The organism is Comamonas resistens (genome assembly GCF_030064165.1).
In the GTDB taxonomy this organism is placed as follows: Bacteria; Pseudomonadota; Gammaproteobacteria; order Burkholderiales; family Burkholderiaceae_C; genus Comamonas; species Comamonas resistens.
Window position 1 is genome coordinate 627,250 of sequence record NZ_CP125947.1, and the last position, 57,671, is coordinate 684,920.

Here is a 57,671-nt window from a genome sequence, read left to right on the forward strand (position 1 = left end):
AGCAGTTTTTTCATGAGGATACCCGTGGCAACGTGAATCAGCTCATTGTCCGGAAGATGGTCGCTGGAACGATTGCAGATTTCCTGCCGGCATGAAAAATGACCCCCATGCTCCCCACTTCGTGTGGTCGCTGCCCCCAAGGGGGCAGCTTTTTCATCTTGGGGCGGCCCGGCGATGAAAAAAGGCTGCCATAAGTCAGCCTTTTTGTCTGGACGCGGTGATGCTTACTGGAAGCCCAGCGTATGCGGCAGCCAGGTCGACAGTGCGGGGATGAAGGTCAGCATGCATAGCACGACGAAGTGGGCCAGCAGGAACAGCGGCATCTCGCGCGTGAGATCGGTGATGGAGACACGTGTGGCCACCGAGGTCACGAACAGCAGGCCGCCCACGGGCGGCGTGATCATGCCCAGCGTCAGGTTGACGATCACCACCATGGCAAAGTGCGTGGGGTCTATGCCCAGGGTGAAGGCGATGGGCGCCAGTATGGGCACCAGAATCATCACGCCGGGCAGCGGCTCCATGAAGATGCCGAAGACCAGCAGCAGAATGTTCACGGCAATCAGGAACATGGTGGGCGAGAGTTCCCAGCTCACGATCAGCTCGGACAGGTATTGCGGAATGCCTTCCACGGTCAGCACCCAGGCAAAGGCCGCCGAGGTGGCCATGACCAGCAGCACCGAGGCCGTGAGCATGGCCGAACGGGCCAGAATGCCGGGCACGGCCGACCATTGCAGCGTGCGGTAAATCCACTTGCCGCAGATCAGCGCATAGAACACGGCGACCACCGAAGCCTCGGTGGGCGTGAAGATACCGAAGCGGATGCCGACCACGATGAGCACGATGAGCAGCAGCGCCGGAATGGCCTTGAAGCTGTTGACCCACATTTCGCGCGCGCTGGGGCGGGGCTCGGTAGAGCGGTAGTCGCGCTTCTTGCACACCCACCAGTTCACTGCCGCCATGGCCAGCGCGATCAGGATGCCGGGGATGAAGCCGGCCATGAACAGGCCGCCGACCGAGACATGCTCGTCCTGCAGCGCATAGATGATCATGCTGACCGAGGGCGGGATGATGGGGCCGACGATGGCAGTGCTGGCCGTCAGCGCGGCCGCGTAGGGACGGCTGTAGCCGGCCTTGTCCATCATCTTGACCATCATGGAGCCGGGACCGGCCGCGTCGGCCAGGGCCGAGCCCGAGATGCCCGAGAACAGCGTCAGCGACAGCACATTGGCATAGCCCAGGCCGCCACGCAGATGGCCGACAAACTGGGCCGCAAAGCGCAGCAGCACATGCGTGAGTGCGCCGCCCGACATCAGCTCGGCTGCCAGGATGAAGAAGGGCACGGCCATCAGCGGAAAGCTGTCTATGCCCGTGAACATTTCCTTGAAGACGATCAGCTGTGGATAACGTCCGCCGACAAAGACTGCAAGGGCTGCCGAGATGGCCAGCGCAAACGCCACCGGAAAGCCCAGCGTGAGCAGGACGACGATGGCAACAAATAAAGTGATACCCATGATGTTTCAACCGATCAGTGATTCGTGGCGCAATGCATAAAACTGGCCTGACCCAAGCCAGAGACAGCGAGCAAGGGCCTGGGCCGGCCGCGCCGCCCCGCAGCTAGGCTGTCGTCCCCCTTTCAGGGGGAAGGCGCGCAGCGACTCAGGGGGTGTTTCATATCGATGCGGCTGCATCGGCGTCCATTTCGTCGGACTCGGCGAAGCTGCCTGCGGCGATATAGCTGCGCGCAATGAACAGCAGGTGAATCAGCATCAGCACAAAGCCCACGGGCATGGCGCCGTAGATATAGGAGATTGGGATGTCCGTGGCGGCCGTGGTCTGAAAGCGCGTGGCATAGACATATTGCGACGAGGTCACGGTCATCACGACAAAGAACAGGGCCAGGCTGACCACGACGATGCCGCGAATGATCTGCGCGCTGCGTGTGCCGACGGCGCGGTGCAGATTGTCGATGGCCACATGGCCGCCAAAGCGCAGCACCAGGCCCGCGCCCAGGAAGGTGACCCAGATCATCATGTGGCGGGCCACTTCCTCGGCCCAGACGATGGAGTCGCCCGTGGTGTAGCGCAGCACCACATTGGCAAAGACGATGCAGGCCATGGCCAGCAGCAGCAAGATCAGCAGCCAGCGATTGCCGGCCACAAGAATGCGTTCGATACGATCAAGCATAGGAGTGGGGGTGAGCAGCCAAAGCAGCAAGGAAAGCCACCCGAGCCGGCTGCGTCACGAAGTTGAGGGCTGCTTCATCATCGGCAGGAATTGGCGCAAGTCCATTCGTGCTGACCGCAGCCGGGCAAAGGCAGGCCTTGCCCGATGAGATGGAAAACAGCAGACCCTATTGGCCTGCTGCGGGCTTACTTGACGGCAGTGATGGAGTCCAGGGTCTTCTGGCCGAACTTCTTGGCGTATTCCTTGTAGGCGGGCTCAAGCGCGGTGCGGAAAGCGGTCTGATCCACCTTCTCCACGACCTTCATGCCATTGGCCTTGGCTTCTTCCACGCCCTTTTTCTCCACGCTGTCCACAAAGGCGCGCGAAGCCAGGGCGCCCTTCTTGGCGGCTTCGGTGAAGGCCGTCTTCTGGGCGGCATTCAGCGAGCCCCAGAACGAGGGCGAGACGATCAAGGCCATGGGGGCGTAGACATGCGAAGTCAGCGTCAGATGCTTTTGCACTTGCCAGAGCTTGGCCGAGCTCAGCACGGAGATGGGGTTCTCCTGGCCGTCGATCGTGCCCTGCTGCAGCGCACCGATCACTTCGGGCCAGGACATGGGCGTGGGCGATGCGCCCAGCGTGCGGAAGGCCGTGATGTGCACGGGGTTCTCGGTCACACGGATCTTCAGGCCCTTGAGGTCGGCCACGCTGTTGACCGCATGCTTGTTGTTGCTCAGGTGGCGAAAGCCCTGCTCGCCCCAGGCCAGGGCCACGAGGCCGCGTTTCTGGAACTTGGCCAGCAGTTCCTGGCCGAAGGCGCCATCCATCACGGCGCGGGCGTGCTGGGTGTCACGGAACAGGAAGGGAATGTCCACCACGCCCACGTCGGGTACGAAGTTGCTCAAGGCGCCGGTGGAGACGATGGCCGCTTCCACGGTGCCCAGCTGCAGGCCTTCGATCAGCTCGCGCTCACCACCCAGTGCGGAGGCGGGGAACTGCTTGAACTTGTAGGCACCGTTGGTGCCTTTTTCCACGCCTTCGGCCCAGGCGTTGGCAGCCGCGCCATAGTGCGAGTTCACGGCCAGCGCATAGCCGATCTTGACTTCCTTGCCTTGGGCAAAAGCAGTGCCTGCGGTCAGCGTGGCAGTAGCGGCCACGGCAGTGGCGACAAAAGTGCGGCGAATCATGCGCATGGTGTTGGTCTCTCTGACATGTTTTGAAATGAATCAAAAATTGTAGTGAGTGCCAACCATGGGTTAACCACGAGACAGGGGTCGTCTTGTACGCGCAATCCCATCGTCGTTCACGATGGGTGGCGCAATAAAAAAGCCCGCAGCGCAAGAGCCTGCGGGCCTTGATTTTGAGAGCTGTCAGCGCTTGCTTTGACTAGGTTTCAGATCAATTGAATGCTGAAACCATTTGTCATAAAGCGCAGGATGCTCTTATTTTTGAGATGCCAGAATATGCTCGGCCAGCTGCACAAAGCCATCGCCGCGTTCGGCTTGCGTCACATAGCGGGGCAGGTGCTTGAGCTGTGGCACAAAGCGCTCGATATTGGCCACACCTACGGACAGGGGCATGTTCTGGAACATCAGCTGGTCATTGGTCGAGTCGCCGATATAGATCCACTGGTCCAGCGTGGCGTCCAGGGCTATGTCGAACAGCTCGCGCACAATCCAGCGCGCACCTTCTAGCTTGTTGTGCTCGCCGAACCAGCCGTTGATGTGGATGGAGCTGACGGTGGCGTTCATGCCCGCCGCCTTCATGATGGCCACGCATTCATCGATCCGTGCCTGGGGCAGGTTCGTGAACTCGCTGTGGTCCACGGCGATATCGCATTCGCGGCCAGCCGAGTCGGTGGCGCGATTGGCGCCGGGCACGCTGGCCTCGATCTGTTCCAGCACCTGCTGCATGCGGGCAAAGTTGCTGACGCGTTCAGCGTCGCCCTGCTGGTAGAGCTTGTCCAGAGTGCCTTGCGCATTGCGGCGCAGCGCCACGGCGCCGTTTTCGGCGACGATGGAATCCACGGGCCAGGCGGAGGCAAACGGCACGCTCCAGCCCACGGGACGACCGGTGATGGGCACGACCTTGAGGCCGGCATTCTTCAGGCGCGCGATGGCGGCCACCACATGCTCGGGCACCACGCCCTCGGTGGTCAGCGTGTCGTCGATATCGGTCAGCACGCCCAGCAGATTCCGGGGAACCGGCAGTTCAGACAAAGGGCGCAGAAATTCTTGGCTCACAACAAACTCTCAATGCATTGCAAAAGACGTCCGAACCTGGCGCGGCCCATCGGCGGGACGCCGAGCAAGGGCCGCCCCGCAGCGAGGGCGTCGTCCCCCTCCGGCGAAGCCAGAGAGGGGGAAGGCGCGAAGCGCCTCAGGGGGTGATCGCGCTCAGTTCGCTGAGCCCAGGCTCAGCCCCGCATGCTCGCGCAGCGGGTGGAAGTGGATCTTGGGGAAGCGCTCCTGCGCCAGACGCACGTCATAGGGGCTGGTGCACAGATAGGCCAGGGTGTCGGCCGCATCATGCGCCAGACGCATGGGGTAGGCGTTCTCGAACTCGCGCAGCTCGGCCGGGGTATCAGCCGTGATCCAGCGCGCGCCCGTGTACTGGCAGCCTTCCAGGCGCACGTCGCAGTCGTACTCGGTCTTGAGGCGGTGCTGCACCACTTCGAACTGCAACTGACCCACGGCGCCCAGCAGCATGTTGCCGCCGACATCGGGCTTGAAGACCTGGATCGCGCCTTCCTCGCCCAGCTGCATCAGGCCTTGCTGCAGTTGCTTGGTGCGCAGCGGGTTCTTGAGCACCACGGTCATGAACATCTCGGGCGCGAAGAAGGGCAGGCCGGTGAACTGCAGGCTGGGGCCGTCTGTGATGGAGTCGCCCAGCTGCACGCCGCCGTGAATCGTGAAGCCGATGATGTCGCCCGCATAGGCCTCATCCACCGCTTCGCGGCGCTGGCTCATGAAGGTCACCACGGAAGTGGGGCGCAGCTCCTTGCCGGTGCGCTGCACCTTCATCTTCATTCCCGGCGTGTACTTGCCGCTGGCCACGCGCACAAAGGCGATGCGGTCGCGGTGGTTGGCGTCCATATTGGCCTGCACCTTGAACACCACGCCGGCAAAGGTCTTGTCTTCGGGCTTGATGGTGACTTCTTCGCGCTGGCGGTTCACTTCGGTGAAGGCGACGCGCGGGCCGGGCGGGGGCGACATATCGACCACGGCGTTCAGCACTTCCATCACACCGAAATTGTTCACACCGGAGCCGAAGAACACGGGGGTCAGCTTGCCCTCCAGAAACGCCTGGTGGTCCCATTCGGCCGATGCGCCCTGGGCCAGTTCCATGCTCTCGATGGCATCGTCGTAGGCCTTGCCGAAGCGCGCGCGCAGCCGGTCGACTTCCGTCAGCGGGATGACTTCGAAGTCTTCGGGGCGCTTCTCGCTGCCGGCAGCAAACACCGTCATGCTCTGTGTCTGCAGATTGATGATGCCGCCGAAGCTCTTGCCCTGGCCCACGGGCCAGGTGATGGGGCAGCAGGGCATGCCCAGCTCGCGCTCGACTTCGTCCATGATGTCCAGCGGGTCGCGCACTTCACGGTCGAACTTGTTGACGAAGGAGATGATGGGCGTGTTGCGCTGGCGGCAGACCTCGATCAGGCGACGGGTCTGGGATTCCACACCGTTGGCCGCGTCGATCACCATCAGCGCCGAGTCCACGGCTGTCAGCACGCGGTAGGTGTCTTCCGAGAAGTCCTTGTGGCCGGGGGTGTCGAGCAGGTTGATCACATGGTCGCGGTAGCTCATCTGCATCACCGAGGACGCCACCGAGATGCCGCGCTGCTTCTCGATTTCCATCCAGTCGGAGGTGGCGTGGCGCGAGGCCTTGCGGCCCTTGACGGCGCCGGCGATCTGGATCGCGCCCGAGAACAGCAGCAGCTTTTCGGTCAGCGTGGTCTTACCCGCGTCCGGGTGGGAGATGATGGCGAACGTACGACGGCGCCGGGTTTCTGGGGCGTATGACACAGTATTGAGAGCTGTAAATACAGCCGGAGAACGCCGGCTGTGACAACAAAAAGTGCAGCGGTCCGTTTGCTGCACCAGGGCTGCGCTCCTGCGGAGCAGCCCTGTGAGTAAGGCTTGAGGGCGCTTATTTTAGCGGCAGGGCCAATTCATGGAGAAGGCGCGGAATTGAGAACCTGTGACCCGCATTGCCTGCCGCAGGTGACAGATGCGGCTGTTGACGGGGCGCACAATAGCCGCATTGCTCCAGGTTTTCGTTTTCCGCCATGAACAGCGCTCCACGCGATGTGAACACATCCTCACCCACTTGCCCGCAAGATCCTGCCGCACCCGTATGGATCAAGCGTGGCACGGCGCAGTACTGGCGGGTCAGCATGGCCCTGTTTCTGGCGGGTTTTGCGACTTTTTCCCTGCTGTACTGCGTACAGCCCCTGCTGCCCGAGCTGGCTCAGACCTTTGCCGTGAGCCCGGCGCAAAGCGCGCTGGCGCTGTCGGTTTCCACGGCCTGCCTGGCTGCGTCCATCGTGCTGGCGGGGGCGCTGTCCGAAGGGCTGGGGCGGCGCAAGCTGATGTTCATCTCCATGGCGCTGGCGGCGCTGTGCAATCTGGTGGCCTCGTTCCTGCCGCAGTGGCATGCATTGCTGGCAGCGCGTGCGCTGGAGGGAATCCTGCTCGGCGGCGTGCCGGCCGTGGCCATGGCCTATCTGTCCGAGGAGATTGATCCCAAGGGTCTGGGCTTTGCCATGGGCCTGTATGTGGGGGGCACAGCTCTGGGTGGCATGCTGGGCCGTATAGGCATGAGCGCCATGACCGAGTTCTGGGGCTGGCGCCATGCCATGGCCGCGTTGTCGGTGCTGGATCTGCTGGCCGCAGTGGGCTTTGTCTGGCTGCTGCCCAACTCGCGCAACTTCATCAGGAAAAGCGGGCTGGGCGCCCGCTACCACCTGCAGGCATGGGGCCGGCATCTGCGTCACAAGGGCTTGCCGCTGCTGTTTCTGATTGCCTTTGGCCTTATGGGCGTATTTGTCAGCATCTACAACTACGCAGGCTTTTTGCTGAGCGCAGAGCCCTACAACATGAGCCAGCTGCAGATCAGCCATATCTTCTACGCCTATCTGTTCGGCATGGTGGCTTCGCCCGTGGCCGGCGGCCTCGCGGACCGTCTGGGTCGTGGTCCGGTGCTGGTTGCGGGGGCCTTGTTGATGGCTGCGGGTGTGGTGCTGACCCTGTTTCAGCCTCTGGCCGTCATCGTGGTCGGCATTGTGCTGCTGACAGCCGGTTTTTTCGTGGCGCACTCTGTGGCCAGCGGCTGGGTAGGGCGGCTGGCCACGCAGACCAAGGGCCATGCCTCATCGCTTTACCTCTGGGGCTATTACATGGGCTCCAGCGTGCTGGGGGCGGGCGCAGGCTGGTTCTGGTCGCGCTGGGGCTGGAATGGTGTGGGCTCCGTCTCCCTGCTGGTGCTGGCGCTGGTGATTGCGCTGGCCTTGCGCGTGCAGTGGCTGGCTCAGCAGGCGGCCGGTGCGCAGACGAGCCGCGTGTAAACAGCATCTTGATGCCGTCTTGATATCTCCGGCGTCAATCTCTACCCGCTCTTGACGGGTGGATTTCTACAGTTCCTCCATCGCAATCAAGCCGCGTGAACGGCTTGCGGGAGGAATGAAATGACCATCACCTGGATCGAAGCCCTGGCCGCCTTGACGGCGCTGGGGCTGTTTGCCTATTTGGGCTATGCGCTGCTGCGCCCCGAAAATTTCTGAGGGGGCTGCCATGCAAGTGCTGCAAGACCTTGTTTTCGTGAGCCTGACGGTCGCCTGCTTTGTCGGCCTGCTGGGCTTTGTGCGCGCGCTGACGCGCATCTGAAAGGGAGCACATCATGTGGTTACCCTGGATGGAATTTGCCGCAGTGCTCGCGGTTCTGACGCTGTTGGCCATTCCCATGGGCCAGTGGCTGGCGCGCTGCTTCACCAGCGACCATCACACCTGGCTGGAGCGGCTCAGCTATCGCGCCTTGGGCGTGAACCCTGGCGAGCACATGGGCTGGCAGCGCTACGGCGCGGCCCTGCTGCTGTCCAACGCGGCCATGATGCTGCTGGGCTATCTGATCCTGCGGCTGCAGGGCTGGCTGCCGCTGAATCCGCTGCAGATCGCAGCCCAGGCGCCCGATCTGGCCTTCAATACCGCAGCCTCGTTTATCAGCAATACCAACTGGCAGGCCTATGCGGGCGAGAGCAGTCTCACCAATGCCACGCAGATGGCGGTCATCACCTTTCTGATGTTTGCCGGTGCCACCACGGGCGTGGCGGCCGGCGCAGGCTTTGTGCGGGGCCTGGCACGCTCCAGCAGCAAGGACATCGGCAACTACTGGGTGGACTATGTGCGCGTTTTCTGGCGCGTGCTGCTGCCGCTGTCGTTTGTGCTGGCTCTGGTCTATGTCTGGCAAGGCATTCCGCAGACGCTACACACCGAGACCTTGGACACCACGCTGGAAGGCGCGCGCCAGCAGCTGTTGACAGGGCCCGTGGCCAGCCTGGAAAGCATCAAGCACCTGGGCACCAATGGCGGCGGCTTCTTCAATGCGAATGCCGCCCACCCGTTCGAGAACCCCACGCCGCTGACCAATGTGCTGCACATCCTGGGCATGATGCTGATTCCGGCCAGCATGACCTATGCGTTCGGCTCCATGCTGCTGCGCCGCCGCCAGGGTTGGGTGCTGTATGGCGCCTGCATGGTGATGTTCATCGGCTTTCTGAGCCTGGTGTTCGTGGCCGAGCAAAACGGCAGCCAGCTGCTGGCGCGCGCCGGAGCCGATCAGCAGTACAGCCTGACCCAGAGCGGCGGCAATATGGAAGGCAAGGAGCTGCGCTTCGGCATTGTCGACACCTCCCTGTTCGTGACGGCCACCACGGCGGCCACCACGGGTTCGGTCGATGCCATGCATGATTCGCTCACGCCGCTGGGCGGCATCACGCCGCTGGCGCTGATGATGCTCAACTGCGTGTTCGGCGGCGACGGCGTGGGCCTGATCAACCTGATCCAGTACGCCATCCTCACGGTGTTTCTGGCCGGCATGATGATAGGCCGCACGCCCGAGTTCCTGGGCAAGAAGATCGAGGTGCGCGAGATCAAGCTGGTCATGCTCTCGGTGCTGGCGCAGCCGGCCAGCATCCTGGGCTTCACGGCGCTGGCCTTGCTGTGGCCAGACGCCTCCGCCAGCCTCAACAACCACGGCCCCCACGGCTTCTCCGAGATTCTCTATGCCTATGCCTCGGCCACGGCCAACAACGGCTCGGCCTTCGCGGGGCTGAACGCCAACACGCCGTTTTTCAACGTCACGCTGGGCCTGGCCATGATCGTGGGGCGCTTTCTCACGCTGTTGCCCATGCTGGCCGTGGCCGGCAGCATGGCGGCCAAGACCACGGTGCCTGCGGGCCCCGGCACCTTCCCCACGGCCTCGCCGCTGTTCATGGGTCTGCTGGTGTTCGTGGTGCTGGTGGTGGGCGGGCTGACCTTCCTGCCGGCGCTGGCATTGGGGCCTGTTGTGGAGCATCTGCAAATGCTGGTGGGCCAGCTCTATTCCTGATGTATTGAATTCCTGCGGATGGCTCCCGGTGCTGCAGTGCGCCGGGAGCCTGGGAGCAAAACCATGAAATCCTCTTCTCTTTCCCTCTGCGCACCGGTGGCTTCGGTGGCGGATGTTGAATCGTCTCCGGCCTCCTGGGGCCGCCTGGTGGCCAGCAGCGTGCGCGCGGCCGTGGCCGTGATGCTGGTGGCCGGCATTGCCTATCCGCTGGCGACCACCGGCGTGGCCCAGGCCCTGTTGCCGCATGCGGCCAACGGCAGCCTGATAGAGCGCAACGGCCAGGTCGTGGGCTCGGCCCTGATCGGCCAACAGTTCGCGGGTGCCACTTACTTCCACGGCCGGCCCAGCGCAACGACGGCGCCTGACCCCGAGAAGGAAGGCGCCAGCGTGGCTGCCCCCTATAACGCCGGCCAGTCCGGCGGCAGCAACCAGGGCGCCACGCACAAGGATCTGGCCGAGACGGTAGCCGCCCGCGTGGCGCAGTACCGCGAAGGCAACGGCCTGGCCGCCGATGCCCCCGTGCCCGTGGACGCGGTGACGGCGTCGGCCTCGGGGCTGGACCCGCATATCTCGGTGGCGAACGCCATGCTACAGCTACCACGCGTGGCCCAGGCGCGCCAACTGCCCCAGGAACAACTGCGGCAACTGGTGACGCAGGCCACACAGGGGCGCACCCTGGGTCTGCTGGGCGAGCCCCGCGTGAATGTGCTGCGGCTCAATCTGGCGCTGGATGCGCTGAACCCATCCGCTGCGACCAAGGAGTAAGCCATGAACAGCCATAAAGTAAAGGCAGGCGCTAGCCTGTTCGAACCGCGCCTGGTGCGCGAGGCCCTGTTCGACGCGGTGCGCAAGCTTTCGCCGCGCACGCAGTGGGCCAATCCCGTGATGTTCGTGGTCTATCTGGGCGCCATCCTGACCACGCTGCTGTGGGTGCAGGACCTGCGTGAGCCTGCGTCTGCCGCAGACAACGAGGGCGCAGGCTTTGCGCTGGCCATTGCGCTGTGGCTGTGGTTCACGGTGCTGTTTGCCAACTTCGCCGAAGCCCTGGCAGAGGGGCGCAGCCGTGCCCAGGCGGCCAGCCTGCGCAGCATGAAGCGCGATACCGTGGCCAAGGTGCTGCAGCAGCCACGCTTCGGCAGCTCCTGGATTCCGCTGCGGGCCAGCGAGCTGCGCAAGGGCGTGGTCATCTTCGTGGAGGCCGGCGACACGATTGCGCTGGACGGCACGGTGATCGAGGGCGTGGCCTCGGTGGACGAAAGCGCCATCACCGGCGAATCGGCCCCCGTGATCCGCGAGGCGGGCGGCGACTTCTCCTCGGTCACGGGCGGCACGCGCGTGCTGTCGGACTGGCTGGTGGTGGAAGTCACGGTGAACCCTGGCGAGTCCTTCCTGGACCGCATGATCTCCATGGTCGAATCGGCCAAGCGCCAGAAGACGCCCAACGAGCTGGCGTTGACCATTCTGCTTGTGGGCCTGACGCTGGTCTTTCTGATGGTCATCGTGACCCTGTGGCCGTTCTCGGCCTTTGCCGTGGGGCAGGCGGGCGCGGGTTCCGTGGTCGGTATTGCCGTGCTGGTGGCGCTGCTGGTGTGCCTGATTCCCACGACCATCGGCGGTCTGCTGTCGGCCATCGGCGTGGCCGGCATGAGCCGCATGATGCAGGCCAATGTGATTGCCACTTCGGGCCGTGCCGTGGAGGCTGCGGGCGACGTGGACGTGCTGCTGCTGGACAAGACCGGAACCATCACGCTGGGCAACCGCCAGGCCAGCGACTTTGTGCCGGCGCCCGGGGTGTCGGTGCAGCAGCTGGCCGAGGCTGCGCAACTGGCCTCGATTGCCGACGAAACGCCCGAGGGCCGCAGCGTGGTAGCCCTGGCCAGGGAGCGCCACGGTCTGGCCGAGCGTAGCGCCACCGAGCTGCAGGCCGAGTTCGTGCCCTTTACCGCACAGACGCGCATGAGCGGCGTGGACCTGTCCACCTCCCAGGGGCCGCGCCATTTGCGCAAGGGTGCAGCCGATGCGGTGCGGCGCCATGTCGAGGCCTTGGGCGGGCAGTTCCCCGCCGCCGTATCGCAGGCGGTGGACAATGTCTCGCGCAAGGGCAGCACACCGCTGGTGGTGGCTGACGGAGCCCGCGTGCTGGGAACGATCGAGCTCAAGGACGTCGTCAAGCCCGGCATGCGCGAGCGCTTTGCCGAGCTGCGCCGCATGGGTATCAAGACCGTGATGATTACCGGCGACAACCCCTTGACGGCGGCGGCCATCGCCGCCGAGGCCGGTGTGGACGACTACCTGGCCGAGGCCACGCCCGAGGACAAGCTGCGCCTGATCCGCAGCCACCAGGCCGCGGGCCGCCTGGTGGCCATGACCGGCGACGGTACCAACGATGCCCCGGCCCTGGCCCAGGCCGACGTGGCCGTGGCCATGAACAGCGGCACCCAGGCGGCCAAGGAGGCCGGCAACATGGTGGACCTGGACAGCAACCCGACCAAGCTCATCGAGGTGGTGGAAACCGGCAAGCAGATGCTGATGACGCGCGGTGCGCTGACCACCTTCAGCATCGCCAACGACGTGGCCAAGTATTTCGCCATCATTCCTGCCGCCTTCGTGGGCACCTATCCGCAACTGGCCTCGCTCAACGTGATGCAGCTGCACAGCGCCGACTCGGCCATCCTGAGCGCCGTGATCTTCAACGCACTGATCATCATCGCCCTGGTGCCCCTGGCCCTGCGCGGCGTGCGCTACCGCGCCGTAGGTGCCGCCGCGCTGCTGCGCCAGAACATGCTGATCTACGGTCTGGGCGGTCTCATCGTTCCATTCGTGGGCATCAAGCTCATCGACATGTTCCTCACGGTTCTGGGTCTGGTTTGAGCGCTGCCGCTACAGCCCCGCTGGCAGGGGCTGTAGCGGGTGCGGGCCCTTTCTCCTCATGGTTCTTCGGGCTCCCCCTGCAGGGAAGGGGGAGTCCTGGCTCTCGTTTTCCCATCATGTGCAAATCTTTCCAAGCATCTTTCGTGGCTTCACGTGTGACTTCGCATGTATCTTCCCGCGTCCTGGCAGTGGCGGCGTTGCTGGCCGTTTCTGGATTTCTGTTGCTGCACATCGCTGCAGCTCAGGAAAAACCGGATCCGGCCGCCATGCCTGAAGCAGTGCAGGACAAGGCGCAGGCCGGTCTGCCCATCACCGGCAGCCTGAGCCTGCTGTCCGACTACCGCTTTCGCGGCATCTCGCAAACCTGGGGCGCCGCCGCCGTGCAGGGCGGGGTGGAGCTGACGCTGCCGCGGGGCTTTTATCTGGGCACCTCGTTGACCAACGTGTCCACCCACAGCTATGGCCGCGGCGAAGGGCTGGAGAACGATATCTATGGCGGCTGGCGCGGCGATGTGGCGCCCGGCTGGCAGCTGGATGCCGGCCTGCTGCACTACCGCTACCCGGGCGCAAGGCTGGCAACGCCGGACGGCGGCAGCAAGCGCTTTGACACCACGGAAGCCTATCTGGGCGCCACGCATGGTGGCCTCAATGTCAAATGGTCGCTGGCGCTGACGCCGTATTTCGGCCTGCGCGAGAGCACGGCCGGCTCGGCCTTTGCCACGGCGCTCGCACCGGCGGGCAGCAGCCGGGGCAGCCAGTACCTGGACCTGAACTACCAGCATCCGCTGGGCGACTGGGCCACGCTGGGCGTGCATGGCGGCTATACCCTGGTGCGCAACTACGGCGAAGTTTCCTACGCCGACTGGCGTGTGTCCCTGGCCAAGACCTGGGGGGCGTGGACGGCGTCGGCAGCCTGGGTGGGGACATCGGCCGATGCCCGCTATTACAGCGCAGCCAACAGCGAGGGGCGCCTGCGCAGCCTGGGGCGCAGCGGCCTGGTGCTTGGCCTGAGCGCGGGCTTCTGAGCCGTGCATCCGTCTTGTTTCTCTGCAAGCGAGTGATACGCTGATAGCCCGATGCCCATAAGCCATTCCCCACCCCTTGCCCCGCGCCCCGATCCCGACGCGCTGGTCGCCCAGCTGCAGGCCGAGCAGCATCTTGCCACGCGCGGCAAGCTGCGCATTTACTTCGGCTCCAACGCTGGCGTGGGCAAGACCTACGCCATGCTGGCGGCTGCGCAGCGCGAACGTCAGGCAGGGCATGAAGTGCTGGTGGGGCTGGTGGAAACGCATGGCCGGGCCGAGACCGAGCAGCAACTGCATGGCCTGGAACAGTTGCCGCGCCAGCATCTGCCCTACCAGGGGCGGCAACTGTCCGAGTTCGATCTCGATGCCGCGCTGCAGCGCCATCCCGAGATATTGCTGCTGGACGAGCTGGCGCACAGCAATGTGCCGGGTGCGCGCCATCCCAAGCGTTGCCAGGATGCGGAGGAGCTGCTGGCTGCCGGCATCAATGTCTGGACCACGCTCAACGTGCAGCACCTTGAAAGCCTCAACGATGTGGTGGGTGGCATCGTGGGCATCAAGGTGCATGAGACCGTGCCCGACCAGGTTTTCGACAACGCAGACGAAGTCATCGTCGTCGACATCCCGCCGGAGGAGCTGCTCAAGCGCCTCAAGGCGGGCAAGGTCTATCCGCTGGAGCAGGCCGAGCGCGCCTCGCACAATTTCTTTCGCCTGGGCAATCTGCTGGCGCTGCGCGAGCTGGCGCTGCGGCGCACGGCCGACCGTGTCGACGAGGACATGCGCGACTACCGGCGCGAGCGCTCCATCGGCGATGTCTGGCCGGCACGCGAACGGCTGCTGGTGGGTGTGGGAGGCCATGCCGGCGACGATGCGCTGGTGCGCCAGGTGGCGCGCCTGGCGCGGCGGCTGGAAGCCGACTGGATGGTGGTCTATGTGGATGCGCCCGAGCGCCAGCACCGGCCACGCCGGGCGCAGGAGGGCGTGCTCAAGACCCTGGCTCTGGCTGCGCGCCTGGGCGCCGACACGGCCACGATTCCCGGCGCCAACGTGGCGCAGGCCCTGGTGGCGTTTGCGCGTGAGCGCAATGCCAGCCATCTGGTGCTGGCGCGCATGCAGCGCCGCGTATCGCGCTGGCTGCCCTGGGCGGCGGCCAGCCTGCCTGAGCAGATTGCGCGGCTGGACCCGGGGCTGGACGTGCTGGTGCTATCTCCGCCATTGCCCAAGAATGAGAGCGCCGCGCGCAAGCCCGGTATCGATCGCAAGCCGATTGCATGGGTGGGCTACGTGGGTGCGACCCTGGCCTGTTTTGCCGCTACGGCGGTGGCCGAACTGCTGCTGCAGGTGTTCGAGCCGGCCAACGTCGTCATGCTGTTCCTGCTGGTGGTCGTGCTCTCCGCCTTGCGCTGGGGGCGCGGTCCGGGTGCCTGGGCCGCCTTGCTGGCCGTGCTGTGCTTTGACTATTACTTCGTCCCGCCGCGAGATTCGTTCTCGGTCAACGACACGCAATACCTGTTCACCTTCAGCCTGATGCTGGGTGTGGCCCTGGTCTGCGGCCAGCTCATGGCGCGGCTGCGCCACGAGGCGCGCGTGGCGGCCGAGCGCGAGCGCCGGGCCGGGGCGTTGGCGCGGCTGGCGCGCGATTTGTCGGGTGCGCTTACCCAGGAGCAGGTGGCGCAGATTGCACTGTCCACGGTTTCTGGCGTATTCGATGCGCAGACCGGGCTGCAACTGCCCGATGCCCAGGAGAGCCTGCACGCGGTGGCCGGCAGCGAGGGGAGCATGGACACCAGCATTGCACGCTGGAGCATGGAGCACGGCCAGCCGGCCGGACAGGGCACGGACACGCTGGCCGCATCTCCGGCCCTGTATGTGCCGCTGATGGCGCCGGTACGCGTGCGCGGCGTGCTGGTCCTGCATCTGCGCAAGCCGCAACAGCTGGATGTGCCCGAGGAGCGGCGCCTGCTGGACGCCTGTGCCAGCCAGATCGCGCTGGCGCTGGAGCGCGTGCACTTTGTCGAGGTGGCGCAGCAGACCCAGGTGGCCATGGAGGGCGAGCGGCTGCGCAATACCTTGCTGTCGGCCGTGTCGCACGATTTGCGCACGCCGCTGACCAGCATTCTGGGGGCGGCGCAGACGGCTCTGCCCCATGCGGGCCAGGGTGTGGCGCACGAGATGCTGGAGCAGATCCACAACCAGGCCCAGGCCTTGCAGCAACTGGTGGACAATCTGCTGGCCATGGCGCGCCTGCAGCAGGGAGGCGTGCACCTCAAGCGCGAATGGCTGCCCGTGGCAGAGCTGGTGGGCAGTGCCCTGCAGCAGTTGCGCGGCCGGCTGCAGGGGCATCTGGTGCAGACCCGGCTTGGCGTCGATCTGCCGCTGCTGCAGGTCGATCCCGTGTTGATGGAGCGTGTGCTGGTCAATCTGCTGGACAATGCCGCCAAGTACACGCCCGCAGGCACGACCATCACCATCAGCGCCCAGGTCGAAGGTACGGACTGTCTGCTGGTGCTGCAGGACAACGGGCCGGGCCTGCCCGGGCACCTGGCGGCCGAACAGTTGTTCGAGCCGTTCATGCGCGGGGTGACGGAATCTGCGGTCTCGGGCATGGGTCTGGGGCTGACGCTGGCCCAGCGCATTGTCGAGGCCCATGGCGGCAGCCTGCAGGCTGAGTCCTCCGCCGCAGGCACGGTGTTCAGCATTCGTTTGCCCGTGCCGAAGCAGCCACAACTCGATGACGATCTCGGTGAATAATTTCCTCCATGCCCGCTACCAGCCCCCGCATTCTGTTGATTGAAGACGACCCCAGCATTCGCCGCTTTGTGCGCCTGGCGCTGGAGGACGAGGGCTGGCAGGTGTCCGAGTCCGAAACCGCCAGGCGCGGCCTGATCGATGCGGCCAGCCGCCAGCCCGATGCCGTGGTGCTGGATCTGGGCCTGCCCGATGCCGATGGCAAAACCGTGATTGCCGAGCTGCGTAGCTGGAGCCAAATGCCCATCCTGGTACTGTCGGCGCGCGAGCGTGAGGAGGAAAAAGTCGCCGCACTCGACGCCGGGGCCGACGACTACCTGACCAAGCCTTTTGGCGTGCCCGAGCTGCTGGCGCGTTTGCGCGTCATGCTGCGCCGCCGGCGGCAGGCGACCGCTGCCGACAAACCCTGTACCCAGGCACATTTTGGCGAGGTGGTGGTGGATCTGGCCACGCACGAGGTCACACGCGCCGGCCAGGCCGTGCACCTGACGCCTATCGAGTTCCGTCTGCTGGCCGCACTGATTGCTGGACAGGGCCGGGTGCTCACGCACCGCCAGCTGCTGCTGCAGGTCTGGGGTCCCGAATATCTGGACCGCCCCCACTATCTGCGCGTGCACATGGCCAATCTGCGCCAGAAGATCGAGGTCGATGCCGCCCAGCCCCTGCATCTGATGACCGAGCTGCAAGTCGGTTATCGACTGGCGGGGCTGGAAGCCTGATTCCCTTATAATTGCCGACCATCCGAGGAGCGTTGCAGCGTTCCCCAGTCCCGATCACCACGGGGCGGCAGCGGGGCGTGAGGCTCGGATTTCATCCCGCAACGACGCTCACCCACGCTTTCTGTGCGGTGAGATGGCATTTCCTCCTTCTGCCGCAGAACGTGGTTTTTCATTCAATTTTTGGAGAAAACCATGAACGCTGCTGTGCGCTTCAACCCCGCTGACTCGGCCATCGCCGATATTTCCCTGGCCGCCTGGGGCCGCAAGGAAATCAAGATTGCCGAAACCGAGATGCCCGGCCTGATGGCCGTGCGCGAAGAATTCGCTGCGAAGCAGCCCCTGAAGGGCGCGCGCATCACCGGCTCGCTGCACATGACCATCCAGACGGCCGTGCTGATCGAGACGCTGACGGCTCTGGGTGCCGACGTGCGCTGGGCTTCGTGCAATATCTTCTCGACCCAGGACCATGCCGCTGCCGCCATCGCCGAAACCGGCGTGCCGGTCTACGCCATCAAGGGCGAGTCGCTGGAAGACTACTGGAACTACACGCACAACATCTTCGAATTCGGCGCCAAGGGTACCGAGAACGAAGGCCCCAACATGATCCTGGATGACGGCGGCGACGCCACCATGCTCATGCACCTGGGCAAGCGCGCCGAGCAGGATCTGTCCGTGCTGGCCAACCCCACTTCGGAAGAAGAGCGCATCGTCTTTGCCGCCATCAAGGCCAAGCTGGCCGTGGACCCCACCTGGTACAGCCGCAAGTCGGCCCAGATCATGGGCGTGACCGAAGAGACTACGACCGGCGTGCACCGCCTGAACGAAATGTCGGCCAAGGGCACACTGCTGTTCCGCGCCATCAACGTGAACGACTCGGTGACCAAGTCCAAGTTCGACAACCTCTACGGCTGCCGCGAATCGCTGGTGGACGGCATCAAGCGCGCCACCGACGTGATGATCGCCGGCAAGGTGGCCTGCGTGGCCGGCTACGGCGACGTGGGCAAGGGCTCCGCCCAGGCTCTGCGCGCGCTGTCGGCCCAGGTCTGGGTGACCGAGATCGACCCCATCAACGCCCTGCAGGCCGCCATGGAAGGCTACAAGGTCGTGACCATGGAATACGCTGCCGACAAGGCCGACATCTTCGTGACCACCACCGGCAACAAGGACATCATCCGCCACGAGCACATGGTGGCCATGAAGGATCAGGCCATCGTCTGCAACATCGGTCACTTCGACAACGAAATCGATGTGGCTTCGATCGAGAAGTACAAGTGGGAAGAAGTGAAGCCCCAGGTGGACCAGATCGAGTTCCCCGACGGCAAGAAGATCACACTGCTGGCCAAGGGCCGTCTGGTGAACCTGGGCTGCGCCACCGGCCACCCCAGCTTTGTGATGTCCAACTCCTTTGCCAACCAGACCCTGGCGCAGATCGAGCTGTTCACCCGCCCCGACGCCTACGAAGTGGGCAAGGTCTATGTGCTGCCCAAGATCCTCGACGAAAAGGTCGCCCGCCTGCATCTGAAGAAGGTCGGCGCCATGCTGACCGAGCTGACCGATACACAGGCCGCCTACATCGGCGTGAAGAAGGAAGGCCCTTACAAGCCGGAGACATACCGCTACTGATCGTAGCGGTCACCCCCTGAGGCGCTTTGCGCCTTCGCCCCTCTCTCTACGCGCTTCGCGCTAGGGGAGGGGGACGACAGCTTCGCCGCGAGGCGGCTCTTGCTCGCTGTCCTGAGCTTGGAGCGCGCCTGTATCGAAGCTGTGTTGATTTATTTGATAGCTTCTTGCGCTTGTCAGTCATTGATTTCAGATGGATATCTATCTGAATGGCAAGCAAGGCAATCGCAAGCAGCTATCTAAAAAGATTTCTTTTGCCCGCTGCACTTGGGTGCAGTGCCTGGCGCCGGTTTATTTCAAAGGAAGCGACGCTATGCGCGCAGATGTTTTTTTGGTGGAAGCAGGCCATGCTTCGACACGCTCGCAGGCCCAGCGCCTGATTGCCTCAGGCGTGGAATGGCGCCTGACGCCTCTGGCTCCCTGGAAGAAGGTCGCCAAGAACGGCGACGATATTCCTGCCGGTGCCGAGCTGCAGCTGCTGGACGCTGCAGAGGCCAAATACATCTCGCGCGGCGGCCTCAAGCTTGAAGGGGCGCTGGCCGCCACGGGTATTGCCGTCAAGGGGCTGCGCTGCCTGGATGTGGGTCAGAGCACCGGCGGTTTCACCGACTGCCTGCTGCAGGCCGGTGCGGCCCAGGTCATCGGCATCGACGTGGGCCATGCTCAGTTGCACGAGCGCCTGAAGAATGACGAGCGCGTGGTCTGCGTCGAAGGCTTCAATGCCCGTGCGCTGACGCCCGAGCTGCTGGAGAAAGCCTGCGACGAGGCACTCAGCGAAGTCATCGAGGAAGAAGAGGACAACGACACCCAGCCCGTCGCCCCCTATGCCTGGATGCGCAATGGCGGTCAGGTCGATGAAGACTATGACGACAGCGACGATGCCAAGGAGCAAGACGTCGAGAACTTCAAGGCTGAGCGCGCCGCCAAGGCCAAAGCCAAGGCCGAAGGCTCTGTTCCCGTGGAGCTGCGCCGCCGGGCAGGCACCGAAAACATCGACATCACACCGGCTTTCGATGTGGTGACCGGCGACCTGTCCTTTATCTCGCTGACGCTGGTGCTGCCTGCCGTGGTGCAGACTCTCAAGCCCCATGGTCAGCTGCTGATGCTGGTCAAGCCCCAGTTCGAGCTGCAACCCGGCCAGATCGGCAAGGGCGGCATCGTGCGCGACAAGGCCTTGTATGCCGAAGTGGAGCAGCGCATTCGCGGCTGCCTTGAAGACCTGGGCCTGACGGTCAAGCAGTGGCTGGATTCGCCCATTGAGGGCGGCGACGGCAATCACGAATTCTTTGTCTGGGCTCAGCAGGGCGCAGAAGTCAAAGCCGCGGCGCCTGTGGATGCGGCAGATGCCGCGCCTGCCAAGCCCGCCGGCAAGACTGCGCCCAAACGCCCATCGCGTGCCGATATCAAGGCTCAACGCGCCAAGCAGGAGCTGTACGAAGACCCCGAGGTCGCCAGCTTCGGTCAGCCCGGACCTGCCCGGGCCAAGCAAAAAAAGCGCAACGAGCGCTGAGGCCTGCAAGCCTTAGCCAGATCTACAGAATCCAGAGACAAGAGCAGCCATGAGTTTTCCCATCAGCTTTGAGTTTTTCCCCACCAAGACGCCCGAAGGCGCTGCCAAGCATGTGGCTACGCGTCAGGCCCTGTATGCGCGCAAGCCTCAGTTCTGCTCCGTGACCTACGGTGCAGGCGGCTCCACGCAGTCCGGCACTTTTGCCATGGTGCGCGACATTCAGAACGAGGGTGTGGCTGCGGCTTCCCACTTCTCCTGCATCGGTGCAACCCACGAAAAAGTGCGAGCCGAACTCAGCGAGCTCAAGGCCATGGGCGTCAAGCGCATCGTGGCCCTGCGCGGTGATTTGCCCAGCGGTTATGGCCTGGGTGGCGAGTTCCATTACGCCAGCGATCTGGTGGCATTCGTGCGACAGGAGTTTGGCGACTGGTTCCATATCGAAGTGGCGGCTTACCCGGAAACCCACCCCCAGGCAAAATCCCCACGCAGCGATCTTGAAGCATTTGTTGCTAAAGTGCGCGCTGGTGCAGATTCCGCCATCACGCAATACTTCTACAATGCCGACGCATACATGCGCTTTGTGGATGAGGTGAAGGCCCTGGGGATTGAGACTCCCGTCGTTCCCGGAATCATGCCTATCACCAGTTCCACACAGCTGATGCGTTTCTCGGATGCCTGCGGTGCCGAGATCCCGCGCTGGATTCGTCTGCGTCTGCAGGCGTTCGGAGATGACACAGCATCCATTCGTGCGTTCGGTCTGGATGTCGTGACCCATCTATGTGATCAGTTGCGCAGCCAGGGGGCTCCAGGGCTGCACTTCTATACGATGAACCAGAGCGTCGCCACTCTGGAGATCTGCGACCGACTCGGGCTTTGAGCATCTGCGTGCTGGCCCCTGTGGGCCAGTCTTGGGCGGCACTCACTTGACGAGATCAAGGAGGCTATCCGCCCATGTTTCGCATGAACCGCTGCTGGCGCCTGTGCCAATGGCTGGCCCTCGGCGCTTTTACCGTCGCAATGGCTGGCTGTGCACCCACGACTGAACGGGAGGGGGCCGACCCCGCACCGCTGAGCTCCGCCGCCAAGACTTCCGGCAGCCCTGCCAAATCTGCAAAACGCGTGGCCACGACCGAGTTGGGGGTGGATGGCTATGACCTGTCCTCGCGCCTGATGGGGCCCCCTGATCTGATGGAGCTCGGGGCCATGCCGCCTCAGGTCGACAACTACATCAACAGCCGCTACAAGGACAGAGGTCTGGGTGTGAGGGCGACGCGCCCGCCCGTGGAGGCGAGTGTCGACGCGGACGATCCCGACAAATACGAACTCAAGGCCCCGGCGCGCGACAGTGATCAGCAGGGCCAGGCATCCTGGTATGGTGAGCAGTTCCATGGGCGGCGTACGGCCAGCGGAGAGCGCTTTGACCTGAATGAAATGACGGCGGCCCACCGCAGTCTGCCGTTCGGCACCAGGGTCTGTGTGCGCAGTGCGGTCACCGGCAAGTCGGTGGTAGTGCGCATCAATGACCGCGGGCCATTTGCGCCAGGACGCGTCATCGATCTCAGCAAGGCGGCTGCAAAAGAGCTGGGCATGATGGGCCTGGGCATCAAGCCCGTGGAGATCTGGCGTCTGAACAAGAACGAGGACAGCTGCCCCGACGTGCTGGTGACCGAAGCCCGCCAGGGCAAGAGGGTGTCTCGCACCAAGATCGAGAAGGTCGAGAAGCGCAAGGTCAGCACCAAGGTGCACCCTAAGCGTCGTTGATGCTCGAAATGAAAAATGGCTCCCTACGCTCTCCACTGCGTGTGATTCGCTGCCCCTCCAAGAGGGGCGTTTTTGATCTTGGGGCGGCCCGGCAATGAAAAAAGGCGCTTGCAGCGCCTTTTTTATTGATGTTTGCGGATGTTTATTTGCCGCCCGACTCCAGAGTGAAGGAGGCATTCTCATCCTGGCCCAGCAGCTTGACGAGCTGCGGCATGGCGGGCTTGAGCTGATCCTTGAGATTGAACGGCGGGTTGATCAGGAACATGCCGCTGGCGGGCAGGCCGCCGCGCTCGGAAGTCTTGTTGCTCTTGACCGTCAAGGTGGCATGCAGCCAGCTCTTGCCGGCCTTGTTGGCCATGGTCTTGAGACGCTTGGGCAGGTCATGGGCTTCGGGGCGGGGAATGATGGGGTACCAGATGGCATAGGTGCCGGTGGGAAAGCGCTTGAGGCTGTCCGTCATCATGTCCAGCACGCGGCCGTAGTCGCTCTTGAGTTCATAGCTGGGATCGCAGAGCAGCAGGGCACGACGCGAAGGCGGGGGCAGGAATTTCTTGACGCCCTCGAAGCCGTCTTCGAGCAGCACGGCCACCTGGCGTGGCACTTCCAGCTGGGCCATGTTGCCGGTCAGCGAGCGCATGTCCGTGGGGTGCAGCTCGAAGGCCTTGAGGCGATCATGACCGCGCAGCAGCGCCTGGGTGATGAAGGGCGAGCCAGGGTAGTTGCGCACGGCATTGCCCTGGTTGAAGTGGCGCACCATCTGCATGTATTGCTGCAGCACCGGTGCCAGCTCGGCTTCCTTGGCTTCGGCCAGGCGCAGCACGCCGTCTGCCGCTTCGCCGCTCTTGCTGGCGTAGTCGCCGTCGAGGCGGTACAGGCCCGCACCGCCGTGGGTGTCGAGCACCGTCAGTGCCGCCTCTTTCTGGATGAGGTATTGCACGGTGGCAATCAGCACGGTGTGCTTGAGCACGTCGGCATGATTGCCTGCATGGAAGGCGTGGCGGTAACTGAACATAGAGACGGATGGTAACCAGCAGGGCAAGAGGGGAACAGCACTTTTTACCCTGTGGTCTTTAAAGGCTGTTGGCGCCTGTGTGCAGAGTGGAGAACGGCCCTGACGGGCTGATTCACAACAGGCTGCTGAACAAAAACGCGCAGATTCCGGCGTTTTCGTATAATGGCGGGCTTCGCAGCGATTTTATGGTTCCCGCGGCGAAGGCTTGGACTTCGGTTTGAGTAACCCCGCCTAAGAGGCTTCCTTTAAAGATCCGTCTTTTCAAGAAGAAGCACCGACCGCGGAAAAGGGACCGCCAAACCTTCTTGAAAGAGAAAACTCATGTCTACATTCAGCGCAAAGCCCGCTGAGGTGCAACACGAGTGGTTTGTGATTGACGCCACCGATAAGGTGCTCGGACGTGTCGCCAGCGAAGTGGCACTCCGTCTGCGCGGCAAGCACAAGGCCATTTACACACCTCACGTTGACACCGGTGACTACATCGTCATCATCAACGCCTCCAAGCTCAAGGTCACTGGTACCAAGAACCTGGACAAGGTGTACTACCGTCACTCCGGTTTCCCCGGTGGCATCACTGCTACCAACTTCCGCGACCTGCAGGCTAAGTTCCCTGGCCGCGCTCTGGAAAAGGCCGTCAAGGGCATGCTGCCCAAGGGTCCCCTGGGCTACGCCATGATCAAGAAGCTGAAGGTGTACGGCGGTGCCGAGCACCCCCATACCGCACAGCAGCCTAAGGCTCTGGAAATTTAAGGAGACCTAGATGATTGGTGATTGGAATAACGGCACCGGCCGTCGCAAGTCCAGCGTCGCTCGTGTGTTCCTGAAGAAGGGCTCCGGCAAGATCACTGTGAATGGCAAGGACATTCAGCAGTATTTCGGCCGCGAAACCTCCATCATGATCGCGAAGCAACCTCTGGTGCTGACCAACAACGTGGAAACATTCGACGTGCAAGTGAACGTGCACGGCGGCGGCGAATCCGGCCAAGCCGGTGCAGTTCGTCACGGTGTGACCCGTGCCCTGATCGACTATGACGCAGCGCTGAAGCCCGTCCTGAGCCAAGCCGGCTTCGTGACTCGCGACGCCCGTGAAGTCGAGCGTAAGAAGGTTGGTCTGCGTGGTGCCCGTCGCGCCAAGCAGTTCTCGAAGCGTTAATTCGTTTCCCAGCCCGAAAGACTCTTCGGAGTCTTTGCGCGAAAACCGCCCCGAACGCAAGTTCCGGGCGGTTTTTTCATGGCCGGGCCGCCCGAAGATGAAAACTCCGGGGCAGCGGCTCACACGCGGTGAGCAAGCGTGGGGTGCCTTTTTTCATCGCCGGGCCGCCCCAAGATGAAAAATACCCCTCTTGGAGGGGCAGCGGCTACACGCAGTGAGCAAGCGTAGGGTGCCTTGTTCATGCCCGCTGCTTTCGCGGCATGCACCTGTATTGCCGGCCTTGGGCAATGCCCCCACTTGCTCTGGCGACAAAGAAATATGGTCTGAATTCCCGAGCCCCTTGCTGTACCATTTCGGGCAATCAAGAACCTACGGAGTACTGCCATGAGCGCCGTTGCTGAAACCACGACCACTGAAATGCCTTCCCCCATCGTCTTCACCGACAGCGCTGCTGCCAAGGTGGCCGACCTGATTGCCGAAGAGGGCAATCCTGATCTGAAGCTGCGCGTGTTCGTGCAAGGTGGTGGCTGTTCGGGTTTCCAGTACGGTTTCACCTTCGATGAGATCACCAACGACGACGACACCACCATGACCAAGAACGGTGTCTCGCTGCTGATCGACTCCATGAGCTATCAGTATCTGGTTGGCGCGGAGATTGACTACAAGGAAGACCTGCAAGGCGCGCAATTCGTGATCAAGAACCCCAACGCCACAACCACCTGCGGCTGCGGCTCCAGCTTCTCGGTCTGAACCCCATGCCTGCTTGCACGCCAGCCGCCAAGGTCTGGTGTGTGCACTCCATTTAAGCCGCTGCCTGCCAGCGGCTTTTTTGTTTTTACGGCTGGACCTTCTTGGAGTTGCCCATGGGTGAAATACCCGTCATGCACGGCAGTGCACCCCATAAAGAGAGATTGTTGTGGCTGGTGGCCATCGGTTTTTTCATGCAGTCGCTGGACGCGACCATTCTCAACACGGCCTTGCCCGCCATGGCGCGGGAACTGGGCGAGAGCCCGATGAAGATGCAGTCCGTCATCGTGGCCTATGCGCTGACCACCGCCATGCTGATTCCTGCCACGGGCTGGGTGGCCGACCGTTTCGGCACGCGGCGTGTCTATGGCTGGGCGATCGGCCTGTTTGTGCTGGGCTCGGTGCTGTGTGCGCTCTCGCCCAGCCTGCCGTTTCTGATCGCGGCCCGCGTGGTCCAGGGTGTGGGCGGAGCCATGATGCTGCCCGTGGGGCGGCTGGCCGTGCTGCGCACCTATCCACGCGGCGAGTTCATACGTGCCATGAGCTTTATTGCCATTCCGGGGCAGGTGGGGCCGCTGCTGGGCCCAACCTTGGGCGGCTGGATGGTGGAGTATGCGAGCTGGCACTGGATCTTCTGGATCAACGTGCCTGTGGGGCTGATCGGCCTGTGGGCCACCTGGCGCTGGTTTCCGCGCAATGCACCGATAGTGGTGCGCAGCTTTGACGGCGCGGGCTATGCCATGCTGGCGTTTGGCATGGTGGCCATCTCGGTGGCGCTCGATGGCCTCTCGGGCATGGGGCTGGGCATGGCCTTGGTGGTGGTGCTCATGGTGTTTGGCCTGGCCAGTCTGGCCAGCTACTGGATGCATGCGCTGAGGGTGGATGAGCCGCTGTTTGCGCCGGAGCTGTTCAAGGTGCGCTCGCTGCGCGTGGGGCTGCTGGGCAATCTGTTTGCCCGTTTCGGCAGCGGCGCGGCGCCGTTTCTGATTCCGCTGCTGCTGCAGATAGGGCTGCAGATGTCGCCCATGAATGCGGGCATGATGATGCTGGCCACCGTCACCGGCAGCATGCTGGTCAAACGCATCGCGGTGCGCACCGTACAGCGCTTTGGCTACAAGCGGGTGCTGCAGGTCAACTCGGTGATGTTGGCGCTGATGCTGGCTTCCTTCGGTCTGGTGACGCCGGGCATGCCGATCTGGCTGCTGCTGGTGCAGATGTTCGTCTTTGGTGGCTTCAACTCCATGCAGTTCTCGGCCATGAACTCGGTCACGCTCAAGGACATGGAGGGCGAATTTGCCAGCAGCGGCAACAGCCTGCTGTCCATGGTGCAGATGCTGGCCATGAGCATGGGCGTGGCGTTGGCGGGTGCCTTGCTCACGGGCTTCAGCGAGATGTGGCCAGGCCAGGCCGATGAGCGCATGCTGGCCATTCGCGCGACCTTTGTGACCGTGGCCCTGATGACGCTGGCGGCGACCCTGGTGTTCAGTCAGCTCGACAGCGACGAACCCGTGCGTCCGGCCCCCGATGGTGGTGACAATTGAATTTGATAGCTGCAAGCGCTTAATTCATAGGGATTTCAGAGAAAATACACGCGCAAATGCACTAATGAATGGCGTGAGCAGCTATCAATATTGAGAATCAACCTTTTGCCGGAAGCGAAACGTTGATTCGGTATTTACCCGGGGTGTGGGGTGTTTTCTCCGGGTTCTCCCTTGATTTTGGTCGTGGATATATGCAGCGCTACATAGCCGCTATGAGCGCCGCCATATGAGAAGCTGCAACGGCAGGCTTAGTCTTGCCATATTGACAAATGCTGTGCGTGGAATACATCTTGCATGCAGGCATACCTTCTCATTTCAGTCCCACGATCATGAGCAATAGCCATAACACACAACCCATACGCTTCTTCCATCGCGGAGAAGTGGTCGAGGTGCAAGGCCCGCATCCCACTCGCTCCGTGCTGCAATGGCTGCGCGAGGACGCACACTGCACCGGCACCAAGGAAGGATGCAACGAAGGCGATTGCGGCGCCTGCACCGTGGTCATCGCCGAGCTGGCCGAGCCCGGCGCACAGGACGCCGTGAACGGCCTGCGTCTGCAGACCGTCAACGCCTGCATCCAGTTCCTGCCCAGCCTGCAGGGCAAGGCCTTGTTCACCGTCGAAGACCTCAAGGGCCAGTGCCCGGGCAAGGCCGGTCAATCCGGCGGCGCCTGCGCTCATGCGCACGGCCACAGCCAGGCAAATGGCAATGCATTGCACCCCGTGCAGCAAGCGCTGGTGGACTGTCATGGTTCGCAGTGCGGCTTCTGCACGCCGGGCTTTGTGATGTCGCTGTGGTCGGCCTACGAGCACCACCAGCAGCAGGGCACCGTGCCTACACGCCAGCAACTGGCCGATGAGCTGTCGGGCAATCTGTGCCGTTGCACGGGCTACCGCCCGATTCTGGATGCCGGCCAGCGCATGTTCGACCTGCCTTCCGTGCGCCTGGACGCCGCGCCCGTGGTGGCCGCGCTGCAAGGCCTGCAGGAGCAGCAAAAGGGCGTGGACTCGTTCGACTACGCGGCCACGCAAAACGCTCGCACCGACCATTTCCACGCGCCGCGCACGCTGGATGCGCTGGCTGCCATCTGCGAAGCCAAGCCCAAGGCGCGCATTGTTGCGGGTTCCACCGACGTGGGCCTGTGGGTCAACAAGATGTTCCGCGACCTGGGCGACATGATTTACGTGGGCGATGTGGCCGAGATGAAGCGCGTCGAGGAACGACCCGATGCCGAAGGCGGCGAGTTGTACATCGGCGCTGCGGCTTCGCTGGAAGCGGCCTGGGGCGCGCTGGTGCAGCGCTTCCCCAGCCTGACCGACGTCTGGCTGCGCTTTGCCTCCATGCCCATCCGCCATGCGGGCACCATGGGCGGCAACGTGGCCAACGGCTCGCCGATCGGCGACTCGCCCCCGGTGCTGATGTCGCTGGATGCGCAGATCGAACTGCGCAAGGGCGCGCGCGTGCGCCGCATGCTGCTGCAGGACTTCTATCTGGACTATATGAAGAACCAGCTGGAGCCCGGCGAGTTTGTCCAGGGCCTGGCGGTTCCGCTGCATGTGATGAGCCGCCAGGTGCGGGCCTACAAGATCAGCAAGCGTTTCGATTGCGACATCTCGGCGCTGTGCGCGGGCTTTTCCATTGAACTCGACGGCGAGATCGTGAAGACCGTGCGCCTGGCCTTTGGCGGTATGGCCGCCACGGTCAAGCGTGGTGCCAAGGCGGAAGCTGCCTTGCTCGGCAAGGCCTGGAACGAGGACAGCGTGAACGCCGCCAAGGCCGCGCTGGCCGAGGATTTCAAGCCCATGTCCGATATGCGCGCCAGCGCCGACTACCGCCTGCAGGTGGCGCAGAACCTGATCCAGCGTCTGTGGCTGGAAACCCGTGCCCAGCAGCCGGTCTCGATTGCCGAGACCAGCGTCTGGAGCGTCATGCCGCATGTCGTGGTCTGAGACTGTAGGAGCCTGAAATGAACAACCTCCGCGAACCCATTGCTCCCGCCGTCGCAACCCAGTCGGCCGAAGCCTTTGCCCACTACCTGGAAAACACGGCGTCCCGCATCGATGTGAAGACCGAGGCCCATGCCTTGCAGGTCGGCGCCCGTGTGGGCATCAGCCGTCCCCATGAGTCGGCGCACCTGCACGTGGCCGGCGAGGCCGCCTATATCGACGATCTGCCCGAGCTCGACGGCACGCTGCACTGCGCGCTGGGCCTGTCGCCCATTGCCCACGGTCGCCTGACGGCCCTGGCGCTGGAATCCGTGCGCGCCATGCCCGATGTGGTGGACGTGATCACGGGAGCCGACATTCCCGGCGTCAACGACTGCGGCTCCATCATCCACGACGATCCCATCCTGTGCGATGGCGAGATCCGCTACGTGGGCCAGCCCCTGTTCGCCGTGATTGCACGCAACCGCGACGCCGCGCGCCGCGCGGCCGCCCTGGCCAAGAGCGTGGCCACGATCACCGAGGCCGCGCCCGTGCTGACGCCGCAGAAGGCGCATGAGCTGGGCCAGTATGTGCTGCCCCCCATGCACCTGGAGCGAAGCACCAACGAGGGCGGCGCACGTGCGGCCATCGACAAGGCTCCGCACCGTCTCAAGAGCACCTTCGACCTCGGTGGTCAGGAGCAGTTCTATCTGGAAGGCCAGATCAGCTACGCCATTCCCAAGGAAGATGGTGCGGTGCATGTGCACTGTTCCACCCAGCACCCCAGCGAAATGCAGCATCTGGTGGCCCATGCCCTGGGTGTGCATTCGCATATGGTGCATGTGGAATGCCGCCGCATGGGCGGTGGCTTTGGTGGCAAGGAGTCGCAGTCGGCCCTGTTTGCCTGCGTGGCTTCCGTGGCGGCCACGCGCCTGCGCCGTCCCGTGAAGCTGCGTCTGGACCGCGACGACGACTTCATGATTACGGGCCGTCGCCACTGCTTCTGGTTCGAATACGAAGTGGGTTACGACGATGACGGCCGCATCCTGGGTGCGGAGATTTCCATGGTTTCGCGCGCCGGCCACTCGGCCGACCTGTCGGCACCGGTGATGACGCGTGCGCTGTGCCACTTCGACAATGCCTACTGGCTGCCCGACGTGTCCATGCATGGCTACTGCGGCAAGACCAATACGCAGAGCAATACGGCTTTCCGTGGCTTCGGCGGTCCGCAGGGCGCGATTGCCATCGAAAACATCATTGAAACGATTGCCCGCAATCTGGGCCGCGATGCGCTCGACGTGCGCCGCGTGAACTTCTACGGCACCGACAGCAACAACGTCACGCCTTACCAGCAGACGGTGGTGGACAACGTGATCCACGATCTGGTCGGCCAGCTGGAAGCCAGCAGCGACTACCGCGCCCGCCGTGAAGCCGTGAACGCCTTCAATGCGCAAAGCACGGTGCTCAAGCGCGGGCTGGCACTCACGCCCATCAAGTTCGGCATCAGCTTCAACGTCAAGCATTTCAATCAGGCCGGCGCCCTGGTGCATATCTACACCGACGGCTCCATGCTGGTGAACCATGGCGGTACCGAGATGGGCCAGGGGCTGAACACCAAGGTGGCCCAGGTGGTGGCGCACGAGCTGGGCGTGAGCTTCAGCCGTGTGCGAGCCACGGCCACCGATACAACCAAGGTGGCCAACACCTCGGCGACGGCTGCTTCCACGGGTGCCGACCTCAACGGCAAGGCGGCGCAGGATGCGGCGCGCCAGATCCGCGAGCGTCTGGCGGTGTGTGCGGCCAACCGCTACGGCGGCAAGGCGGAAGATGTGCGCTTTGCCAACGACCAGGTTCAGGTCAACGGCCAGACCATTCCCTTCGAGAAGCTGGTGGGCGAGGCTTACCTCGACCGCGTGCAGCTGTGGTCCGATGGCTTCTATGCCACACCCGGCCTGTCCTGGGACAGGGAAAAAATGCAGGGCCGGCCGTTCTACTACTTCGCCTACGGCGCAGCCGTGAGCGAGGTGGTGATCGACACACTGACCGGCGAATGGAAGCTGCTGCGCGCCGACGTGCTGCACGATGCCGGCAAGTCGCTGAATCCGGCCGTGGATATCGGCCAGGTCGAGGGTGCCTTCATCCAGGGCATGGGCTGGCTGACCACGGAGGAGCTGGTCTGGCATCCGCAAAGCGGCAAGCTCACCACCCACGCGCCCAGCACCTACAAGATTCCCACGGCCAACGACTGCCCGCCCGTGTTCAACGTGCGCCTGTTCGAAGGCCAGAACTTCGAGGACTCCATCCACCGCAGCAAGGCGGTGGGCGAGCCGCCGCTGCTGTTGCCGTTCTCGGTGTTCTTTGCCATCCGCGATGCCGTGGCATCCGTAGGCAGCTCCAGTTGCAACCCGCCGCTGCGTGCGCCGGCGACACCCGAGGCCATTTTGCGAGCCCTGGACGCCGTGCAGGCCGGCAAGGCCTGAGCTTCCAGCGCTCTCATTCATATTCCGCGCATCAGTGCGCGAACCGGAGTCCATGGCGGCCTTAGCTAAGCCGTCATGCCCTGTGCCGGGCCTATGGTCCGGCACTCAACCCCTGGGCGCTTTCTCAACCGTTGCGCCCCCGCATGCGAAAACAACACGGAGACAATTGCGATGAACTGGACCGAACGGGTGTTCAAGCTCAATGAGCATGGCACCAATGTAAAAACCGAGCTGATTGCCGGCTTGACAACCTTCCTGACGATGGCCTACATCATCTTCGTTAATCCCTCGATTCTGGGGGATGCGGGGATGCCCAAGGGGTCCGTTTTCGTGGCTACCTGCCTGATTGCGGCCCTGGGTACGACCATCATGGCGCTGTACGCGAACTACCCGATCGCGCTGGCTCCGGGCATGGGCCTCAATGCCTACTTCGCCTATGGCGTGGTGCTGCACATGGGCTTCACCTGGCAAGCCGCTCTGGGCGCGGTGTTTGTCTCGGGCTGCTTGTTCCTCATCGTGACGCTGTTTGGCTTGCGGGAGCTGATCATCAAGGGCATACCGCAGTCCATACGGATCTCGATCACCGTGGGTATCGGCCTGTTCCTGGCACTGATCGCGCTCAAGAGCGCCGGCATCGTGGCCAAGTCGGACGCGACCTTTGTGACGCTGGGTGACCTGCACACGCCTCAGGTGGTGATGGCTTCGCTGGGCTTTCTGCTGATCGTGACGCTGGACCGCCTCAAGGTTCCCGGCGCCATCCTGATCGGTATCGTGTCGGTGACCGTCGCTTCGTTCTTCTTCGGCGGCAATGAGTTCAAGGGCATTTTCTCGGCGCCTCCATCGATTGCTCCCACCTTCCTGCAACTGGACATCAAGTCCGCGCTGTCGGGTGGCATTCTGAACGTGGTGCTGGTGTTCTTCCTGGTCGAACTGTTCGACGCCACAGGCACGCTGATGGGCGTGGCCAAGCGCGCCGGTCTGCTGGTGCCGGGCCGCATGGAGCGACTGAACAAGTCGCTGCTGGCTGACTCCGGCGCCATCTTCGCCGGCTCGCTGCTGGGCACATCGAGCACCACCGCCTACGTGGAAAGCGCTGCTGGCGTGCAGGCAGGTGGCCGCACCGGTCTGACGGCTCTGACCGTGGCCGTGCTGTTCCTGGGTTGCTTGTTCCTGGCGCCTCTGGCGGGTGTCGTACCTGCCTACGCCACGGCTCCGGCGCTGTTCTTCGTGGCTTGCCTGATGCTCAGGGAGCTGACCGAGATTGAATGGGATGAAACCACCGAGGCCGTACCGGCTGCCGTGACAGCACTGCTGATGCCCTTCACCTATTCCGTGGCCAACGGTCTGGCCTTCGGCTTCATCACTTACGCCGTGCTCAAGCTGCTCACCGGCAAGAGCAAGGAAGTGCACTGGATGGTGTGGCTGATTGGTGGCGTGTTCCTTTTCAAGTTCATCTACATCGGCGGATAAGCCAATAAAGAGGGAGTCCCGGGTCAACCCGGGCTGAGGAGAAGCGCGAGAAAGCGCAGGGGGGGAACGTGGCAGCACGTTCCCTTTTCTTTTTTGCGGTGATGTGGGGCTGCAGTGCTCTATTCGGCCGTGGCCGGCAGACCGGTCACTCCGGCCCATTGCCTAGCCGGCTGCGGGCGGCTGAACACATAGCCTTGCTGCAGCACGCAGCCCATGCTGCGCAGCAGGGTCGATTGTTCCTGGGTCTCCACGCCCTCGGTGATCACGCTGAGGTCCAGATCGGCGGCCATGGAGATGATGGCGCGCACGATCTTCTGATCCTGCGCACTGGTGGCGAGGTTGCGCACGAAGCTGCGGTCGATCTTGATGATGTGAACCTGGTAGTGCGACAGATAGCTCATGGAGGAGTAGCCGGTGCCGAAGTCGTCGATGGCAATGCGCACGCCCTGGCTGCGCAACTGGGCCAGGGTCTGGGCCGCCAGTTGTTCGTCGCCCAGCAGCATGTCCTCGGTCACTTCGAGCACCAGGCGGTTGGCCGGCATGTCCAGGCTGGCCAGCGTCTTGGCCAGCTGCACGGGGAATTCGCCGCTGTAGATATCGCTGACCGAAACGTTCACCGCCAGATAGGGCTGGGCGGGGCTGCTCAGGTGCGGCAGAAAGGCAGCGCAGGCCTTGCGCAGCACACATTGCGTGAGCGCGCCGATATGGCCCGATTCGGTGGCAACGCGGATGAACTCGGGCGGCGGTATGGCGCCCAGTTCGGAGTGCTGCCAGCGCGCCAGCGCCTCAAAGCCCGCGATGCAGTCGCGGACGGTATCCATGATGGGCTGGAAGTAGACCTCGATCTCGCCATTCGCGATGGCATCGGGCAGGCTGGCTTCGATCTGGAACTGGCGCGTGGTACGCACATGGATGCGGCAGTCAAAGGCCACGACCTGTGTGCTGCGGTTGCGCTTGGCTTCGTACATGGCCGTTTCGGCCTCGCGCAGCAGCCGTTCGGGGTCCAGTGCGCTCAAAGGCGCCGAGCTCATGCCGAAGGCCGCGGTGACGGGAATGCGCTGGCCATTGATGATGAAGGGCTGGCTGAACAGGGCTTCGCAGCGTGTGCGCAGATGCTCAAGTGCAGGCTCACCGCGAAAATGAGAGACGATGACGAAGGAGTCGCCGCCAAAGCGCACCAGGGCCTCGCGCTCCGTGCGCCAGTGCCGCAGCCGCTCGGCCATGGCGGCCACGATGGCGTCGCCGAAGGCATGGCCATAGGTGTCGTTGATGAGCTTGAAGCGGTTCAGTCCCAGCATCACCAGCGCCACATGCTCCTGGTCGCCGGCGGCATTGCGGTCGCCCTGCAGCAGCAGCGGGGGAAGTCCGTGGCGATTGGGCAGTCCCGTGAGGTCATCGTGCGTGGCCTGATAGTGCAGGGCGCGCTGGCGCTCGGCCAGCACGCGGCTGCGTATGACCAGGATGGCCGCACTGGCCAGCAGCAGGGCCATGACCAGTGAAAAGCCGATCAGCGGTTGACGGTACTCGGAGTCGAAGATCGACACAGGCTCGTTGAGCAGCGCACTGCCTTCGGGTAGGTGTCGGGTGTTCACGCCAAGCCGTTGCAGTTCCTGATAGTCGAACAGCAGGGCCAGCGGTGTCTCACGCACATAGGGAATCTGCGAAGGCGCCCGGCCGGCCAGTATCTGCTGGGCCATGGAGGCCTGTAGCCGGCCGGTTTCCAGTCCGCTGTTCATGTAGCCGCCCACGCTGCCATGGCCGACCGAGGTGTCCAGGTCGGAATACACGGGCAGCTGAGTGCGCTCGTGCACAAAGGCCGTCACTTCCTCGGGCTCCAGTGGGGGCTGGCCTGCCAGCGCTGGAATCGAGCCCAGCACGAAGATCAGTGTGTCCCGGTGCTGGTGCTGCAGGCGCTCGCCGATACGCGACAGATCGGGGGCGATCCAGTGCTCCGCCTGAGGGCCGGGCGGCAGCAGCGCAAGGGTGGTGTCCACCCCGTTGCGCAGCTCGATGCCCGTTTCGTCCTGCGGCGTGATGAAGATCAGGCGCCGGGTGCCCGGATGCAGGGACAGGGCGATGCGCAGCGTGCGCGTCAGGTCGAAGCGCTCGAGAATGCCTGTGACCTTGGGGCGTTCGCCGACGATCTGGGCGGGGTCCCCATTGATGCCGCTGAAGACCACGGGCGTGCCGTCGAAAAGAGCGCTTTGCCGGGCCACGAATTCAAGCGCGTTGTCATCGACCGTGGCAATCAGGTCGAAGCGCTGGTGCGCGTATTTGTCTGTCAGGTAGCGGGCCAGGTGCTGGCGCTGCTCCGTGCCTGGGTAGCGTTTGGTGTCCATCCATTCGGTATGGAAGACCGGCTTGGCCATCCCTTTGCCACCCCATTCATTGAGGCCGGCCAGAATCCGGTCTTCCCAGCTGTGCCCGGGGTGGTAGGACATCAGCACCAGTACCTGGGGACGTGCCGTCTGCGTACCCAGCTCGGCCCGGCTCGCAGGCGCACCAGCGCTCAGCATGCAGACCGCGGCCCAGGCTGTGGCGCGGATCAGGCCGCGAAGGCGCCAGGCATGCAGATGGACGAAGGTGCGGGGCATGGAAGCTGGGTCGGGCCTCGTGAGGGTTGCGAGTTGTTACGATATTCTGTCATACGTGTGCAGCGGCCTCTGCAACAGCATGTTGATGGATATCCGTAACCGTTCTCAGGCCGGGTAGATGGCTCCCAGAATGCGCGGCCCGCGTGCACCTGTGACGCTGGCCAGATTGCCCGGCAGGCCCAGCAGGCACTGACGTGCCAGCCAGGCAAAGGCCGCAGCCTCCACCTCCAGAGGGGGCAGGCTGCGCTGCGCCGTACTGCCGACCTGGACGCCCGGTAGCAAGGCGGCAAGACGCTGCATCAGATAGGTGTTGAATGCACCGCCGCCGCAGACCAGCAGCTCGGAGCCTCCCTTGCCAAAGCGTTGGACAGCATCGGCGCAACTGGCGGCCGTGAATTCGGTCAGCGTGGCCTGCACATCCACCGGCGCGGCCTGGCTGGCATGCCGCTGCAGGTGCTGCTCCAGCCAGTCTGCATGGAAGAGGTCGCGGCCCGTGCTTTTGGGCGGGGTCTGTGCCAGATAGGGGTCGGCCAGCATGGCGGCCAATAGCTGAGGCAGGATCTGGCCGCCGGCTGCCCACTGACCGCAGGCATCATAGGGCTGTCCCGTGTGGCGCAGGCACCAGCCGTCCAGCAGTGCATTGCCGGTGCCTGTGTCAAAGCCCAGTACCGAGCCATCGGCCTCCAGCACGCTGAGGTTGGCGATGCCGCCGATATTGAGCACCAGAGCCGTTTCCCCTGGCTTGCCGAACACACTCTGGTGAAAGGCTGGCACCAGGGGGGCACCCTGGCCGCCGGCCGCCACGTCGCGGCTGCGCAGATCGGCCACAACGGAGATGCCTGTGAGCTCGGCCAGCAGTGCGGGACTATTGAGTTGCAGGGTATAGCCCGTGCCGTCGAACATCTGTGGGCGGTGGCGCACGGTCTGTCCATGGGCTCCGATGGCGGCAATCTGCCCGGCTCGCAGGCCGCTGGCCCGCAGCAACTGCTGCACGACCTGCGCGTAGTGGCGGGCAACAGCATTGGCCGCCAGTGCGGCGCGATGCAGCTCGTCACTGCCTCCGGTGCTGTTCAGAGCCAGCAGTTCTGCACGCAGTGAGCTATCAAAACTGCAGCCCGCGTGCAGTATGACCTGCGTCCTCTGGCTGAAGTCCACGATGACGCCGTCCACCCCGTCCAGCGAAGTGCCGGACATCAGTCCGATGTACAAAGGGCGTTGGGCAGCTTGTTCAATAGCATTGGGCATGGAGAGCAATCGGTAAAGATGTGCGTACTATCTTAGCTGTAGCGGATAGCGCTTGGTGGATAAGCGTTTGAGGCGATTTTGATGCTTGGCTTATGAAAAAGGGCTGCAGATGCAGCCCTTGGATGGAGTGAGTCTACGGCGTATCAGCGTGCGCTGGCCACGGCGACGGCCTGGGTGCCCGCATTGAGTTCGATGCGCATCTGCGCGGCCTGCTTGTCAAAGGCTGCGCGAGCAGATTTGCTGATGGGCTTGGCCGCGTCGGTGATCTGGGCAATGGTCAGCGGATCGCGCTGCTCGCCCTTTTCGCGGAATTCAAAGTGCAAGTGGGGGCCTGTGGCCCAGCCGGTAGAGCCCACGGCGCCGATGATGTCGCCCTGGTCCACATGCTGGCCCTGCCTGACGTCGATGCGGCTCAGGTGCGCATAGACCGTGGTGTGCTGGTTGGCATGCTCGACAAAGATCACATTGCCATAGCCGTTTTGCACGCCGGCAAAGGACACGGTACCATCACCCACGGTGCGGACCTTGGTGCCCGTGGGGGCCGCAAAGTCCGTACCCAGGTGGGCGCGCCAGGTCTTCTGGATGGGGTGCAGACGCATGGAAAAATTGCTGCTGATACGCGAGAACTCCACGGGGTAGCTCAGATAGGCCTGCTGCAGGCTCTTGCCGTCCAGCGTGTAGTAAGAGCCTTTCTTGCCATCCTCCTGGAACCAAATGGCCTGATGAGCCTTGCCATTGTTGAGGAACTCGGTGCTCAGCACGCGGCCGGCACGCAGGGGCTCGCCATCGGCTTCCAGGGACTCATAGACCACGGCAAAGCGGTCGCCCTTGCGCAGGCCGCGGCGGAAGTCCAGCTGGCCTTCGAAGATGTCGGCCATCTGCATGGAAACATTCTCGGGAATGTCTGCCGCGTCGGATGCTGCGTAGAAGGTGGAGCGGATCACGCCACCCGCCAGGCGGGGGCTGGCGGTGAGCTTGCCGGTTTCGATCTTGGTCTGAAGCTTGCCGTCCACGCGCTCGACAGTCAGGCGACGGAAGGTACCGTCCTCATCGGGAGCCCAGCGCACAGTCAGTGCCGTCAGCTGGTGGTCGGCCGTGGTTTCGGCGGAGACCAGGCGGCCAGCGCGGCTCAGCACGTTCTGGCGTACGGCCTCGTCGCTGCGCATGAAGGCGGCGGCCTGCGGGTCGGCAATGCCCAGGCGCTGCAGCAGAGACTCGGCGGTGTCGTTGCTGCGCGTGGTTTCGTTGCGGTAGAGGGAGAACGCCTGCAGATCCGTGAGTTCGGCCAGATCATGGCCCTGGGCCAGAGAGGCCACGGGTTCGATCAGAGTGCGTACGGGGAGATCGGCGGGGTCTGGGCCCAGATTGGCCACAGCGAAGGCACCGCTGCCACCGGTCAGCAAAACAGCCGCCAGCGCAGCCGAAGCGCGCCGAGGATGCTTTTGCAGGGCCGATGTCAGCCGCGCAATCAGTGCACCGCCGGCATTTTTCAAGCCAGTCATCAAAACATCAAATCCTTGGGAAAGCGTGTCGGTGGAGTTGGTATTTGTTACGACTGACACGTCTCCAGCAGCTCTACCGTGCCATAAGTCCATCCAAAGAGGTCTTTATGAGGGAGCAGTCTAGAATTGACCGTAACACCAAACCTCCAAGTATATCGGCCGCGTCCTACCTCGCCTGCCGAAAAACCCTTATGAATCAATCTGCTGTTACAAGTTTTCCCGTGACCGACAGAGTGAACCAGGCGCTGGAAGTCACTCTGCGTGGAGTCGATGAGCTGCTGCCCAAGGACGAGTGGGTCCAGAAACTGGCCAGGTCCGAAGCCACCGGTGTGCCCCTGCGCATCAAGCTGGGCCTGGACCCCACGGCTCCCGACATCCACCTTGGCCACACCGTGGTGCTCAACAAGATGCGCCAGCTGCAGGATCTGGGCCACCAGGTGATCTTTCTGATCGGCGACTTCACCACGCTGATCGGCGACCCCTCGGGCCGCAATTCCACCCGCCCGCCATTGACGGCCGAGCAGATCAAGGTCAATGCCGAGACCTATTACACCCAGGCCGCCAAGGTGCTGGACCCTGCCAGGACCGAGGTTCGTTACAACAGCGAGTGGTGCGACCAGCTGGGCGCACGCGGCATGATTGAGCTGTCGGCCAAGTACACGGTGGCGCGCATGATGGAGCGCAACGACTTCCATACGCGTTTCACCGAAGGCAGCTCCATCAGCCTGCACGAGTTTCTGTACCCGCTGCTGCAGGGCTATGACTCGGTGGCGCTCAAGGCCGACCTGGAGCTGGGCGGCACGGACCAGAAATTCAATCTGATGATGGGTCGCCATCTGCAGGCCGAATATGGACAGGAGCAGCAGTGCGTGCTCACCATGCCGCTGCTGGTGGGCCTGGACGGTGTGCACAAGATGTCCAAGTCCAAGAACAACTACATCGGCATCACCGAGGACGCCAACACCATGTTCGCCAAGGTGCTGTCGATCTCGGACGAGCTGATGTGGGACTGGTACACCCTGCTGTCCTTCAAGAGCCTGGCCGAGATCGCCGCACTCAAGGCCGAGATCGAGGCCGGCGGCAACCCCAAGCATGCCAAGGTGGCCCTGGCCAAGGAAATCACCGCGCGCTTCCACAGCGCGGCGCTGGCCGAGGCGGCCGAGCAGGATTTCATCAACCGCTCCAAGGGCGGCATCCCTGATGACATCCCTGAAATCAGCCTGTCCGGCGCTCCGCTGGGCATTGGTGCGCTGGTCAAGCAGGCCAATCTGGCTGCATCGACCGGCGAAGCCAACCGCCTGATTGATGGCGGCGGCGTGCGCATCGACGGCAATGTCATCAGCGACCGCGCACTGAAGCTGGAAGCCGGTACCTTTGTGCTGCAGGTGGGCAAGCGCAAGTTTGCGCGCGTGACCCTGAGCTGATGGCGCGTTTGGCACGAGCCGAGCCCTAAGAAGCCCTAAGAACAAGAGCCGCACAAGCGGCTCTTCTTGCTGGGCGGGATGGGCACCGCAGAGTGCACACGGCGGCATTGCTTGGTATGGTGTGCTCTCCCATCCAAGGAGTGTGTGATGAGTGAACGCGTCAACTTGGGCAAGGAGCTGCCCCACATATACCAATCCGTGCTGGAGGTGGACAGGCTGGCAGAGGCTGCGGCCCTGGAGGCTGGCTGGACCGCTGGATTCACCCATCTGGTGAAGCTCAGGGCCTCGCAGATCAACCAATGTGCTTTCTGCCTGCGCATGCATGCCAGAGACGCACTGGCGGCAGGCGAAGCCCCGGACCGCCTGGCGGTATTGCCGGCCTGGCGTGAAACCGCATATTTCACAAGCAAGGAGCGTGCGGGGCTGGCGTTGACGGAAGTCATCACGCTGGTGGCCAGTGATCAGATTCCCGATGCAGTCTATGCCGAAGCGGCCAAGGCGCTGAATACACGGGAGATCGCGTCCATAGAGTGGCTGGCCGTGGTGATCAATATGTGGAATCGCGTGGCCATTTCTTGCCGCACCCCGGTGCATCCCTGAATCGGCGGCTCAGGCAGCGTCCGGGCGCTGCTGCATATGGGCTCTTGTCTCTTCGGCCTGGTTCAGCAGCCATTGGCAAAAAGCCTGAACCTCGGGCCGCGCGCCGCTGCGCGGTCCTTGCAGCAGCCAGTACGAGAGCGGTGATGCCAGGCGGTGCTCGGGCAGCACTTCAATAAGGTCACCTGCGGCCAGCGCATCGGCGACCAACGGCAATCGGGCAATCGCCAGGCCCTGACCGGCCAGGGCTGCCTGAACGATCTGGTGGGCGTAGTTGAAATACAGCCAGCGTGGCGGTTGCAGCTGATCGCAGCCGTTGGCGGCAAACCAGCGCTGCCAGCTCAGCCATTCCAGCTGAGGCATGCGGTGTACATCGCCGGTTTCTATCAAGGTGAAGTGCGCTGCATCGGCAGGCTTGCGCAGCGGCGGCCCGTTCTTGAGCAGGGCAGGGCTGGCCACCAGCACCAGTTCTTCACCGAACAGGGACTGGGCGCCGGGGTCTATCACGCTGGCGCTGTACCGTATGGCCAGATCCACATCGGTGGTTTCCAGGTCCAGCACGGCATCACCCGTGTCGATGCGGATGTCGATGTCGGGGTGGGTGCGCTGAAAAGCCTCCAGGCGCGGAATTAGCCACATGGCAGCAAAGCTGGCCCAGGTGGTGATGGCCACGCTCTTGCGGCCTGCGGTCTGGCGGATCTGGCGGACGGTGGCGTCGATGGCTTCCAGCGCCGGCTGCACGGAATGCAGCAACTGGGCACCAGCGCCCGTCAGCTCCACGGCACGCGAGTGACGCAGGAACAAAGGCATGCCGACCTCGTCTTCCAGGGACTGAATCTGGCGGCTGACGGCCGATTGGGTCAGGGCCAGCTCATCGGCGGCCGCGCGAAAGTTCAGGTGTCTGGCTACAGCCAAAAAAGCGCGCAGATGGCCTGCGCCAATGGCGCGCGTGCGAAGCAGCGGGGTGGGACTGGAGGTGGCATGTGGCATGACAGGGCAAGCATACGGTGTTTGATGCTGCTGTTGCGCAGACCGAGTAGAAGCCGTCGCGCGTATGAGCCGATAATCAACGACTTAATGAGCTCACGAACAACTATGACTGCACCTCTGGACATCGTCATCATGGCTGCCGGCAAAGGCACCCGCATGAAAAGCCGCCATCCCAAGGTACTGCAAAAGCTGGCCGGTCGCGCCCTGCTGCAGCATGTGCTGGATACGGCAGCGCAGCTGAAGGCACGCTCGGCCGTGGTGATTACCGGCCATGGTGCTGCAGAAGTAGAAGCGGCTATCGCAGGCGCACAAAGCGCTGAAGCCGGTTTTGACCTGAAATTTGCGCGTCAGGAGCCGCAGCTGGGCACCGGCCACGCCGTGCAGCAGGCGGTGCCGCAGCTCAAGGACGACGGCCTGGTGGTGGTGCTGTCCGGTGACGTACCCCTGACGCAGGCCGATACCCTGCAAGGTCTGGTCGATGCAGCCGGGGCCGACAAGCTGGCGCTGCTGACGGTGAGCATGCCCGACCCCACGGGCTACGGCCGTATCGTGCGCAACGATGCGGGCACCGTGCAGCGCATCGTGGAGCAAAAGGATGCGAACGAGGCCGAGCGTGCCATCACCGAGATCTACAGCGGCATCATGGCCGTGCCCGCCAAATACTTGAGGGCCTGGCTGTCCAAGCTAGACAACAACAATGCCCAGGGCGAGTACTACCTGACCGACATTGTTGCCATGGCAGTCACCGACGGCGTGTCCGTGGTCGGTCATCGCATTGCCGATGCGCTGCAGGTCGCAGGCGTGAACAGCCCCTTGCAACTGGCTGAACTTGAGCGAGCCCATCAGCTGCGCCAGGCGCGTCGGCTGATGGAGCAGGGCGTGCGGCTGGCCGACCCCCAGCGTTTTGACCTGCGTGACGATGTGCGCGGCGCCAAGGCCAACCTGTCCTGCGGTCAGGATGTGGAGATCGATGTGAACTGCATCTTCACCGGCAATGTGACGATTGGCTCGGGCGCGAAAATTGGCGCCAACTGCCATATCAGCAATGTCCAGATTGCCGACGATGCGGTGATTCAACCCTTCACCCATATCGATGGCGAGAAGGCGGGCGTGGAGGTGGGGCAAGGGGCGCTGATCGGTCCGTTTGCCCGTCTGCGCCCCGGGGCCAGGCTGGGCCGAGAAGTGCACATCGGCAACTTCGTTGAAGTGAAGAACTCCACCATGGCCGATGGCGCCAAGGCCAATCATCTGGCCTATCTGGGCGATGCCTCGGTGGGTGAGCGCGTGAACTATGGCGCAGGCAGCATCACCGCCAACTACGACGGCGTGAACAAACACCGTACGGTGATAGAGGCGGATGTGCATATCGGCAGCAACTGCGTGCTGGTCGCTCCGGTGACCGTGGGGGCGGGCGGTACCGTGGGCGCAGGCTCCACCGTGACCAAGAGTACCGAGGCCGGGTCGCTGACCGTGGCGCGCGGCAAGCAGGTGGGTATCAGCAATTGGCAACGTCCTAAAAAACAGCCATAACATCGATGGATAAAGCGCCACAAGCCTCTGAAAAAATAGCGCCCGAAACGCTGGAAGAGGCGCTGGAACTGCTGGCCCGGCGAGATGCCGAGCTGGCAGCCCTGCGCGATGCCCAGCAGCAATGGGTGCATGCGGTGTCGCATGATCTGCGTGCTCCGCTGCGCCATGTACTGGCATTCAATCCCTTGATCGCCGAGCTGCTGCAGCAGGCAGCGCCAAGTGCCGATGATCTGCAGGAGGCCTGCAGCTTTTTGCAGACCATGGATCAATCGGCCAAGCGCATGGCCGCCATGTTCGATGGCTTGCTGCTGCTGTCACGGGCGGCGCGTCAGCCTCTGCAATGGCAAGCCGTGGATCTGCAGGCCATGTTGCAGCGTCTCCAGCTCCAGTTGCAGGCGCGGAACCCCGATCGCAACATCGAATGGAGGCTGCCGGTGACTGCTGCCGTCGTTCAAGGCGACGCACAGCTGCTGGAGCAGGCGCTGACGGCTGCCTTGTCCAATGCCGTCAAGTTCAGTCATCCGCAGACTCAGGCAAAGATTGTGGTGACGGTGGAGGAGGCCTACGGGTCGGTGCAGATCTCGGTGAGCGACAACGGTGCAGGCTTCGATGGCGCGCGCGCCGATCGGCTGTTCGGTATCTTCCAGCGCATGCACCGCGATTCGGAATTTGAAGGCGTGGGTACAGGCCTGGCTTTGATACAAGGCATTTGCCAGCGCCATGGCGGGAGGGCCAGCATCGAGGCTCAGCCGGGACAGGGCTGCACCTTGCAGCTGCACTGGCCTCAGCCAGCATCTTTCCCGTCTCAGTAAGTCAGATCGTCCTTGACCGGCTGCTCTTGTGCCACCGGGTTCAAGCTGGTCTTGCTGGCCGGCATGGGAATCGTCGCCGGACTGTTGGGAATGTGGCTGCTGGGGCCGGCATCAATGATCTGATCGCGACCGGCATCCTTGGCACTGTAGAGAGCGGTGTCGGCTGCCTTGATCCAGGTCGCCACGGACTCGAAGCTGTCATCGGCCGCAGCCACGCCAATACTGGCGCTGATCCTCAGTTTGGGATACTCGCGCAGGCGAATCTGCGCCAGTTTGTCGCGAATGCGCAGCGCCACAAAATAGGCATCTTCGGCCTTGGCGTTTTTGCACAGCACCGTGAATTCATCACCGCCATAACGGCCGGCAATATCGTGGCTGCGCAGGCATTGGCGAATGTTCAGGCCTATGAGTTTCAGCACCTCGTCGCCGACGATATGGCCGTATTCGTCATTGATGCGTTTGAAGTGATCAATATCGATAACCAGCAGGCTGGTCTGCTCCTGGCGTATGTGATGCTGGCGCAAAGCCGTGCGGGCCATTTTCCACCAGTAATCCCGGCTGTAAACCGTGGTCAGCGGGTCGATGCGCCCCAGCAGCTTGAGCTGTAGATTCTGTTTGGCCAGAGTCTTGAGCATTCTGCGTGTGGAGCGGCTGGTATAGGCGGTATGCAGAATGACCAAGGGCAGCAGACTGATCTGTACCCCCAATGGTGCCAGCCATTGCGCCTCAGGCTGAACCAGGGCTGCCATCAGGCCCATGCCAGCCAGCAAGGCGCCCACGAAGGGAAGCCAGCGCTGCTTGAGTCCCAGATAGGAGCGGTCCGACATGCTGATGGCCAGAATGCAAATGCTGGGCAGCAAGCTCCATTGCATGAGCGCGACCCAGCAGCCCACGATCAAAGCATCGATCAGGCAGTTCAGATATTCGGACTGAAAAGGATCGGCCTGTCTGCAGGAATGCAGGTAGGCAATATGGGGCCAGACCAGAGCGCTGACCGCTGTAAACGCCCACCAGACGATATTCGCCGGCTGATAAGCCAGGCTCGCAGCCACGACCAGACCGCACAGCCCCATATATGAAGCTCGCACGGGATAAGTCCTGCGGTGGATCCTTTGCTGCAGCGGCATCTGGCAAATGGCTGGAGGTCAAAGGTGCAGAGAATAATTGAAATCAAATAATTTGTATCAATTTACAACAAGCTTGCGCGGCGTTTACACCACAGCTTGAAATCAGGGCCTGAGAGGCCTCGCTGAGGATTACCTAAGTGCTTCTGGAATGGGCAATTCGGTGCTGAATTTGGCACGCTTCACTGCGAAAAAGGCTTTCACATTGCGCACATTGGCATCTTGCGTGAACAGCTTCTGACTCAGCGCCAGATAGGCAGGCATATCCAAGGTGGCGATGATCAGTACGAAGTCCGGCCCGGGTGAGACACGCCAGCATTGCTGGACGCCGTTCTCGGCAACGGCCTTGCGTTCAAACTGCATGAGGGAGCTGCTGTCCTGCCGGTCCAGCGACACTTCCACGATCGCCTGCAAACCGTGGCCCGTGACCTCGGCCAGTCGTTCCCGGCTCAGAATGGCGACCTGCTGCTCAATCAGACCCAATGATTGCAGGCGCTTGACCCGGCGCAAGCAGGTGGGCGGCGACAGGTGCAGCAAAGAGGCCAGAGCCTGGTTGCTGAGGCTGGCGTCGCGTTGTAACTGCCGCAATAGTTGCAAATCGGTGGAATCCAGATTGATGGAATATTCATTCATTAAAAGTAATTTTATTGAATAAAAGTTCAAATCATTTTTATTATGAAATTTTCAATCATTTTTTGTGATTGATTGATTGAAGATTTCTTTGTTGGGGGCGTAGCATGCCCTGCAAATCAACCTGAGGGTCTATCTATGTGTGGCATTGTGGCAGCGGTTTCTCATCGCGATATCGTTCCTGTTCTGGTTCAAGGCCTCCAGCGTCTGGAGTACCGTGGCTATGACTCCTGTGGTGTGGCAGTACAGGCGCAGAATGCCGATGGCCTGAGCCTGGGTCTGCAGCGGGCCCGTTCGACGGCCCGGGTGGCGGAGCTGATGGAGCAGGTCAAGACCGAGCATGTGCAGGGTCTGACCGGCATCGCCCACACGCGTTGGGCCACACATGGCGAGCCCGCAGTGCGCAATGCCCATCCTCACTTCAGCCACGGCCCCGGCATTTCTGCCGTGGCCGATGCCGATGCCCCCGCCCGCGTGGCTTTGGTGCACAACGGCATCATTGAAAACTACGAGGCATTGCGCACCGAGCTACAGGGCAAAGGCTATGTGTTCGCCAGCCAGACGGATACAGAAGTGATAGCACACCTCGTAGACAGCCTCTATGCCGGAGACCTGTTTGAGGCAGTGCAGGCCGCTACGGCCCGCCTGCATGGCGCCTATGCCATTGGCGTGATGCACAAGGACGAGCCCAGCCGCGTGGTGGGTGCACGTGCAGGCTCACCGCTGATTCTGGGGGTTGGCCAGGAAGGTGCCGAACATTTCCTGGCCAGCGATGCCATGGCGCTGGCGGGTGTGACCGACCAGATCGTCTACCTGGAAGAGGGCGATATGGTGGATCTTCAGCCGGGTCGTTACTGGGTTGTGAGCAAGAAGGGCGATCAGCTGACGGCGCAGCAACGCCCCGTGAAGACCGTTCTGGCCCACAGCGGTGCGGTGGAACTGGGCCCTTATCGCCACTACATGCAAAAGGAAATCTTCGAGCAGCCGCGTGCCTTTGGCGACACGCTGGAAGGTGTGCAGCATGTGGCCCCCGAGCTGTTCGATGGCGTGACCTCCGAAGGCAAGACGGGCGTAGCCGCCTGGCGTGTGTTCAAGGAGATTGACCGTGTGCTGATTCTGGCCTGCGGCACCAGCTACTACAGCGGCTGCACGGCCAAGTACTGGATCGAGGCTATCGCCGGCATTCCCTGCAGCGTGGAAGTGGCCAGCGAATACCGCTATCGCACCAGCGTGCCCGACCCCAAGACCCTGATCGTGACCATCAGCCAGTCGGGAGAAACCGCCGACACCCTGGCTGCACTGCGCCATGCGCAAAGCCTGGGCATGACGCACACGTTGACGATCTGCAACGTGGCGACCAGCGCCATGGTTCGCGAATGCGAGCTGGCTTACATCACCCGCGCAGGTGTGGAAATCGGTGTGGCCTCGACCAAGGCCTTCACGACGCAGCTGGCAGGTCTGTTCCTGTTGACACTGGCTCTGGCGCAGTCCAAGGGCCGCCTGCCCGAAGAGAAAGAGCAGCAATATCTGACCGCCATGCGCCACCTGCCCGTGGCGCTTCAGTCTGTGCTGGCTCTGGAGCCGCAGATCATCAGCTGGGCCGAGGATTTTGCGAAAAAGGACAATGCACTTTTCCTGGGCCGGGGCATTCACTACCCCATCGCCCTGGAAGGCGCGCTCAAGCTCAAGGAAATCAGCTATATCCACGCTGAAGCCTATCCAGCGGGCGAGCTCAAGCACGGCCCGTTGGCGCTGGTGGACAGCACCATGCCGGTGGTCACGGTGGCTCCCAATGACGAACTGCTGGAAAAGCTCAAGAGCAATATGCAGGAAGTGCGCGCCCGCGGTGGCGTGCTGTATGTGCTGGCGGATGCCAAGAGCAATATCGAAAGCGCCGAAGGCATGCATGTGATCCGCATGCCTGAAAACTACGGCGCGCTGAGCCCCATTCTGCACGTGGTTCCACTGCAGCTTCTGGCCTATCACACAGCCGTGGCACGCGGCACGGACGTGGACAAACCGCGTAACCTGGCCAAGAGCGTGACGGTCGAATGACCGGTGTGCTTTCGGGGCGGCGCAGCCGCCGCTGCGCCTTTACCAGACCTTGAAAAGAGCGCTTCGCCAGAAGCGCTCTTTTGCTTTGGATCGCTACATATTGTTGGGCAGCGCCGTCACGATCTGGGGGAAGAACCACAGAATCACCAGCGCCGTCACCATCAGGAAGAAGTACGGTGCGCAGACGCGGGCGATATAGGTGATCTGTTTGCCGGTCATGCCCTGCAGCACGAACAGATTGAAGCCCACGGGGGGCGTGATCTGCGCAGTCTCCACGGTGATCACCAGAAAGATGCCGAACCACAGCAGATCGATGCCCGCAGCCTGGATGATGGGTAGCACCACGCTCATGGTCAGCACGATGGTGGAGATGCCGTCCAGAAAGCAGCCGATCACGATGTAGAAAAAGCCCAGCACAATGATCAGCATGGCGGGCGAAAGGTTCAGGCTGCCCACGTACTGGGCCAGCTGGCGCGGCAGGCCGATATAGCCCATGGACAGGGTCATGAAGGCTGCGCCCGCCAGGATCAGCGCAATCATGCAGTACAGGCGCGTGGCTCCGAACAGTGCATCCTTGAAGTTCTTCCAGGTCAGCGCGCCCTGCACGGCCGACAGAATCAGCGAGCCCACCACGCCGATGGCCGCCGCCTCGGTGGCCGTGGCAATACCGGTGTAGATGCTGGCGATGACCGAGGCGATCAGCAGCACGACGGGAATTAGGTGGCGTGACTCGTAGAGCTTTTCCTTGAAGCCCATTGCCGCATCGGCCTTGGGAATCTTGCCGGGGTTGAGTAGCGCCCAGACCATGATCCAGCCGCTGAACATCACGGCCAGCATGATGCCGGGCAGCACGCCCGCCATGAAGAGCTTGGAGATCGACATCTCGGCCGATACGCCATAGACGATGAGGATGATGGAAGGCGGAATCAGCAGGCCCAGCGTTGCCGGGCCGCCCAGTGAGCCTATCACCTGATCCTGCGGGTAGCCGCGCTTCATCAGCTCGGGCACGTTCATCTTGCCTACGGTGGCGCAGGTTGCGGCAGACGAGCCGGAGACCGCGGCAAAAATCGTGCAGCCGATCACATTGGTGTGCAGCAAGCGGCCGGGCAGGGCATTGACCCAGGGTGCCAGGCCGCGGAACATGCTCTCGCTCAGATTGGTGCGGTAGAGAATTTCGCCCATCCACACAAACAGCGGCAGGGCCGTGAGCGTCCAGCTGCTGGCCGAACCCCAGATGGTCATGGCCATGGCATCGCCAGCGGCGCGTGCGGTGAAGAACTCCATGCCGAACCAGGCCACGCCCGCCAGCGTCAGACCTACCCAGACGCCGCCGCCCAGCAAGGCCAGCAGCACCACGATCAGGGCAATGCTTGCGGTAATTTCATTCATGGTGCGCGTCCTCGTTGACTGCGGCCTGGCGTTTTCCCAGTAGCTCCAGCACCAGCTCGTCGCATAGCGCTATGAAAAATATGCTGGTACCCAGCGCCATGAATATCTGGGGAATCCACATGGGCGTGGCATCTATGCCGACCGAGATGTCCTCAATCTCCCAGGACTGCCAGGTCAAGCGGGCCGAGTAAAAGGCCAGAAAGCCACCCAGCACGGTGGCAATGCCCAGGGCAATGACTTCCATCACCTTGAGTGCATGGCCCTTGAGAGCACCGAGCAGCAGAGTGACGCGGATGTGCTCGCCCTTCTTGAAAGTGCTGGCCAGCGCCATGAAGCCGGCGCCGGCCATGGCGTAGCCTGCATAGGCATCGGTGCCCGGCGCGCTGAAGCCGATAACGCGGCTGAGAACGGTAAGCAGCACCATCAGCAGAATGCCGATCATCGACAGCCCTGCCAGCCATGCAGCAGCGGTGTACAAACCATCGAGTAATTTGCGCATCTATGTACCCCAACAAGGCGTGCCCATCTGCAGCGGCAGATGGGCGCTTGTTTTTGCGGAGATTGCCGAAGACCTTATTTGGCGGCCTTGTAGGCATCCAGAATGGCCTTGCCCTCGGCACCGGCCTTGTCGGTCCATTCCTTGATGACGGTCTCGCCGACCTTGGCCAGGTCGGCCTTGAGTTGGGCAGAACCGGATTCGATGCTCATGCCGCCGGCCTTCAGCGCCGCAATGGACCTGGCATCCACTTCCTTGGATTCCTTCCAGCCGCGCTCCTCCGCCGTGGCTGCGGCCTTCAGAACGGCGTCCTGCTCGGCTTTGCTCAGCGCGCCAAATGCCTTTTTGCTCACGGTGACGGCATTCTTGGGAATCCAGGCCTGCACGTTGTAGTAGTACTTCAGGTTCTCAAACAGCTTGTTGTCGGCTCCGGTGGCACTCGACGTGACCAGTCCGTCCACCACGCCGGTGGCCAGGGCCTGGGCCAGCTCGGCCTCCTGCACGGTGACGGGCTGGGCACCGATCAGCTCGCCGATGCGGGCCGTGGTGGGTGAATACACGCGCCATTTCATGCCCTTCAAGTCCGCTGCCGACTGGATGGGTTTCTTGGTGTAGATGCCCTGGGGCGGCCAGGCCACGGAATACAGCAGGATCTGCCCTTGTTTGTCCAGCAGCTTCTGCAGCGCCGGCTTTTGTGCCTGATACAGCTTGAAGGCCTCGTCATAGCTGCTCACCAGAAAAGGCAGGCCGTCCACGCCAAAAATCTGTGACTCATTCTGAAAGCTCACCAGAAAGAATTCACCCATCTGCGCATTGCCGGTCTGCACGGCGCGTTTGATCTCGGGCATCTTGAACAGCGATGCACCAAAGTGCGGCGTGATCTTGAGCTTGCCGCCCGTGGCGGCATCCACATCCTTGACAAACAGCTCGTCGTTCTTGGAGTGGAAATTGCCGGGGCCATAAGCCGTGGCGAAGTCCCATTTGGTCTGGGCTGCGGCTGCGCCTGCAAAGGCAAGGCTGGCGATCAGGGGAACGGTGGCACAAAAGATGCGACGCTTCATGTTGACTCCCGAGTAGAAGGGCAGGAGGCCTGCGGAGAAAGCCTCTGGATGGTGTGTGATGGCGGGTGGTTTGCAGGCCAAAACTATCATCCCCGCTCAGAGGTAGGCACTAGGGATTTCAACAATATGTTGTTTTTGCTGGAGTTATTCGATATTTTGGGTGAGCTGAGTTGCCTGGATTGTTCAGCGATTGATTGCTGATCGTAGGCTATGGTGGGCTGAAAAGAAATCGCCCAAGAGTGTCCGAGCGTGGCGCGTGTTTGCAGGCAAGCTCCACGACGGGACAAGAGTTCACCGGGTTAAGGCTTGCCTTGCGCGGCAACCGCCGGGACTCTCAGGCGGTCTTGAGGCCGGTCTGGGCCAACTGCCGGGCATAGGCGGCAAGGATGATGCGTTCCGAATGCACCAGGTAATCGTGAAGCTCTGCCGCTGCATCTGCAGGCTTGCTGCTTTCGAAGGTTTGCAGAATGTGCTGATTCATTTCCACATAGGGTGCGTGCAGAAAATGCGGGTCGCGCAGCAGGCCAAAGGCCAGACGCAGCTCGGCCAGCAGGTGCGAGAACATTTCATTGAGACGTTCGCTGTCGGCCAGGGCCACGATGGCCTTGTGAAACGCCATATTGGCTGTGCCCACTTCGGCCCAGTTCTCGGCTTCGCTGTAGCGCCGGGCATCGGCCACTGCCTGATGCATCAGAGCACGCGCCGGGTGCATGGGGTAGGCCTGGGCCAGAGCCTGGCACTCGATCATGCGGCGCACACGGTAGATATCGATGATGGAAGCCATGTCGGGTACGGCCACCGATACGCCCTTGTTGGGCTCATGCACCAGCAGGCCTTCCTTGGTCAGCACGCGGAACACCTCGCGCAAGGTGTTGCGTGAGATATCCAGCGCTTCGCTAAGAGCTGCTTCGGACAGACGCTGGCCGGGTGCCAGCTCACCGTTGACCAGCTTTTCGCGTATTTCATGGGCAATCCGCTCGGTCAGATTCTGGGTGTCTGTTGCGGCTTTCATAGGTCTCCTGTCAGTCATGGCCCGAGTGTAGCGATTGCCCTGCCGAGGCTGCTGCAATCAAAAAATCAGCAAAACCTAGGGTTTGTTCTATATATAAGCTTTGATTGTTCTTTGGAGAATTAAATTTGTGCAGTCAATTGATATTGATTGTTCAACAATATGAAAGACCCAGGAGCTGCTGAACGTTGAACATGGGCGCTTTCAGTCCAAGAGAACGGACAGCGACTGGCGCATCGCCCGCTGCTGCCCGAAGGTGGTTTTGCAACAAGCGCGAAGCCTGTTTCCGGAGGTCTACATGCCTGCTGATATCAATCTGTGGCCGCTGATTGGCGTGCTCATCATCATTGCCGGCTTTGCGCTGCGCTTTAACCCCATGCTGGTCGTGATCGTCACGGCCATAGGAACGGCATTTGCCGCGGGCTTTCCCGTCGACAAGGTGCTGGCCGCCATTGGCACGGGCTTTGTCAAGACGCGCAACCTGCCGTTGATCATCCTGCTGCCGCTGGCCGTGATCGGTCTGCTGGAGCGCCATGGCCTGCGCCAGCATGCGCAGAACTGGATCAGCTCCATCAAGTCGGCCACCGCAGGTCGTCTGCTCATCGTCTATCTGGCAGCGCGCCAGCTCACGGCCGCCATCGGCCTGACCAGCCTGGGCGGTCATCCGCAAATGGTGCGCCCGCTGCTGGCGCCCATGGCCGAAGGCGCGACCGAATCGCGCTACGGCAAGCTGTCTGCCAAGGTCCGTGAAAAGCTGCGCGCCATGTCCGCAGCCACCGACAACGTGGGCCTGTTCTTTGGTGAAGACATCTTTGTGGCCTTCGGCGCCATCGTGCTGATGACGACCTTTCTCAAGGAGGCCGGTATCGATGTGGAGCCCATCCATGTGGCGCTATGGGGCATTCCCACGGCTTCCTGTGCCTTCGCCATCCATGCTTTCCGCCTGTATCGTCTGGACAAGGCGCTGGAGCGCGAGATCGCTGAAGAAAACAAGAACTCGCAGGGAGAGCAGGCATGATCATTTCCATCCAGTATCTGTACTACCTCGTCGGCATCATCCTGGCCATCACGGCCGTGATGACGCTGCGCGATGCCAGCAATCCGCGCCGCTATTCGGCAGGCATCTTCTGGGCTCTGTATGCCGTGGTGTTTCTGGTCGGCGATACGCTGCCGCCCGTGTGGGTGGGCGTGATTGCCGTAGCCATGGCACTGATCGCCGGCTTTGGCGGCGTGCTGGGCGGCAAGCACCAGCCGCGCACCGATGCGCAGTACCTGGAAAGCGCCAGGCGCCTGGGCAACAAGCTCTTCATCCCCGCGCTGGCCATCCCGCTGATCACCATGGTGGGCACCTTGTCTGCCAAGTACCTGATGGTGGGCGGTGTGCCGCTGATCGACCCCAAGAACACCACTCTGGTCAGCCTGGGCATCGGCTGCGTGATTGCGCTGGGCCTGGCCTGCAAGCTCACGCATGAGACACCCATGCAGGGCCTGCGCGAATCGCACCGTCTGATCGACGCTCTGGGCTGGGCGCTGGTGCTGCCGCAGATGCTGGGCATGCTGGGTCTGGTGTTTTCCGATGCCGGCGTAGGCAAGGCCGTGGCCTATATCAGCACCACCTATATCAACATGGACGTGCGCTTTGTCGCCGTGGCCGTGTATGTGATCGGCATGGCGCTGTTCACCGTCATCATGGGCAATGGTTTTGCAGCTTTTCCCGTGATGACCGGCGGCGTGGGCGTGCCTGTGCTGGTGGGCGTCTATCACGGCGACCCGGCCGTGATGGCAGCCGTGGGCATGTTGTCCGGCTACTGCGGCACGCTGCTCACGCCCATGGCGGCCAACTTCAACCTGGTGCCTGCGGCGCTGCTGGAAATTGACAAGAATGCGGTCATCCGTGCCCAGGTTCCGACGGCCATCGCACTGCTGATCGTCAATGTGTTCCTGCTCAATTTCCTGATGTTCCGTTAAGGCAGGCAGCCATGACCACTGTTGACACCCCTCGCATTCTGCTCACCGGCTTCGAGCCTTTTGACCAGGATTCGGTCAACCCTTCCTGGGAGGTGGCCCGCGCCCTGCATGGCGAGACGATTGCCGGGGCGCAGGTCCATGCCGTGCAACTGCCCTGTGTATTCGGTGCGGCCATGGAGGTCCTGGACGAGGCGCTGGCCAGCCTGCAGCCCAGTCTTGTCATCAGCCTGGGTCTGGCAGGCGGTCGCAGCGAAATCACGCCCGAGCGCGTAGCCATCAATATCGACGATGCGCGCATTCCCGACAACGCGGGCAAGCAGCCCATAGATGCACCGGTGGTGGACAAGGCCCCTGCAGCCTACTTCTCCACCTTGCCCATCAAGGCCATGGTGCGCAATCTGCGCGAGGCAGGCCTGCCCGCCTCCGTGTCCAACACGGCGGGCACGTTTGTCTGCAATCATGTCTTTTATGCGCTGATGCACCGCCTGGCCCGACGCGCAGCACCTGGAGTGCGAGGCGGATTCATCCATATCCCGGCCTTGCCCCAGCAGGCGGCCCGGCATCCGGGCATGGCCAGCATGGCGCTGGAGACGCAGGTCGCCGGCATACGTGAAGCCATCCGCACAGCCATGACCGTACAACAGGACTTGCTCGAAAACGCAGGCCAGCTGCACTGAGCGCAGCAAGGAGAGAGTTATGAAAATGGATCTGAACAGCGACCTGGGTGAAAGCTTTGGCGCCTGGAGCATGGGCGACGACGCTGCCATGCTGGACATCGTCAGCAGTGCCAACGTGGCCTGCGGCTTCCATGCCGGCGATGCAGCCGGCATTCTGGCCACGCTCAAGGCCGCCCAGGCGCGCGGCGTGGTCATCGGCGCCCATGTGGCTTACCGCGATCTGGCGGGCTTTGGCCGCCGCAACATGGATGTGGCCAGCAGCGATCTGGTGGCCGACGTGATCTATCAGATCGGCGCGCTGCAGGGCCTGGCCCGCGCGGCAGGCACGGCGGTGAAATACGTCAAGCCCCATGGCGCGCTCTATAACACCATTGCCCAGGACAAGCGCCAGGCCACCGATGTGATCAACGCCATCAAGGCCATCGATTCTTCGCTGGTGCTGATGGCTCTGGCTGGCTCGCCGCTGATCGCCTGGGCGCGCGACGCGGGTCTGACCGTGGTGGCCGAAGCCTTTGCCGACCGCGGCTACACCCCGCAGGGCGCCCTGGTCTCGCGCCGCGAAAAAGGCGCCGTGCTGCACGATGAAAAGCTGATCGCCGAACGCATGCTCAAGCTGGTGCGCGACGGCGTCATCGAAGCCGTGGATGGCAGCCTGGTGCGCGTGGAGGCAGACTCCATCTGCGTGCACGGCGACAGCCCGGGCGCCGTGGCGATTGCGCGCCAACTGCGCCAGCGCTTCGAGCAGGAAGGCGTGAAGATCGCCTCCTTCACGGCTTGAGCGGGCGGCCAGGATGAGCAGCATGCGCTTTCTTCCCGTCAACCGTCAGGCCATCATGGTGGAGCTGGCCGATCTGCAGCAGACCCTGGTGCTGCTGGCATCGCTGCAGGCCCAGCCCATTGAGGGCGTGCAGGAACTGGTGCCCGCCGCGCGCACCATCCTGGTCTACTTCGAGCCGCACCGCATCACGGTGGCGCGGTTGGTGAACGCCATTGCTGGCCGCGATCTGCAAGGTTCGGTGCAGCGCTCCGAAGTGCTGGTGCAGATTCCTGTGAGCTACGACGGCGAAGATTTGGCCGAGGTGGCGCAGATTCTGGGCATCAGCGCCGAGGAAGTGGTGCGCCGTCACACGGGCAGCGAATGGTCGGTGGCATTCACCGGCTTTGCACCGGGCTTTGCCTATTTGAGCGGCGGCGATGCCATCTTCAACGTGCCGCGCCGTGCCACGCCGCGCACCAAGGTGCCTGCGGGCGCCGTGGCGCTGGCGGGCAGTTTCAGCGCCGTTTATCCCCAGGCCAGCCCCGGCGGCTGGCAGATCATTGGCGTGACCGATACGGCCATGTGGGATCTGTCGCGCGATCTGCCCGCACTGCTGCAACCCGGCTACCGCGTGCGCTTTGTCGATGCGGGTGCAGTGGAAAACATAGCTGCTGACGCTGGTCAGCAAAGCATTTCAGAGATAAAAGCATCTGAAATCAAGCAAGGGCATGCGCAAGCAGCTACTGAATCAGGTGCTGCAAATGGCTTGAAGGTCCGTGCCACGGGGCTGCTGACCGTGTTCCAGGACCGGGGCCGCCATGGCCAGGCCGGGCAGGGCGTATCGGCCTCCGGGGCCATGGACCAGGCAGCGTTCAAGAGTGCGAATCGCCTGCTGGGCAATGCCAGCGATCTGCCCGTGCTGGAAACCGCGGGCGGCGGCCTGAGCCTGCAGAGCCTGGGCGAAAACGTGGTGGCGGTGACCGGTGCCGATGCACCCATCACCCTCACCACCGCGCAGGGCCAGCGCTGGGCCGCGCCGCGTTACGCCGCGATTGCACTGGCCGATGGCGACAGCCTGAGCATAGGCCAGCCCGTGGCTGGTGCGCGCTGCTATGTGGCGGTGCGTGGCGGCTATCAGGTCGATGCGGTGCTGGGCAGTGCTTCTGCCGATACCTTGGCCCATGTCGGCCCCCCGGCTTTGCAGGTGGGCCAGCTTTTGAATGTGCAGCCAGCCACGCATGCCGTGGTCGGTCATGCGCAATTGCCGCCCGAGCATCTGCCGGCTGCAGGTGATGCGGACGATGAAGTCGTGCTCGATGTGGAACTGGGACCGCGCACCGACTGGTTCACGCCCGAGGCCGTGGCCCTGCTGGCCAGCCAGCGCTGGCAGGTCACACCCCAGTCCAATCGCGTAGGCCTGCGGCTGACCGGCGACACCGCTTTGACACGTGCCATCACGGCCGAGCTGCCCAGTGAGGGCACGCCGCTGGGTGCCATACAAGTGCCCGCCAACGGCCAGCCCGTGCTGTTTCTGGCCGACCATCCATTGACCGGTGGCTACCCCGTGATTGGCTGCGTGGCGCCCCATCATCTTGATCTGGCAGGGCAGATTCCTGTCGGTGCCTGGATTCGTTTTAACCCCATTCACCGTTTTGCAGAGCTTGCGCCCGCAGCTGTGAAATGAGGAGCGCTTTATGAAAAAAGTTCTGATTGCAAATAGAGGCGAGATCGCCGTCCGCATTGCCCGTGCCTGTGCCGACTATGGCGTGCAGTCCGTGGCCGTCTATGCCAACGCCGATATCGATGCCTTGCATGCGCGCATGGCCGACGAAGCCTATGGCCTGGACGGTGACAAGCCCGCGGACAGCTATCTCAATATCGAAAAGCTGATTGCGATCGCGAAGAAATCGGGCGCCGATGCCGTTCACCCCGGTTATGGTTTCCTGTCCGAAAGCGAGGCCTTTGCACGCGCCGTGCTGGACGCGGGACTGATCTGGATTGGCCCGAACCCCGACACCATCGCCAAGCTGGGCGACAAGGTCGAGGCGCGCAAGATCGCCCTCAAGGTCGGCGCGCCGCTGGTGGCCGGCACGCCCGACCCCGTCAAGAGCGCCGACGAGGTGCTGGCCTTTGCCCAGCAGCATGGCCTGCCCATCATCATCAAGGCCGCATTCGGCGGCGGCGGGCGCGGCATGAAGATCGCCTGGCGCATGGATGAGGTCGCCGAGCTGTATGCATCGGCCGTGCGCGAAGCCGTGACGGCTTTCGGCCGCGGCGAATGCTTTGTCGAGCAGTTCCTCGACAAGCCCCGCCATATCGAGGCCCAGGTGCTGGCCGATACGCATGGCAATGTGGTGGTGATGGGTACGCGCGACTGCTCGCTGCAGCGCCGCAACCAGAAGCTGGTCGAGGAGGCGCCTGCCCCCTTTATTACCGCCGAGCAGCGCGAGCGTATCCACGGCGCGGCTAAGGCCATCTGTGCCGAGGCCGCTTATGTGAGCGCCGGTACGGTGGAGTTTTTGCTCTCTGCCAACGGAGCCATCTCCTTCCTTGAAGTCAACACCCGCTTGCAGGTCGAGCACACGGTGACCGAGGAAACCACGGGCGTGGATCTGGTGATCGAGCAGCTGCGCGTGGCCGATGGTCTGCCGCTGTCCATCACCGAAACGCCTGCACCGCGCGCGCATGCGATCGAGTTCCGCATCAATGCCGAAGATGTGGGGCGCGGCTTTCTGCCTACGCCGGGCCTGATCTCGCGCTTTGCACCGCCCTCGGGGCCGGGCGTGCGTCTGGACTCGGGTGTGGAAAGCGGCTCGGTGATCCCAGGCACTTTCGATTCCATGATGGCCAAGCTCATCGTCACCGGAGCCACGCGTGAACAGGCGCTGACCCGCGCCCGCCGCGCGTTGGCCGAGTTCCAGATCGAAGGTGTGGCTTCGGTGCTGCCTTTCCACCGGGCCGTGATTGCCCACCCCGACTTTGTCGGTGAGCAGGGCTTCAAGGTCCACACGCGCTGGATCGAGTCCGACTTTGCCGAGCCACTGGCCGCCGCCGTGCGGGCCCAGCCGCAGGTCGATAGCAGTCTGGTGCGTACCGCCATCGAAATCGATGGCCGACGTGTGCAACTGGGCCTGCCTGCCATGCTGCTGCAAGGTCTGGCGTCGGGGGCTGGCCAGACAGCCGCCGCAGCACCCGAGTCGCAGGCCGTGGATGCCTCGGCCGTGCAGTCGCCGATTGCAGGCAACCTCCATGCCTGGAAGGTGGCCGATGGCGATGAAGTCAAGGAAGGCGATGTGATTGCCGTGATGGAGGCCATGAAGATGGAGATGCAGGTCAGCGCTCATCGAGGCGGCCGCATCACGTTGGCTGCGCAGGCTGGTACGGCTCAGGCGCTGGGCGGCGTGCTGGCCCATATCAGGGCTTGATACTTCCCTGAACGGAGGCTCTCCACGCGCTGTGCG

The 57,671-nt window shown here is 62.9% G+C and carries 47 protein-coding genes and 1 riboswitch (1 of these 48 running past the window's edge); of the genes, 30 read left to right on the forward strand and 17 right to left on the reverse strand.

Going from position 1 to position 57,671, the window contains the following annotated elements:
* The 6 genes from QMY55_RS02860 to QMY55_RS02885 all read right to left on the reverse strand — a co-directional run.
* Positions 1-14, reverse strand: partial view of a hypothetical protein gene (locus tag QMY55_RS02860; protein ID WP_283487197.1) — the 5' end (the start) only. It extends 499 nt beyond the left edge of the window; 14 of the gene's 513 nt are visible here — the first part of the coding sequence; its start codon is at positions 12-14; its stop codon lies off the left edge, out of view.
* A 210-nt stretch (positions 15-224) separates the two neighbouring features.
* Positions 225-1,511, reverse strand: coding sequence for a TRAP transporter large permease (locus tag QMY55_RS02865; protein ID WP_283487198.1), 1,287 nt, complete (start codon positions 1,509-1,511; stop codon positions 225-227).
* Positions 1,512-1,668: 157 nt separating this feature from the next.
* Entirely contained in the window at positions 1,669-2,184 is a 516-nt protein-coding gene (locus QMY55_RS02870; RefSeq protein WP_283487200.1) for a TRAP transporter small permease, read from the reverse strand.
* A 185-nt stretch (positions 2,185-2,369) separates the two neighbouring features.
* Complete coding sequence (locus QMY55_RS02875; protein WP_283487201.1) at positions 2,370-3,356, reverse strand: TRAP transporter substrate-binding protein; 987 nt, start codon at positions 3,354-3,356, stop codon at positions 2,370-2,372.
* 249 nt (positions 3,357-3,605) lie between these two features.
* A complete protein-coding gene (locus QMY55_RS02880; protein ID WP_283487202.1) occupies positions 3,606-4,406 on the reverse strand; it encodes an HAD-IIB family hydrolase in 801 nt (266 codons plus the stop codon).
* Positions 4,407-4,559: 153 nt separating this feature from the next.
* Positions 4,560-6,188, reverse strand: coding sequence for a peptide chain release factor 3 (locus QMY55_RS02885; RefSeq protein WP_283487203.1), 1,629 nt, complete (start codon positions 6,186-6,188; stop codon positions 4,560-4,562).
* A 263-nt stretch (positions 6,189-6,451) separates the two neighbouring features.
* Between QMY55_RS02885 and QMY55_RS02890 the strand changes: the two genes are divergently transcribed.
* The 12 genes from QMY55_RS02890 (at position 6,452) to QMY55_RS02945 (ending at position 22,022) form a co-directional block, all read left to right on the forward strand.
* Positions 6,452-7,729 carry an MFS transporter gene (locus tag QMY55_RS02890; RefSeq protein WP_283487204.1) on the forward strand — a complete coding sequence of 426 codons (1,278 nt, stop codon included), beginning with the start codon at positions 6,452-6,454 and terminating at the stop codon, positions 7,727-7,729.
* A gap of 120 nt (positions 7,730-7,849) precedes the next feature.
* A complete protein-coding gene (gene kdpF, locus QMY55_RS02895) occupies positions 7,850-7,945 on the forward strand; it encodes a K(+)-transporting ATPase subunit F (protein ID WP_283487205.1) in 96 nt (31 codons plus the stop codon).
* A 116-nt stretch (positions 7,946-8,061) separates the two neighbouring features.
* Entirely contained in the window at positions 8,062-9,768 is a 1,707-nt protein-coding gene (kdpA, locus tag QMY55_RS02900) for a potassium-transporting ATPase subunit KdpA (protein WP_283487206.1), read from the forward strand.
* A gap of 63 nt (positions 9,769-9,831) precedes the next feature.
* Positions 9,832-10,533, forward strand: a complete 702-nt coding sequence (kdpC, locus tag QMY55_RS02905) for a K(+)-transporting ATPase subunit C (protein ID WP_283487207.1) — start codon at positions 9,832-9,834, stop codon at positions 10,531-10,533.
* A gap of 3 nt (positions 10,534-10,536) precedes the next feature.
* The gene (gene kdpB / locus QMY55_RS02910) at positions 10,537-12,639 is read left to right on the forward strand and encodes a potassium-transporting ATPase subunit KdpB (protein WP_283487208.1); all 2,103 of its coding nucleotides are present in this window, start codon (positions 10,537-10,539) and stop codon (positions 12,637-12,639) included.
* Between the two features lie 155 nt (positions 12,640-12,794).
* Positions 12,795-13,664: a TorF family putative porin gene (locus QMY55_RS02915; protein ID WP_283487209.1), complete on the forward strand. Its 870-nt coding sequence runs from the start codon at positions 12,795-12,797 to the stop codon at positions 13,662-13,664.
* A gap of 51 nt (positions 13,665-13,715) precedes the next feature.
* Positions 13,716-16,415, forward strand: a complete 2,700-nt coding sequence (locus QMY55_RS02920; RefSeq protein ID WP_283487210.1) for a sensor histidine kinase — start codon at positions 13,716-13,718, stop codon at positions 16,413-16,415.
* Between the two features lie 8 nt (positions 16,416-16,423).
* Positions 16,424-17,131, forward strand: coding sequence for a response regulator (locus QMY55_RS02925; protein ID WP_283487211.1), 708 nt, complete (start codon positions 16,424-16,426; stop codon positions 17,129-17,131).
* Positions 17,132-17,149: 18 nt separating this feature from the next.
* Positions 17,150-17,248, forward strand: a riboswitch (S-adenosyl-L-homocysteine riboswitch).
* A 75-nt stretch (positions 17,249-17,323) separates the two neighbouring features.
* On the forward strand, positions 17,324-18,754 hold the full coding sequence (ahcY, locus tag QMY55_RS02930; protein WP_283487212.1) for an adenosylhomocysteinase: 1,431 nt from the start codon (positions 17,324-17,326) through the stop codon (positions 18,752-18,754).
* A 310-nt stretch (positions 18,755-19,064) separates the two neighbouring features.
* On the forward strand, positions 19,065-20,261 hold the full coding sequence (locus tag QMY55_RS02935; protein WP_283487213.1) for a TlyA family RNA methyltransferase: 1,197 nt from the start codon (positions 19,065-19,067) through the stop codon (positions 20,259-20,261).
* A gap of 49 nt (positions 20,262-20,310) precedes the next feature.
* Positions 20,311-21,138, forward strand: coding sequence for a methylenetetrahydrofolate reductase [NAD(P)H] (gene metF / locus QMY55_RS02940; RefSeq protein WP_283487214.1), 828 nt, complete (start codon positions 20,311-20,313; stop codon positions 21,136-21,138).
* Between the two features lie 83 nt (positions 21,139-21,221).
* The gene (locus tag QMY55_RS02945; protein WP_407650680.1) at positions 21,222-22,022 is read left to right on the forward strand and encodes a septal ring lytic transglycosylase RlpA family protein; all 801 of its coding nucleotides are present in this window, start codon (positions 21,222-21,224) and stop codon (positions 22,020-22,022) included.
* Positions 22,023-22,164: 142 nt separating this feature from the next.
* Here QMY55_RS02945 and QMY55_RS02950 read toward each other — a convergent pair whose 3' ends face one another.
* Positions 22,165-23,034, reverse strand: a complete 870-nt coding sequence (locus QMY55_RS02950; RefSeq protein ID WP_283487215.1) for a 23S rRNA (adenine(2030)-N(6))-methyltransferase RlmJ — start codon at positions 23,032-23,034, stop codon at positions 22,165-22,167.
* Positions 23,035-23,355: 321 nt separating this feature from the next.
* Between QMY55_RS02950 and rplM the strand changes: the two genes are divergently transcribed.
* From rplM to QMY55_RS02985, 7 genes are all read left to right on the forward strand, one after another.
* Complete coding sequence (gene rplM / locus QMY55_RS02955) at positions 23,356-23,784, forward strand: 50S ribosomal protein L13 (protein ID WP_003059004.1); 429 nt, start codon at positions 23,356-23,358, stop codon at positions 23,782-23,784.
* Positions 23,785-23,794: 10 nt separating this feature from the next.
* Entirely contained in the window at positions 23,795-24,187 is a 393-nt protein-coding gene (gene rpsI, locus QMY55_RS02960) for a 30S ribosomal protein S9 (RefSeq protein WP_283487216.1), read from the forward strand.
* Positions 24,188-24,571: 384 nt separating this feature from the next.
* Entirely contained in the window at positions 24,572-24,937 is a 366-nt protein-coding gene (erpA, locus tag QMY55_RS02965) for an iron-sulfur cluster insertion protein ErpA (RefSeq protein WP_158385348.1), read from the forward strand.
* 113 nt (positions 24,938-25,050) lie between these two features.
* Positions 25,051-26,475, forward strand: coding sequence for a multidrug transporter subunit MdtD (mdtD, locus tag QMY55_RS02970; protein WP_283487217.1), 1,425 nt, complete (start codon positions 25,051-25,053; stop codon positions 26,473-26,475).
* 329 nt (positions 26,476-26,804) lie between these two features.
* A complete protein-coding gene (gene xdhA, locus QMY55_RS02975; RefSeq protein ID WP_283487218.1) occupies positions 26,805-28,424 on the forward strand; it encodes a xanthine dehydrogenase small subunit in 1,620 nt (539 codons plus the stop codon).
* Between the two features lie 17 nt (positions 28,425-28,441).
* Positions 28,442-30,880, forward strand: a complete 2,439-nt coding sequence (gene xdhB / locus QMY55_RS02980; protein ID WP_283487219.1) for a xanthine dehydrogenase molybdopterin binding subunit — start codon at positions 28,442-28,444, stop codon at positions 30,878-30,880.
* A 171-nt stretch (positions 30,881-31,051) separates the two neighbouring features.
* Entirely contained in the window at positions 31,052-32,350 is a 1,299-nt protein-coding gene (locus tag QMY55_RS02985) for an NCS2 family permease (RefSeq protein ID WP_283487220.1), read from the forward strand.
* Positions 32,351-32,469: 119 nt separating this feature from the next.
* Here QMY55_RS02985 and QMY55_RS02990 read toward each other — a convergent pair whose 3' ends face one another.
* From QMY55_RS02990 to QMY55_RS03000, 3 genes are all read right to left on the reverse strand, one after another.
* The gene (locus QMY55_RS02990; protein WP_283487221.1) at positions 32,470-34,944 is read right to left on the reverse strand and encodes a putative bifunctional diguanylate cyclase/phosphodiesterase; all 2,475 of its coding nucleotides are present in this window, start codon (positions 34,942-34,944) and stop codon (positions 32,470-32,472) included.
* Positions 34,945-35,049: 105 nt separating this feature from the next.
* On the reverse strand, positions 35,050-36,189 hold the full coding sequence (locus QMY55_RS02995; RefSeq protein WP_283487222.1) for an anhydro-N-acetylmuramic acid kinase: 1,140 nt from the start codon (positions 36,187-36,189) through the stop codon (positions 35,050-35,052).
* A 143-nt stretch (positions 36,190-36,332) separates the two neighbouring features.
* Positions 36,333-37,691, reverse strand: coding sequence for a M23 family metallopeptidase (locus tag QMY55_RS03000; RefSeq protein ID WP_283487223.1), 1,359 nt, complete (start codon positions 37,689-37,691; stop codon positions 36,333-36,335).
* A gap of 191 nt (positions 37,692-37,882) precedes the next feature.
* Between QMY55_RS03000 and tyrS the strand changes: the two genes are divergently transcribed.
* Positions 37,883-39,115, forward strand: a complete 1,233-nt coding sequence (gene tyrS, locus QMY55_RS03005) for a tyrosine--tRNA ligase (RefSeq protein WP_283487224.1) — start codon at positions 37,883-37,885, stop codon at positions 39,113-39,115.
* A 147-nt stretch (positions 39,116-39,262) separates the two neighbouring features.
* On the forward strand, positions 39,263-39,715 hold the full coding sequence (locus QMY55_RS03010) for a carboxymuconolactone decarboxylase family protein (protein WP_283487225.1): 453 nt from the start codon (positions 39,263-39,265) through the stop codon (positions 39,713-39,715).
* 9 nt (positions 39,716-39,724) lie between these two features.
* On the opposite strand, the gene QMY55_RS03015 is transcribed toward QMY55_RS03010, so the two are convergent.
* Positions 39,725-40,702, reverse strand: a complete 978-nt coding sequence (locus tag QMY55_RS03015; protein ID WP_283487226.1) for a LysR substrate-binding domain-containing protein — start codon at positions 40,700-40,702, stop codon at positions 39,725-39,727.
* Positions 40,703-40,807: 105 nt separating this feature from the next.
* On the opposite strand from QMY55_RS03015, the gene glmU reads away from it, so the two are divergent.
* Positions 40,808-42,232 carry a bifunctional UDP-N-acetylglucosamine diphosphorylase/glucosamine-1-phosphate N-acetyltransferase GlmU gene (glmU, locus tag QMY55_RS03020; RefSeq protein WP_283487227.1) on the forward strand — a complete coding sequence of 475 codons (1,425 nt, stop codon included), beginning with the start codon at positions 40,808-40,810 and terminating at the stop codon, positions 42,230-42,232.
* Between the two features lie 5 nt (positions 42,233-42,237).
* Positions 42,238-43,044 carry a sensor histidine kinase gene (locus QMY55_RS03025; protein WP_283487228.1) on the forward strand — a complete coding sequence of 269 codons (807 nt, stop codon included), beginning with the start codon at positions 42,238-42,240 and terminating at the stop codon, positions 43,042-43,044.
* Here the strand turns inward: QMY55_RS03025 and QMY55_RS03030 are convergent.
* Together QMY55_RS03030 and QMY55_RS03035 are read right to left on the reverse strand one after the other, a co-directional pair.
* A complete protein-coding gene (locus tag QMY55_RS03030; RefSeq protein WP_283487229.1) occupies positions 43,038-44,132 on the reverse strand; it encodes a sensor domain-containing diguanylate cyclase in 1,095 nt (364 codons plus the stop codon). The two genes, QMY55_RS03025 and QMY55_RS03030, sit on opposite strands and share 7 nt — an antisense overlap.
* A gap of 168 nt (positions 44,133-44,300) precedes the next feature.
* Complete coding sequence (locus QMY55_RS03035) at positions 44,301-44,801, reverse strand: Lrp/AsnC family transcriptional regulator (RefSeq protein ID WP_283487230.1); 501 nt, start codon at positions 44,799-44,801, stop codon at positions 44,301-44,303.
* 135 nt (positions 44,802-44,936) lie between these two features.
* On the opposite strand from QMY55_RS03035, the gene glmS reads away from it, so the two are divergent.
* Entirely contained in the window at positions 44,937-46,853 is a 1,917-nt protein-coding gene (glmS, locus tag QMY55_RS03040) for a glutamine--fructose-6-phosphate transaminase (isomerizing) (protein ID WP_283487231.1), read from the forward strand.
* Between the two features lie 93 nt (positions 46,854-46,946).
* On the opposite strand, the gene QMY55_RS03045 is transcribed toward glmS, so the two are convergent.
* From QMY55_RS03045 to QMY55_RS03060, 4 genes are all read right to left on the reverse strand, one after another.
* Positions 46,947-48,242, reverse strand: coding sequence for a TRAP transporter large permease (locus tag QMY55_RS03045; protein WP_283487232.1), 1,296 nt, complete (start codon positions 48,240-48,242; stop codon positions 46,947-46,949).
* On the reverse strand, positions 48,235-48,741 hold the full coding sequence (locus QMY55_RS03050; protein WP_283487234.1) for a TRAP transporter small permease: 507 nt from the start codon (positions 48,739-48,741) through the stop codon (positions 48,235-48,237). Before QMY55_RS03050 ends, QMY55_RS03045 begins: the two co-directional genes overlap by 8 nt.
* A gap of 74 nt (positions 48,742-48,815) precedes the next feature.
* Positions 48,816-49,799: a TRAP transporter substrate-binding protein gene (locus QMY55_RS03055; protein WP_283487235.1), complete on the reverse strand. Its 984-nt coding sequence runs from the start codon at positions 49,797-49,799 to the stop codon at positions 48,816-48,818.
* A 334-nt stretch (positions 49,800-50,133) separates the two neighbouring features.
* Positions 50,134-50,811 (reverse strand): GntR family transcriptional regulator, encoded by a 678-nt coding sequence (locus QMY55_RS03060; protein ID WP_283487236.1) that lies wholly within the window; start codon positions 50,809-50,811, stop codon positions 50,134-50,136.
* A 295-nt stretch (positions 50,812-51,106) separates the two neighbouring features.
* Here QMY55_RS03060 and QMY55_RS03065 point away from each other — a divergent pair, with 295 nt between their 5' ends.
* The 6 genes from QMY55_RS03065 to QMY55_RS03090 are packed head-to-tail and all read left to right on the forward strand — an operon-like array spanning position 51,107 to position 57,635.
* On the forward strand, positions 51,107-51,826 hold the full coding sequence (locus tag QMY55_RS03065) for a DUF969 domain-containing protein (RefSeq protein WP_283487237.1): 720 nt from the start codon (positions 51,107-51,109) through the stop codon (positions 51,824-51,826).
* The gene (locus QMY55_RS03070; protein WP_283487238.1) at positions 51,823-52,776 is read left to right on the forward strand and encodes a DUF979 domain-containing protein; all 954 of its coding nucleotides are present in this window, start codon (positions 51,823-51,825) and stop codon (positions 52,774-52,776) included. Before QMY55_RS03065 ends, QMY55_RS03070 begins: the two co-directional genes overlap by 4 nt.
* Positions 52,777-52,787: 11 nt before the next feature.
* Positions 52,788-53,453, forward strand: a complete 666-nt coding sequence (gene pcp / locus QMY55_RS03075; protein WP_283487239.1) for a pyroglutamyl-peptidase I — start codon at positions 52,788-52,790, stop codon at positions 53,451-53,453.
* Between the two features lie 19 nt (positions 53,454-53,472).
* Positions 53,473-54,231: a LamB/YcsF family protein gene (locus QMY55_RS03080; protein ID WP_283487240.1), complete on the forward strand. Its 759-nt coding sequence runs from the start codon at positions 53,473-53,475 to the stop codon at positions 54,229-54,231.
* 22 nt (positions 54,232-54,253) lie between these two features.
* Positions 54,254-55,894 (forward strand): 5-oxoprolinase subunit B/C family protein, encoded by a 1,641-nt coding sequence (locus QMY55_RS03085; RefSeq protein WP_283487241.1) that lies wholly within the window; start codon positions 54,254-54,256, stop codon positions 55,892-55,894.
* Between the two features lie 10 nt (positions 55,895-55,904).
* Positions 55,905-57,635, forward strand: coding sequence for an acetyl/propionyl/methylcrotonyl-CoA carboxylase subunit alpha (locus QMY55_RS03090; protein ID WP_283487242.1), 1,731 nt, complete (start codon positions 55,905-55,907; stop codon positions 57,633-57,635).
* Positions 57,636-57,671: the final 36 nt, after the last annotated feature.

Bases quoted from the DNA above. Each gene is read 5' to 3' on its own strand.
- QMY55_RS02990 (WP_283487221.1), bottom strand. From the start codon at position 34,944: ATGCCCCGCACCTTCGTCCATCTGCATGCCTGGCGCCTTCGCGGCCTG.
- QMY55_RS02935 (WP_283487213.1), top strand. From the start codon at position 19,065: ATGCGCGCAGATGTTTTTTTGGTGGAAGCAGGCCATGCTTCGACACGC.
- QMY55_RS02925 (WP_283487211.1), top strand. From the start codon at position 16,424: ATGCCCGCTACCAGCCCCCGCATTCTGTTGATTGAAGACGACCCCAGC.
- QMY55_RS02870 (WP_283487200.1), bottom strand. From the start codon at position 2,184: ATGCTTGATCGTATCGAACGCATTCTTGTGGCCGGCAATCGCTGGCTG.
- QMY55_RS03085 (WP_283487241.1), top strand. From the start codon at position 54,254: ATGCGCTTTCTTCCCGTCAACCGTCAGGCCATCATGGTGGAGCTGGCC.
- kdpB (WP_283487208.1), top strand. From the start codon at position 10,537: ATGAACAGCCATAAAGTAAAGGCAGGCGCTAGCCTGTTCGAACCGCGC.
- rplM (WP_003059004.1), top strand. From the start codon at position 23,356: ATGTCTACATTCAGCGCAAAGCCCGCTGAGGTGCAACACGAGTGGTTT.
- QMY55_RS03010 (WP_283487225.1), top strand. From the start codon at position 39,263: ATGAGTGAACGCGTCAACTTGGGCAAGGAGCTGCCCCACATATACCAA.
- erpA (WP_158385348.1), top strand. From the start codon at position 24,572: ATGAGCGCCGTTGCTGAAACCACGACCACTGAAATGCCTTCCCCCATC.
- QMY55_RS03000 (WP_283487223.1), bottom strand. From the start codon at position 37,691: ATGACTGGCTTGAAAAATGCCGGCGGTGCACTGATTGCGCGGCTGACA.
- mdtD (WP_283487217.1), top strand. From the start codon at position 25,051: ATGGGTGAAATACCCGTCATGCACGGCAGTGCACCCCATAAAGAGAGA.
- QMY55_RS03065 (WP_283487237.1), top strand. From the start codon at position 51,107: ATGCCTGCTGATATCAATCTGTGGCCGCTGATTGGCGTGCTCATCATC.
- QMY55_RS03015 (WP_283487226.1), bottom strand. From the start codon at position 40,702: ATGCCACATGCCACCTCCAGTCCCACCCCGCTGCTTCGCACGCGCGCC.
- QMY55_RS03050 (WP_283487234.1), bottom strand. From the start codon at position 48,741: ATGCGCAAATTACTCGATGGTTTGTACACCGCTGCTGCATGGCTGGCA.
- QMY55_RS03055 (WP_283487235.1), bottom strand. From the start codon at position 49,799: ATGAAGCGTCGCATCTTTTGTGCCACCGTTCCCCTGATCGCCAGCCTT.
- QMY55_RS02995 (WP_283487222.1), bottom strand. From the start codon at position 36,189: ATGCCCAATGCTATTGAACAAGCTGCCCAACGCCCTTTGTACATCGGA.
- QMY55_RS03080 (WP_283487240.1), top strand. From the start codon at position 53,473: ATGAAAATGGATCTGAACAGCGACCTGGGTGAAAGCTTTGGCGCCTGG.
- QMY55_RS02920 (WP_283487210.1), top strand. From the start codon at position 13,716: ATGCCCATAAGCCATTCCCCACCCCTTGCCCCGCGCCCCGATCCCGAC.
- kdpC (WP_283487207.1), top strand. From the start codon at position 9,832: ATGAAATCCTCTTCTCTTTCCCTCTGCGCACCGGTGGCTTCGGTGGCG.
- QMY55_RS02890 (WP_283487204.1), top strand. From the start codon at position 6,452: ATGAACAGCGCTCCACGCGATGTGAACACATCCTCACCCACTTGCCCG.
- QMY55_RS03035 (WP_283487230.1), bottom strand. From the start codon at position 44,801: ATGAATGAATATTCCATCAATCTGGATTCCACCGATTTGCAACTATTG.
- QMY55_RS03045 (WP_283487232.1), bottom strand. From the start codon at position 48,242: ATGAATGAAATTACCGCAAGCATTGCCCTGATCGTGGTGCTGCTGGCC.
- metF (WP_283487214.1), top strand. From the start codon at position 20,311: ATGAGTTTTCCCATCAGCTTTGAGTTTTTCCCCACCAAGACGCCCGAA.
- QMY55_RS02875 (WP_283487201.1), bottom strand. From the start codon at position 3,356: ATGCGCATGATTCGCCGCACTTTTGTCGCCACTGCCGTGGCCGCTACT.
- ahcY (WP_283487212.1), top strand. From the start codon at position 17,324: ATGAACGCTGCTGTGCGCTTCAACCCCGCTGACTCGGCCATCGCCGAT.
- kdpF (WP_283487205.1), top strand. From the start codon at position 7,850: ATGACCATCACCTGGATCGAAGCCCTGGCCGCCTTGACGGCGCTGGGG.
- QMY55_RS02945 (WP_407650680.1), top strand. From the start codon at position 21,222: ATGAACCGCTGCTGGCGCCTGTGCCAATGGCTGGCCCTCGGCGCTTTT.
- QMY55_RS03060 (WP_283487236.1), bottom strand. From the start codon at position 50,811: ATGAAAGCCGCAACAGACACCCAGAATCTGACCGAGCGGATTGCCCAT.
- pcp (WP_283487239.1), top strand. From the start codon at position 52,788: ATGACCACTGTTGACACCCCTCGCATTCTGCTCACCGGCTTCGAGCCT.
- QMY55_RS02985 (WP_283487220.1), top strand. From the start codon at position 31,052: ATGAACTGGACCGAACGGGTGTTCAAGCTCAATGAGCATGGCACCAAT.
- QMY55_RS03025 (WP_283487228.1), top strand. From the start codon at position 42,238: ATGGATAAAGCGCCACAAGCCTCTGAAAAAATAGCGCCCGAAACGCTG.
- glmS (WP_283487231.1), top strand. From the start codon at position 44,937: ATGTGTGGCATTGTGGCAGCGGTTTCTCATCGCGATATCGTTCCTGTT.
- tyrS (WP_283487224.1), top strand. From the start codon at position 37,883: ATGAATCAATCTGCTGTTACAAGTTTTCCCGTGACCGACAGAGTGAAC.
- kdpA (WP_283487206.1), top strand. From the start codon at position 8,062: ATGTGGTTACCCTGGATGGAATTTGCCGCAGTGCTCGCGGTTCTGACG.
- QMY55_RS03090 (WP_283487242.1), top strand. From the start codon at position 55,905: ATGAAAAAAGTTCTGATTGCAAATAGAGGCGAGATCGCCGTCCGCATT.
- QMY55_RS02865 (WP_283487198.1), bottom strand. From the start codon at position 1,511: ATGGGTATCACTTTATTTGTTGCCATCGTCGTCCTGCTCACGCTGGGC.
- QMY55_RS03070 (WP_283487238.1), top strand. From the start codon at position 51,823: ATGATCATTTCCATCCAGTATCTGTACTACCTCGTCGGCATCATCCTG.
- rpsI (WP_283487216.1), top strand. From the start codon at position 23,795: ATGATTGGTGATTGGAATAACGGCACCGGCCGTCGCAAGTCCAGCGTC.
- QMY55_RS02950 (WP_283487215.1), bottom strand. From the start codon at position 23,034: ATGTTCAGTTACCGCCACGCCTTCCATGCAGGCAATCATGCCGACGTG.
- glmU (WP_283487227.1), top strand. From the start codon at position 40,808: ATGACTGCACCTCTGGACATCGTCATCATGGCTGCCGGCAAAGGCACC.
- xdhB (WP_283487219.1), top strand. From the start codon at position 28,442: ATGAACAACCTCCGCGAACCCATTGCTCCCGCCGTCGCAACCCAGTCG.
- xdhA (WP_283487218.1), top strand. From the start codon at position 26,805: ATGAGCAATAGCCATAACACACAACCCATACGCTTCTTCCATCGCGGA.